The organism is Janthinobacterium sp. GW823-FHT01H08 (assembly GCF_058797855.1).
In genome coordinates, this window is the sequence record NZ_CM179504.1 from 3,018,627 (window position 1) to 3,076,297 (window position 57,671).

Below are 57,671 nucleotides of genomic sequence, written 5' to 3' on the forward strand. Positions count from 1 at the left end.
GTTCTCGAAGGGCGCGCCCCAATTGAAGGCGACTGGGCCGATGGCGTCACCGGTCTGCGCGGCATGCGCGTGGAGATTGCCATGATGCGTACGCCGGACGGTCACAGCCGTCTCGAGTTATCCCGTTTCCTCGCGCCGGCCGTGGTCGCCGATCACCGCGACGCCCCAGTGAACGCTCTCGGTTACCTGCGTATCATGTTTACCGTCGAGGATATCGACGATACGCTCGTCCGGCTCGTCCAGCGCGGCGCGAAGCTGGTCGGCGAAGTAGTCCGGTACGAGCACATGTATCGGCTCTGCTACATCCGTGGTCCCGAAGGCATCCTCATCGGACTTGCCGAACAGCTCCCGCGGCAGACGTCCTGAGGGAAGCCGCCGGACGTTGAAAACCAAAGGCTCGCCGTCCAATCCCTTGCTGAGGCAGGCCTGCGCGAAACACCGTGGCGGGAAATTGCTGCCGCATCGCTGCATATCGGCCGGCGCCTTCTGTCATCAGGGCATGGTCATGTCCAGACCGACCATGCTGACGACGAAGAAGGTGACGATCCCGAGTGCCAGAAGCAATAGCGCGAAGATGGCGACCACCTTGCCGCTCGCGCGCAGCACCGCGCGATTCTGCTTCGCCTTGTCCTTATCCTTCTTGCCTTGATCGTAATGCCACTTGATGGCGAAGAACATGCCCGTGGCGAGCACGAGTGCCTTGAATGTCACGAAGACTATAGGGGTCCAATCGATCATTTTGCGTATTTCCAGTCTATTACTTGATTACTTGACACTATCTGTCGTGAGGCGCACTGCCTCAAATTGCTGCTTCAGCAGCTTCTGTTCCAACTTTTTCTTCCACTATCCCCCCAGGCATCCTGTTTGACTCTTTCATTATAGCCAGCTCTGAAATAACGACGGTATCGAGCGCAGCGATGTGCCGCATGCGGATGAGTGAGGAAAAAACGTCTGCGACTGCCATGCAAGGATGGTGTTGCTGCACGTTATGAGGCATACTACCTTAAAACAATCTCCATACATTGAGACAAAATGTCCCAGTTAAAAACCATACAAGATGAAAATTTGACGGGCTGGTTGCCGCGATTGGCCGGGAACAAGGGGCCCCGTTTTTTGCAAATTGCGGATGCCTTGCAGGTGGCGGTGGCAGACGGCTCGCTGACAGCGGGCGACCGTCTGCCGACGCAGCGCCAGTTGGCGGCACAGCTGGGCGTCGACCTGACGACGATCACGCGCGCCTACGACGAAGCCAGACGCCGCAACTTGCTGGAGGGGCGCGGCGCGCGCGGCACGTATGTCGCGGCGCCGAAAGTCGAATTGACCGCTATCCTCGACCTGAGCATGAATACGCCGCCACCGCCGGAGGGCGTGGACTTCGACGACATGTTGCGACAAGGCTTGTCTCAAGTACTGATGCGCGCCGATAATGAGTTGCTGATGACCTATCACTTGGGCGGGGGAAGCGACTCCGACCGCAAGGCCGGAGCAAGATGGCTGGAACCGATGTTCGGACCTCTGGATTCAAGGCAGGTGGTTGTCTGTCCCGGTGCGCAAGCGGCGATCGCCGCATTGATCCTTGCGCTGACGGAGCCTGGCGATGTGATCCTGGCGGAGCCGACGAGTTATCCTGGCTTGCGTGCCGCAGCGGCCCAGTTCGGCCGGCACGTCATCGCGGTGGGCGCGGACAAGCAAGGGATGCTGCCTGAGCTGCTAGAGGAAGCGTGCCGCCAGCACCAGCCCGCGCTGGTCTACCTCAATCCGACATTGCAGAACCCGACCGCCATCACCATGCCGGAACGCCGGCGCAGGGAGCTGGCCGGCATTGCGCAGCGCTGCGATGTACGCATCGTCGAGGACGATCCCTACTGGCTTCTTGCCGATGCGCCGCCGCCGCCCGTTGCCGCGTTTGCCCCGGCACAGGTGCTCTACATCTCGACGCTGTCGAAATGCCTGACGCCAGGCTTGCGTGTCGCCTTCGTGCTGATACGCGACCCGGCGGAGCGCGAGCGTTTCCTGGTCGCGCTAAGATCATTTGCGCTGATGGTCGCTCCTCTGACGGCCGCCCTGGCCACGCAGTGGATACTCGACGGCTCGGCCGACAGATTGATGGAAGGCGTACGCAAGGAGGCGCGCCTGCGCCACCGGATGGCGCGCGATGTGCTGGCGGGACGCTACAGCGGCGCCGGAGACGGTCTGCATGTATGGCTCGAGTTGCCCGCGTATTGGAACTCCTCGCAGCTTGCGCTCGCAGCCGCCAGCTACGGCATCGCCGTCACGCCGGCGGAGGCATTCGCAACGGGCAGCGCATCGGTGAACGCCATTCGCATCTCTTTGGGCAGCATCAAGGACCGTGGACGCTTGCAGGCCGGTCTTCAGCGGCTGTCTCACCTGCTTGCGCGGCGGCCCGAGTCGTTCAGCGCTGCCGTGGTGTGACTGGCCGGGATGCGCCTCCGTATTGCCAGAAGCATCCCGGCATCAGGCCTCCATTTCCCTTGCCAGTGCCGACACCAGTTCCTCCGCCCCCATTTCCCGCGCCAGCGGCGCGCCCTGGCCGGCCCATTGCGCGGCGAAGTCGCTGTCGCCGTGCCGGCTGGCCAAGGCGTTCAATTGTTTGGCGGCATCGTAGGCGACGGGATAGTCGGCTGGGGGCGGGCTGCCCGGCGCTTCGCCATGTTCGATCAGCCGGTTCACCATGCCGCGCGCCAGCCGGCCCGAGAGCACGCTGGTCAACCGCGTGCTTGCGGCCCGTTCGCTTTGCAGGTTGGCGCGGTAGCCCGCATTGGCCGACGATTCCGGGCACAGCACGAACGCCGTGCCCAGCTGGGCCGCTGCGGCGCCCAGGTCCAGCGCGGCGCGAACGCCTTGTCCATCCATGATGCCGCCGGCCGCGATCAGGGGGAGAGCAGTGCGGCCCGCCAGCAGGCGCAGCAGCACGCTGGTGCTGTGGCGCTCGTCCGGCGCCTGCGGGTCGAAGACGCCACGGTGGCCGCCCGCTTCCACGCCTTGCGCCACGATGGCGTCGACGCCCGCCTGTTCGATCAGCATCGCCTCGCGCAGATTGGTGGCCGTGGCCATCGTGTAGACACCGGCCTGGCGCAGGGCGGCGATCTGCTGCTGCGCCGGCAAGCCGAAATGGAAGCTGACGACGGCGGGGCGCAGCTCCAGCAGCAGGGCAAACGCCGCCTCATTGCCGAGAAAGGTTTGATAGATCTCGTCGAGTTCCGTAGGCACGGCCGCGCCCAGTTCCGCGAACAGGGGCGCCAGATGGGCCAGCCAGTCCGCCTCGCGCCGCGCATCCCTGACCGCCGGCGCATGGCAGAACACATTCACGTTGAAGGGGCGGTCCGTCAGCGCGCGGGTGTCGGCGATCATCTGGCGCGCCTGCGCCACGATGCCGGCGCCGATGGCCAGCGAACCGAGGCCGCCCGCGTTCGAGACGGCGGCCGCCATGCGCGGCGTGGAGACGCCCGCCATCGGCGCCTGGATGATGGGGTGCTGCAAGCCGAGACGGTCGAGGAAGCGCTGGGACGTGCTCATGATGTTTCCTTCATGAAATTGAGGACATTGTGCAATATTCTTATTTGAAGAATATAATAGCATGATAATTCTTGAATTGAGAACATGATGGACATGGAATCCCTGACGATTTTTTGCGCCGTGGCGAGTGAACTGAGCGTCACCCAGGCCGCAGCGCGGCTGGGCCGTGCGCCGTCCAGCGTCACCACGCGCATCCAGCAGCTGGAAGCCGATATGGGCGCCGAGCTGTTCGTGCGCGCCAATAAACGCATGGCCCTGACGGCGGCGGGCGAGCGTTTTCTTGAGTATGCGCGGCGTTTGCTGGCGCTGGCGGAAGAAGCGCGGCATGTCGTCACGGGCGGGCGCGACGGCGGCACCCTGCGCGTGGGCAGCATGGAAAGCACGGCGGCCAGCCGCCTGCCGGCGCTGCTGGCCGCGTATCACGCCCGCCATCCGGACACGCGCCTGGCGCTGAGCACGGGGCCGTCGCGCCCCCTGATCGAGCAAGTGCGCACGGGTTTGCTCGACTGCGCTTTCGTCGCCTTGCCGCCAGCGTTCGGCGGCGCCGCCGCGCTGGAAGAGCTGGGGCTGGCATCGACCGCCGTGTGGCGCGAGGAACTGTGTCTGTTGCTGCCGGCCAGCGAAGGGCAGGCGCGCCGTGCCGCGGACGTGCGCACGCGCTCGCTGGCGGCCTTTCCGCAGGGCTGCACCTACCGCGGCATCGCCGAAGAGCTGCTGGGCGTGGCAGGTTCGACCGATTGGCGCGTGCAGGAGCTGAGTTCGTATCACACCATGATCGCCTGCGTGGCGGCCGGCGCCTGCGTGACCGTGCTGCCGGCCAGCGTGCTGGCGCTGTCCGATGCGCCGGCCACCTTGACAACGCTGTCCGCCGGGCAAGCCGACACGGTGCTCGTGTGGAGAGTCGGATTCGGCGTGCCCGCCTTTCAGCATTTGCTGGCGCTGCTCGGCGAGGCGGCGCCGTGAGCGGGGCGGCCAGGCTGCGTTCGGCCATCGCCGCGGCGGTCATTCTCGCCATCGGCATGGGCTTTGGCCGCTTCGCCTTCACGGCCATCTATCCGCAGATGGTCGAGGAAGGCGTCTTGAGCTTGCGCGAAGGCAGCCTGGCCGCCTCGGCCAACTATGCCGGTTACCTGCTGGGCGCCATCCTGGCCATGCGCGCGCGGGTCCGCAGCGCGCACCGGCTGTGCCTGTGGTCGGCGGCCGGCACGGCGCTGTGCCTGGGCGTGCTGGCCGTGCCGATGCCCGTCTGGCTCATCGTGGCGGTGCGGGGCGTGGCGGGCGTCTTCAGCGCCCTGGCCATGGTGGCCGCCTCCTTGTGGCTACTGGAACAGCGCCGGCATGGCCGCGGCGCGCCGCTGCTGTACGCGGGCGTGGGCGTGGGCATCGCCGTCTCGGCCGAATTGCTGGTGCTGGCATCGCAGCTGGGCTGGCACAGCGCGGGCATGTGGCTGCTGCTGGCCGGCGTCGCCGCGCTGGCGGGGCTGGCGGCCGCGCCCGCGATTGCCGCTGGCGGACTGGCGACGCTGGACGCGCCAGCGCAAAGGGCAGCTCCGGCGCTGGCGTCCGTGGCGCCGTGGCCGCTGGTGCTGATCTACGGCTTGGCGGGACTCGGCTACATCGTCACGGCCACGTATTTGCCCGTGCTGGTCGGCGCGGCCTTGCCCGGCTTGAATTCCGCCCACGTCTGGGCCGTGTTCGGCCTCGGGGCGGCGCCCTCGTGTTTCCTGTGGCACCGGCTGCACGAGCGCCTGGGCACACGCCAGGCGCTCAGGCTGAACCTGCTGCTGCAGGCGCTGGGCGTGGCCTTGCCCGTGCTGGCGCCCTCGGCCGCCGGCTACCTGCTCAGCGCCATCCTCGTCGGCGGCACGTTCGTCGGCACGGTGACCATCGCCATGCCGGCCGCGCAGCGGGCCGCCGTCAAGGCGGGCACCAACATGATGGCCATCATGACGGTGGTGTATGGCGTGGGCCAGATCATCGGCCCCGTGCTGGCCGGCAGCCTGTATGCGCAGTCGCACAGTTTCAACAGTTCGCTGCTGGCGGCAGCCGGCGCGTTGCTGCTGGCCATCATCGTGAGCTTGCGGCTATAAAGTTCAAAGGCCGAAGGCGCAGCGCATGAAAGCGTGCCGCAGCGCGTTGACCCGGGCGGAATCGCGCGTGTAGTACAGTTTATTGGTCAGCAGCACCGCATAGCGGCCGCGCCGGGGACTGATCCACAGGGCCGTGCCCGTGAAACCCTGGTGGCACCAGATGTCGTCCTGCGGCCCGCTGCCTGCCGCCGGGTGCCAGAACAGGCCGCGCGACGGGCTCAAGGAACCCGTCTGCACCGTCAGCGAATCACGCACCCAGCCGGCGTCGAACACCTCGTCATGGCGGTCCGGCGCCAGCATCGCCTGCAGGAAGCGCTGCAGGTCGGGCACATTCGAAAACAGCCCGGAAATGCCGCATACGCCGCCCAGCAGCCGCGTCGAAAAATCATGCGTCACGCCGGCAAGATGGGCGCCCGCCTGCTCGCAATACTCGGTCGGCGCGACCAGCTTGCCTTGCGCAGCCGGCAGCGGGCCAAAGCGCGTGGCGGCCATGCCCAGCGGCCGCAGCACATGTTGTTCCAGGGCCTGGTCCAGCGGCATGCCCAGCAGCCGCTCGATGACCAGGCCGAGGATCAGGGCCGCGCGGTCCGTGTAGTCGACCGCCTGGCCTGGTATGCCTTCCAGCGGCTCGCGCAGCACGCCGCGCACGATATCGTCGTACACCTCGCCATAGCTGGCGCGCAGGCGGGCGCGCAGCGGCAGGCCGGCCGTATGCGTGAGCAGCTGGAAAATCGTGACGGGCGCCAGCGCATAGCCGTGCGTGTCGGGCAGCACGTCGGCCAGGCGGGTGTCCAAGCCCAGGCGTTCCTGCTTCAGCAGCCGGCCCGTCAGCGACCAGACGCTGATGATCTTGGTCAGCGACGCGATGTCGAACAGGGTATCGACCTGCATCGCGGCACTGGCGGAATCGGGCGTGAGCCGCCCGGCCGCGCCCGCCACGCCGTCGTCGACGGTGCCCACGGCCCAGGCCGCACCCGGGAAAATCCGCTCCTGCACTCCGGCCTCCGCCAGCGCCGCCAGTTGCTCCGTACTGCTGCTTGTTATCTGCATGATGATTGTGCCGTCCTGCCGTGGTCTGTCACTTCTTCCCCCAGCCAGCGCGCCACCGATTGCGCCAGCCATTCGCCTTCGTCGAGCGGCAAGTCGTGGCCCGCGTCGCCGTGGATCAGGCAATCGGCTTGCCAGGCGCGCGCCAGGCGTTGCGAGCAGCGGTGGTCGACCAATTGATCTTGCGCGCCGGCCATCACCAGCACGGGCATCGCCGGGGGAATCGCCGGGGCGCGGTAGCGGGCGGCCGACAGCAGCTGGCGCAGCGCATTGCAGCGGCTGACCGGATATTCCTGCTGGTAACTGAGCCATTCGGCCAGCAGCGCAGGGGTGCCATGGGCGTGCCTGCGGCTCGTCAGGCGCAGGATCAGCGCTTCCTGGCTGCGTGCATCGCCGGCCAGCAGTTGGCGCAGCAGGGCGCCGTAGTTTTGCCAGCGCAGGCGCCGGTAAAACGGATTGAACGGCCGCATGCTCGTGTTGACGAGCACGCAGCGTGCGATTTCCTGCGGATAGCGGCTTGCCCATTCGACGGCCACCATGCCGCCCAGGGACAGGGCCAGCAAGTGGTATGGCGCGGGGATGCCGCGCGCCAGCAAGTGCTGGCGGCAGTCTTCCACCATGGCGGCCACGCGGGTGGCGCTGTCTTCGTCGTGGCGCGTGCCGTTGCCGGGCAGGTCGGGCGTGACGATGCGGGCGCCGGGCAGGGCGCGCGCCAGGGTGGCGGGGAAGCTGCCCCAGTGGCGCTGTTCGCGCATCAGGCCGCGCAGCAAGACCCAGGTAGGCGATCCGCTCATGATTCGTACCATTGCGCCAGGGCGCGCCGGCGCTGCGCCTTGCGCAGCAAGCCTTCCGGCATCCAGCGGCCGTGGCTGCTGGCGGCGCGCATGAGGAAATCGAACCACACCAGGTGCCGCCGCAGCACGCGCTGCAGGCGGTGCGCGGCCGTGGGGTTGAAGATGCTGACCCGGTTGAACAGCTGGCGCGGATTTTTCTTGACCCACAGCCACGAGCCCATTTCCAGGGTCAGGGGCAGGAACACGCGGCCCGTGTAGCTGGTGCCGTTCAGGTAGAGATAGTCCCACAGGTCGCCATGCGTGCGGTATTGCCGGCTTTGCGGCTCGAACACATAGTTGTGGTTGGGGTAGCTCTGGCTGAACAGCTCTTCCAGCGCGCCGATCTCGGCCAGGTGTTCGATCGGCACCTTGGTATGCGCATGGGGAAACCAGATGCGGTCGCGCAAGCCGAAGCCGGAATGGCAATCGAGGGCGATGCTGAACTGGCGCGACAGCAGTTCGCGTTCGACGAGGTCGCACACGGCCTGGCTTTCCAGCTCCATCGGCCCTCCGGCCGCGCCCCGGTACCAGGGCAGGCGGGGGCTGTAGCGCTGGCCGCCCAGCATGAACGGCACTTTTTCGCGCGCACTCAATGGCGCGTTGCGCATCAGGTCCACGCCGCGCGGATTGCTGCGCGTGGCTTGCCACATGCCGCCCGGATTGACCAGCGGCATGAACACGAGCCGCATGGTTTCCAGCTGCTGGTGCAGGGTGGCGTCCCAGCGCAGGCGCGCGACCAGGCTTTCCAGGAAAGACAGCAGCACTTGCGTGCCGATGCGTTCGAGGCCGTGGATGCCGCCGAAAAAGCCCAGCACGGGCACGTCGGGGCTGGGATTGCCCATGGCGATCGAATACACGGGAAATGCGCGTCCATCGATGGCGATGCTGCAGGGCGCGGCCACTTCCAGGTGACTGCCGCCCTCGTCGATGAGGCGCTTCAGCATGACCAGCTCGGGCAGATTCTTTTCGATCATCAGGCGTCTGAAAGGGAAAGTAGCAGCCAGTGTAGCCGAAATCATTGCCGCGTCCGACGTCCCGCATGGCGAAATTTATTGGTGATAAGCATGTCACGAAGCCGTCATGTTTGCTGTGTAGTCTGTTGCAGTTGACGCAAGGATTGTTCATTGTAAACACCCCAGGCGTCCGCTTTACTCCTCCACGATAGCGACACGATAGCGATATGACAGGCAGCCCGGCATCCGTTCATGTGCTTGCGCTGGCCGGATACCTGGTACTGCTGGGTTTCCTGGCCGCGGTGGGGCCCGTGCGGGCGCAGCCGGCCGACGGCGCCGTCTTGCAGTTCGATATCGCCGCGCAAAACCTCGGCGACGCGCTGGACCTGTACAGCCGCCGCACGGGCATCGCCGTGCTGATCGACCAGCGTTACGCGCAGCGCCAGTCGGCCGCCGTGCGCGGCCCCTATGCGGCGGGCGCGGCCCTGCAAGTCTTGCTGGAGGGCACGGGCCTGCAATCGCGCCTGTCCGACGCGCAAGCCGTCATCGTGTATGCCCCGGCCGCGGGTTCGGCGCTAGCCGCAGCGGATCTGCCGCCAGCCGCCGTGCTGGCCGCCGCCGACATCCCGGGCGCCACGCAGGGCGGCGGCGACCACGCGGCCTATGTGGGCCGGCTGCAGCACGTGCTGCTGGGATTGCTGTGCCGCGCCGCGCAGACGCGCCCCGGCGGCTACCGCCTGGCGCTGCAGCTGTATCTGAACCGCGCCGGCGTCGTCGACCGCGTGCACCTGCTCGACAGCACGGGCTTGCGCGCGCGCGACACGGCGATTGCGCGCGTGGTGCTGGGCATGCGCGTGGGCGCGGCGCCGCTGCCGTCGATGCCGCAGCCCGTTTCCATCCTGCTGCTGCCGCAAGGGCCGGGCAGTGAAGTCGATTGCGCCGCTGGTGTGCAAGGAATCTCTGCGCCATGAGCCTGCCCGACCTGCGCACCAGGCTCAAAGGCCACCTCAGTGCGCGCTATGCCGTGCTGCGCTGGCGCCTCGAACGCGTGGTCGGCTGCAAGCACCATGCGGCCGATGCGCTGCAGGAAACCTGGCTGCGCCTCGAGGCGATGGTGGCGCCTGGTCCCGCCGCCGCGCCCGTCCATAATCCCGACGCCTACCTGCTGCGCATGGCGGCCAATATCGCCACCGATGCCTACCGCCGCGACCGCATCATCGTCACCGAGCGCGAACGCGAGGAGCTGATGCACATGGCCGACGAGACGGGCGACGACATCAGCGACCCGGCGCGCATCGTCTCGGCGCGGCTCGACGTGCAGGCACTCGATGCGGCCTTGGCGGGCCTGTCGCCGCGCCGCCGCGCCATCCTGACGGCGGCGCGCATCGACGGCATGCTCAATGCGGAGATCGCCGAGCGCTTCGGCATTTCCGTGGCGATGGTCAAGAAAGAATTGCAGGCCGCCATGCAACACTGTAAAACGTGCATGGCCGACGCCGATGCGGCCCAGCGCAGCGATGTGTCGGGCCGCCGTAAATATTGATGAATCCCATGACCGCTTCCGACCGCGATCCACGCGACCTTGTTGAACATGACGACACTGCCATCGGCCGGGAAGCCGCCGCCTGGTGGGCACGCCTGCGTGCCGACGATTTCACGCAGGCCGACGCCGACGCCTTGCGCGCCTGGTGCGCGCGCAGCCCCGCGCATGCGCGCGCCTGGCGCGAACTCAGGCAGGTGTGGCAGGCGCTCGATCCCGCCTTGACCCGCGCCGCCGCCGCGCCGCCGCGGGCAAACGTGCTGGCGTTCCCGCTCCGTCCAGGGCGGCGCGCTTTTCTCGGCGGCGCGCTGGCGGCCGGCGTGGCCGTGCTGGCCCTGCGCCCGCCGCTGGGCGCCTGGCCGTCGCTGCAGGAGCTTGGCGCCGACTACCGCACGGGCACGGGCGAGCAGCGGCAACTGGCCCTGTCGCAGCAGATGACGGTGCAGATGAATACGCAGACGCGCATCGATGTGCGGGCGCCCGAGTCGATCGAACTGCTGGGCGGCGAAGCGGAAATCCTCGCCAGCGGCGCGCGCCAGCCCGTGTCGGTGGTGGCGGGCGCGGGGCGTTTATTGGCGCAGTCGGCCCGCTTCAATGTGCGCCACACGGGCGACGCCGTCTGCGTGACTTGCCTGGCGGGCGCCGTCGAGGTGGTCTGGCAACAGCGGCGCCAGACTCTTGATGCAGGACAGCAACTGGTGTACGACGACGGGGGCGCGCAGGCGGCCACGGCCGCACCAAAGGGCGAAGCGAGCGCCTGGCGCACGGGTGCGTTGTCGTTTTCCGGCCAGCCGCTGTCCCAGGTGGTCGATGAAATCAACCGCTACCGGCCAGGCCGCGTGCTGCTGCGCAATCCGGAACTGGGCCGCCGCCTCGTGCGCATGCGCTTTTCCATCCGCCAGATGGATGGCGCGCTGGCGATGATACGCGACTTGACGGGAGCAGAAATGATCAGTTTGCCGGGCGGCATCGTCTTGCTGAGCTGATTTCAGCGGATGCCGGATGCCCCGGCGGCACGCGTATCAAAATATTTTTCAAAAAACATTATCCCTTCCGCCGCCCAGCTACGTCATGGAGGCATGGACGCTTGCGCTAACGCCAGGCTCCGTTCCCATCCCACTAGCCAGGAAACCATTGCCATGACCAAGCTTCACACTGCCCAGCGCCCAGTCCCAACCGTTGACACGGGCGCGCAGCGTACTTCCACGCTGGGCAGCCGCCTGCGGCTCACGCCGCTTGCTTACGCACTGGCCACCATGCTGATGGCGGGTGCCTTCAGCACGCCGGCGCGGGCGCAGCAGGCGTTCAGCGGCGGCTGGTTCGCGGCCAAGGGGGCGGCGCAGAATACGGCTGCCACCTCGGGCCGATTGCCGAATGGCCAGCCGCTGCCCTTGGGCAGCCGGCCCGAGGGCCAGCAACAGCAGGCCAATCAGCAGTTGCAACGCTCGCTCAACAACCTGAACCTGGCCGCGCACGCCATCGCCGCGCAGCAAGCGGCCCAGGCGCAGGCGCGCCAGAGTGCCGCCGGCGGCGCCAGCGCGCCGAACGGCGTGGCGCAGGGCGGCTTGCAGGTCGACACCAACAGCCTGACGGCCGGCTGGCTCCATGCCCAGGCGCCCGTGCAGACGGTGGCGAACGGCAAGACGGCCGTGGTGGTGCAGCAGACGGCGGACAAGGCCATCCTGAACTGGGAAACATTTAATGTGGGCAAGGATACGACCCTGACCTTCCAGCAGCAAAAGGACTGGGCCGTGCTGAACCGGGTCAACGATCCGCAAGCGCGTCCCAGCCAGATCCAGGGGCAGATCAAGGCCGACGGCACGGTGCTGCTCGTCAACCGCAACGGCATCGTGTTTACCGGCACGAGCCAGGTCGACACGCGCAGCCTGGTGGCGGCCGCGGCCCGCATCAGCGATACGCAATTCCAGAAAAACGGCATCTACAGCGCCGGCACGGCCGGCGCCACGACATTTACTGACGCGGCCGGCAAGGTACAGGTACAGGCGGGCGCGCGCCTGGCCAGCAATGCGCCCAAGGGCAGCACGGAAGGCGGCGGTTACGTGATGCTGCTGGGCAAGGAAGTGCACCAGGCGGGCGAGATCGCCACGCCCAAGGGCCAGGCCCTGCTGGCCGCCGGCGACAGTTTTACCATTAAAAAAGGCGTGGGCACGGATGGCAATCCGCTGTCGACCACGCGCGGCAGCGAAGTCACGCCGCAGTTCGCGGCCGGCAGCACGGCGGGCAAGGTCGTCAACACGGGCCTGATCCAGACGCGCGAAGGCGACGTTACCCTGGCGGGGCGCGACGTGCGCCAGGAAGGCGTCGTGCTCGCCTCCACCACGGCCGCCACGCGCGGCACCGTGCACTTGAACGCGCTGGGCAGCGACGCGGCCGTCACCGTGGGACGGGGCGCCACCACGGCCATCGTCATCGAGGACGACGGCAAGACGACGGCGCTCGACAGCCAGCGCGACGCCATGCGCGGCCCGGCCGCGACGTCCACAGAAAACATCGTTGCCGTCAGCGACCGCCGCGACCAGTCGCGCATCGAGATCGGCAGCGCCGGCACGGTGGAATTCCTCGGCGACTCGCTGACCCTGGCCACGGGCGGCCAGATCGCCGTCAACGCGGCCAGCCGAAGCCTGCTGCGCGACGGCGCCCAGCTCGATGTCTCCGGCGCCGTGGGCGTCAAGGTGGCCATGGAGGCGAACAATGTCGAGATCAACGTGCAGGGCAACGAGCAGCGCGACGCGCCCGTCAACCGCGACGGCAAGGCCTTGCTCAACAGCAGTATCTGGGTCGACCGCCGCAAGCTGGTGTTCGTACCGAAGGGCACGAACGGCTACGACAGCGACCGCTGGTACACGGCCGGCGGCTTGCTGGAAGTGGCCGGCTACCTGGGCACGCAGGGCCATTCCGTCAGCGAGTGGATGGCGCAGGGCGGCACCGTCAGCTTCGGCGGCAAGGATGTCGTCACGCAGCTTGGTTCTGCCATCAACCTGTCGGGCGGCACCCTGGACGTGCAGACGGGCGCGCTGCGCCAGACCTGGCTCAAAGGCGTGGACGGCAAGTTGCATGAGGCGGGCAGCGCGCCGGCCGACTTGCCGTACGCGGGCGTATACAAGGGTTATGAGGAAGAACATGCGCGCTGGGGCAAGGATGCCAGCGCGTTCTACGCCAATCCATTGATCGCCGCGCAACAGCGCCTGGAAAACGGCTACACGGTGGGCCGCGACGCGGGCAAGCTGGTGGTCGCCACCGGTTCGGCCGTGCTGGAAGGGGGCATCGCGGGCGAGGTCTTCCAGGGCGAGCGCCAGACCCAGGCGCCGCAGGCCCTGCTCGACGGCTACCAGCAGTCGCAGTTCGCCGCCGCGCAGCGGGGGCAGCTGATCGTCGGCCAGTACCAGCCGATGTTCGACAAGCGCACGGGCGTGCTGCAGCACGCATTGTCGGCCGTCATGGACGAGGTGCGCCTGACGCGCGTGCAGGACGGCATCGCCGCCGGCCTCGACGTGGCCGACGTGCTCGCGTCAGAGCGCCAAGGCAAGCTGCTGCTCGATACCAACTTGCTCAACAGCCAGCAACTGGGCGCCATCCGCCTCGCCGCGAAAGGCGCGATCACGGTCGACAGCGCGCTGCAGGTGGCCGACGGCGGCAACATCACCCTGTTCGGCAAGGACGTGGCCATCAACGCCAGCCTGCGCAGCCATGGCGGCAGCATTGCGGCCGGTAATGTGCTGAATCAGCTCGGCGCGCTGGGCATGAACGACACGGTCGTCAATCCGGGCGGGCCCGTGGGCAAGCTGGTGCTGGCCGATGGCGTGAGCCTCGATACCAGCGGTCTGCTCAGCAACGTGCTGCGCGATCCGCTGGCCGCCGCCGGCCTGCCGTATATCAACGGCGGCAATGTGTCGCTGCGGGCGAATGGCGACGTGCGCGTCGGCAGCGGCAGCCTGATCGACGCCGGCTCGGGCGCGGCCATCCTGTCGCAGGCGAAACAGCAGGGCGGCAAGGGCGGCAACGTGACCCTGGCCAGCTACGGAACGACATCGGACCTGGTGCTGGGCGAAGGCGCGCAAGTGCGCGGCCATGGCGTGCAAGGCGGCGGCAAGCTGGAATTACAGGCAAACAAGATTTTGATCGGCAAAACTGAAAAACCCGAGGCCGGCACCCTGCAACTGGGCGGCGACTTTTTTGAGCAGGGTTTTTCCAGTTACAGCCTGGTCGGCAAGCAGGGCTTGACGGTTGCGGACGGCACGCAAGTCGACGTGCGCATGCCCGTGCTGCGCGTGGTGGACAATGAAAAACTGGCCCTGTGGACGCCGGAACAGGTCACGGAAAACCCGCTCAAGGGCACCTTGACGCAGCGCAAGGGCGCCAGCCTGGCCCTGCAGGTGGGCGATATCCAGTCCGGCGCGGCCGACATGGCCGGCGCCGAGTTGCTGATAGACAAGGGCGCCGTGGTGAGCGTCGATGCGGGCCAGTCCATCAAGCTGGCCAGCGTGGGCCAGTTGACGGTGGACGGGCGCCTGAACGCGTGGGGCGGCAAGATCAGCCTGGGCGGCGTGGGCGTGGACGTGAACGTGTCCGAAGCGGTGGAAGCGGCCGGCCATGGCCGTTCCATCTGGATAGGCGACAATGCCGTGCTCGACGTGGCGTCGCGCGCCGTCACGGCCACCGATGCGCAGGGCCGGCGCTACGGCAAGGTGGCGGACGGCGGCAGCATCGTCGTCGGCGGCGAAATCGACCATGCGCAGGGCAGCACGTCGGCGGCCAGCCTGTTCGTCGTCGTGCGCGACGGCGCCGTGCTCGACGCGTCCGGCGCGCATGCGGTGCTGGACGTCAATGGCGCGGCTGTCGACGTGGCCAGCGCGGGCGGCAGCATCGCGCTGGCGTCGAACAACGGCTTGTACCTCGACGGCCAGCTGCTGGCCAAGGCGGGCGGTGCGGGCGCGGCGGGCGGCAGCCTGTCCGTGGCCACGGGCACCCCGGTCTACCTGAAAACGCTGGCGACGGACAAGGTGCTGCAGGGGCGCCAGCTGATCCTCTCGCAGCGCCAGCTTGCCAGCGACCTGGCCGCAGGCATCGGTGCGCAGGACGGCCAGCTGGCGCTCCAGTACGGCCATGGCCGTTACTCGGTCGAGCAGGTGCAGGCGGGCGGCTTCGGCAACCTGGCCCTGCTGGGCGCCGCCTCCTTCGATGGCGACGTGTCGCTGACGCTGCAGCAAAGCTTCCAGCTGTATGGCGCGCCCGTGCTGGCGCCAGGCAGCAAGGCCGGCGCGAAGGTCGGCATCGCGGCACCGTACGTGCGCCTGGCCAGCGTCAAGCCGGCGGGACGCGATTTCTATGTCACGCCGGGTACGGCGGGCCAGTCGCCGATGGCCGGCCAGGTCAGCATAGCTGGCGACCTGATCGACGTGCGCGGCCTGGTCGACATTCGGGCGGACGACGTGCGTTTGACGAGCCGCGGCGACGTGCGCTTCCTGCTGTCGCCGCTGGGCTGGGACGGCAACCAGCCGACGACGGTGCTGTCCACGCCGGGCGACATGACCCTCAGCGCGGCCCAGCTGTACCCGGAAACGGGCGCCGGCGCCGCCGTGCGGGCCGGTTATGGCATCGTCAACGGCAAGATTGGCTACGATCCGGCCCACAGCCTGAACATCGCCCGCAGCACGGCTGACGTGCCGCTCATGCCGTATTCCGCTTTCGGCTCGCTGGAACTGGCCGCCGCGCACATCGAGCAGGGCGGCGTCGTGCGCGCGCCGCTGGGGCGCCTGGCCATCGGCGCGGCCGGCTATGAGAACGACAGGAGCCTGACCGTTAACTTGTTGCCAGGTAGTATCACCTCCGTCAGCGGCGCCGGCCTGGTCATGCCGTATGGCGGCACCGTCGATGGCCAGACCTGGAACGTCAACGGCAAGCCGGCCACCTTGATGGGCGTGGGCGGCATCAATGTGCAGGGCGGCCTGCGCATCGGCGTGGACATCGCCGGCGTGGCCGTGGACGTGCGGCCGGGCGCGCTGCTCGACCTGTCGGGCGGCGGCGAACTGACGGGTGCAGGTTTCATTTCCGGGCGCGGCGGCTCCACCGACGCGCGCACCCATCCGCTGGTGCAGGTGGGCCCGAATGGCGGCTTCATCCTGCCGGGCCTGGCAACCAACCCCGTGTACGCCATCGTGCCGGGCGCGCAAGCGCCGCAGGCGCCGTCGGGCGGCGACAAGGGCGCCGCCGATGCGGCCATCGGCCGGCAGGTGACGATAGGCAGCGGCGTGCCGGGTCTGCCCGCCGGCACCTACACCCTGATGCCGTCGACCTATGCCTTGCTGCCGGGCGCTTTCCGCGTGGAACTGAACGGCCTGGCGGGGCAAGGCAGCGCCGGCTCGCTGGCGCAGCCGCTGCGCAACGGTTCCTGGGCCGCGCCCGGCACCCTGTCGATCGCCGGCACGGACATCCGCGCGCCGCTGGCCAGCCAGCTGATACTCACGCCGGCCAAGGTCTTGCGCACGTATTCGCAATACAACGAAACCGGCTATGCGGCGTTCGCGCTGGCCGATGCGAAAACGCGCGGCATTCCCCGCGCACTGCTGCCTGCCGACGCGAAAACGCTCAAGCTGACCCTGGCGCAAGGCGGCGGCCCGGACACGTTCCAGTTCAAGGGCACGGGCAAATTCTCCACGGCCGAGGGCGGCTACGGCGGCACCGTGGTGCTGGGGTCGAGCAATGTCACCGACGGCGACATTGAAATCCTCGCCGACGGCGCGCCGGCCGCCAGCGGCGCCGGGCTGGTCAGTGTGCGTGCTTCAAGCCTGAACAATATCGGCGCGGCCCGTATTGTGGTAGGCAATGCACCGTCCGTGGAATATGGCCAGGGCGGCAACTACGTGAACTTCGGTTTCAACACGGCGCGCGCCATCTACCTGCGCGCGGGCGCCATCCTGTCGGCGCCGGAAGTGTTCCTCGTTGCCCAAGACCCGAGTAATTATCTGCTGGGCGACGGCTTGATCGATATCGCGCCCGGCGCCGGCATCAGCACTGTGGGGCGCGGCAAGGCCGCGTACGACGCCAACGACGGCTTTATCTACCAAAAAGGCCGCGCGGACGTGCACATGCTGGCCGCCTCGAACGGCTTGCTCAACGTGGCACCCGTCAGCGGCACGGCGCGCGGCGGCATCCGCATCGGCGTGTGCGGCGACGCCTGCACCGACAAAGGAACAGCGAGCCTGTACTCGGAAGGCACCTTGCTGTTGTCGACGAACGGCAGTTTCGCACTGGACGACACGGCCCGCTACGGCACGCGCAACCTGAGCCTGGCCGTGGGCGCCATCAACATGGGCAGCAGCGAGGCGCTGGCGGCGGCCCAGGCCAACGGCACGCGCTCGAGCGGCCTGGCCATGAACCAGGGCGTGCTGGACCGCCTGCTGCGCGGCGACACCAGCACCGGCGCGCCAGCCCTGCAGGCGCTGATGCTGAACGCGGCCGACAGCGTCAATTTCTATGGCGACGTGGTGCTCGACACCTACGACAAGGGCACGGGCAAATCCACCTTGGACCACCTGGTGCTGACCACGCCGGCCATGTATGGACAGGGCGGCGCCAACACCGTGGCGACCATCCGCACTGCCAACCTGATCTGGGGCGGTGCCCTGTCGCCGGCCGGCAATGTCATCACGCATGGCGCCGGCACGGGCAGCGGCACCCTGAACCTGGAAGCGGAACGCATCGATTTCGGCTTCGGCCCGTTCACGCAGCCGGCCGGCGTCGCCTCGTTCGACCGCCTGGCCCTGGGTTTTGCCAACGTCAACCTGAAGGCGTCGGGCCAGGTGACGGCCAACCACAAGGGCAGCCTGTCCGTCTACCAGGCGCAGGGCGCATATGAAACGGGCAAGGGTTTCCAGTACAGCGGCGGCAACCTCAATATCAGCACGCCGCTGCTGACGGGCGAGGCCGGTTCGGCGCACAGCTACACGGCGGGCGGCGCGCTGAACGTGGCGGCGCCGGCCGGTACGGCGCCAGCGGCTCCCGTCAAGAATAACGCTGCGCTGGGCGCGCAGCTGGCGCTGAACGGCGACAGCGTGAGCGTGGCGACGGCCGTGGTGCTGCCGAGCGGCAAGCTGACCATCAACGCGCAGCACGACATCGCCGTGGCCGACGGCGCGCGCATCGACATGGCGGGTCGCAAGAGCACCTTCTTCGACGTGGACAAATACAGCTGGGGCGGCGACGTGATCCTGGACAGCCGCGCCGGCGATATCGGCCAGGGCGCTGGCAGCGTGATCGACCTGTCGGCCGAGAACAACCGCGCCGGCAGCCTGAAGGCCGTGGCCCTCGATGGCGCGGCCGGCATGGTGGATTTGCAGGGCAAGATACTGGGCGGCGCCAGCGGCAGCTACGACGCGGGCGGCACCATGGTCCCGTACAAGAAGGGCAGCGTGGACGTGCGCGCGCAAACCCTGGGCGCAGGCGGCGCGCCGGACAGCCAGTTCGCGTTGCTGAACACGCGCCTGAACGAAGGCGGCGTGACGGGTGCGCGCAGCTTCCAGCTGAAGCAGGGCGACTTGACCATCGGCAATGAGCTGAAGGCGGGCGAAGTGCAGGTATCGCTCGACAACGGCCGCCTGACGGTGGCCGGCACGATCGACGCCAGCGGCGAGCGCGTGGGCAGCATCCGCCTGGCCGGCAAGCATGGCGTCACCCTGGCCGGCAACGCCGTGCTCGACGCGCATGGCACGCTGTTGCGCGTTGACAGCTACGGCAAGATCATCGACAGCCCGAACCGGGCCATGGTCGAACTGAACGCGGGCGAAGGCGTATTGAGCCTGGCCGGCGGCGCGCAGATCGACGTGCGCCATGCCACGGCAGCCGTGGCCGGCAAGGGCAAGGGCGAATACGACGGCGCCGCGCGCGGCACGGTGGAACTGAGCGCGCCGCGCCTGGGCAGCGGCGGTTCCCGCACGGATGCGGACGCGGCCACCTTCGGCGACATCGCCATTGCGGCCGGCGGCGGCTTGACGATACGCGGCGCGAAATCGATCGCCGTCAACGCCATGCAGCGCTACGACGATGCGGCCTACGCCGCGGACCTGTCGGCCAGCGGCCGCCCCTACCAGGTGATCAACCAGGCATATCTCGACAGCAAGCATGCGGACAGCACCGCTTTCATCGATGCGGCGCTGGCCAACACGAACTTGCGCAACGGCAAGCTGGCGGGCCTGGCCACGGCCGCGTATGCCGATGCGCTGCATCTGCGTCCCGGCGTCGATATCGTCAGCAAGACGGCGGACGGCGACCTGGTGGTGCAGGGCGACCTGGATCTGTCGGGCATGCGCTACGCCAGCCTCAATCCGCGCTTTCAGGCAACAAATGTGCGCGGGTCGGGTGAGGTGGGCAGCCTGCTGCTGCGCGCCGGCGGCGACTTGAGCATCTACGGCAGCATCAACGACGGTTTCGCGCCGCCGCCCGCCACCAAGGATGACGGCGGCTGGGTCCTGCTGCCGGGGCGCGACATCAATGGCAGCGACGTCATCGTCCCGGGCCAGGGCGTGACCCTGGCCGACGGCACCTTGTTCCCGGGCGGGATCGCGCTCAATTACGACGTGCCCGTCAAGGGTTTCAATCTGCAGGCCAATACGCGCCTGCCCGTGGCCGTCGTGCTGGACCAGGCCATGACGGTGCGGGCCGGCACCGTGCTGGCCGCCGCCGTGCGCGACAGCGACGGCAATATCGTCCACGCGGCCGGCACCCTGCTGACGACGCAACAAGTGTTTACGCCCGGCATGCGCCTCGATGCGGGCAGCGTGCTGGCGCAAGCGGTCAAGGTGCGCGCCATGAGCTGGCCCAAGGGCGTGCCGCTGCCGGGCGTGGCTGGCGAACGCAGCGTTTTCGTACTTGATGGCAACTTGGCGCTGGCCGTGGGCGCATTGATCCCGTCCGGCACCGACGTCAAGCTGCTGCCCGATGTGAAGTCGATTCAGCTGCGCCCTGAAGTGGCGGGCAGCCAGGGCAAGCTGTGGGCCATCGCGCCCATGCTGGCCGAAGGCTCGCAAGCGTGGGGCATGCGCCTGGTGGCCGGTGCCGACCTCGATGCGGCTGACACGCGCAGCGTACAGGCGCACCCAAGCCACGGCACCCTGCGCCTGGCCGACAGCCATTACGGCATGTATGGCATCCTGGTGCCGCCGAAAGGCGTGCAGTACTGGAGCGAAGCGGCTGCGGAACTGGGCGTCGAAGGCATCGTGGCGGGCGAAGTCATCACCGAGGAATTCACCAGCCAGTTCGGCCAGACTGTGGCGGAGCTCTGCGCCAGCGACCCGTCCCTATGCGTGCTGAAGGTGGCCTACGTGTGGACCAAGGCCGGCGCGGAAGAGTTTGCGGATGACAACGTGAAGGCGGGCGACCTGCTCGACCCCGTGGCGCTCAAGTGGCCGACGGTTTGCGAGGAAAAGCCCACCTGGTGCGGCACGGCCAACGCCACGTTCGACTACAAGGCCTCGAGCCTGCGCCACAGCGTGCTGCGCACGGGCACGGGCGACCTGGACCTGGTCAGCGGCGGCGACCTGCGCATGGATAGCCTGTATGGCGTGTACACGGCAGGCATGTCGTCCGTGGCGACATCGGCCGGCGATCCGTACAACCAGGCGCGCGGCCGCAATGCCGACGGCAAGGTGCTGAGCAATCCTGACGGTGCGCACGAACACCTGGTCGACGGCGGCGCCGACAGCGTGTACCGCGCCTGGTACCCGGACCAGGGCGGCAACCTGCTGCTGAACGTGGCGGGCAACCTGACGGGCTCGCTGATGACGGGCAGCAGCGCGATCAATCTGCGTCCCGTCGGTTCGGACAGCGGCCACGACAGCGCGGCCGTCGGCAACTGGCTGTGGCGCCAGGGCAGCGGCGCGGTCGCCACGGGTGGCCAGGCGCAGCCGGCGGCGTGGTGGATCAACTTCGGCAGCTATGTGGGCGATGCCAGCGGCAACAAGGGCGCCGACAAGCTGCTGGGCTTTACGGGCTTCGGTACCTTGGGCGGCGGCAACGTGCGCGCCGACGTGGCCGGCGACGCGGGCGTGCAGGCGCTGCTGTCCGGCAGCAGTTTTGACAACAATATCAATACCCGTTCGCAGGGCCTGCTGCTGGCCGTGGGCGGCACGGGCCGCGTGCAGGCCGATGGCAGCCTGCTGCTGACGGGCGGCGGCGACCTAGATCTGCGCGTTGGCGGCGCCCTCAATCCGGCCGGCACGGCAGGCCTCAACCACATGAATGGCGCGCTGGTCGATGTGCGCGGCCACGCGGCCACGTCGGCCACGCAACTGGGCAGCGTGGCGCTGGAATACGGCTCGCAGCCTACCCAGCACGTGCCGCTGGAAACGCGCGCCTACGATGCCTTCACCGCGACGCGCGCCGCGCCGAAGGGCGGCATGACCCTGGTGCCGGGCGACGCCACCTTCACGGTGGCGACCCTGGGCGACCAGGTGTTGCAGGACGTGGCCGACCCCGGCCGCGTGCCTTTGCTCAGCGCATCCCCGTTCACCAGCGCCGCGGGCGAGGCGGGCGTCGGCTACAGCTGGTTCAGCCTGTGGACGCCGCGCACGGCGCTCGACCTGTTCTCCGCCGGCGGCAATATGACGCCGTTGACGGCACCGGTCGGTACGGCCACCGACCTGGCCATCGTTTACCCGTCCATCGTGCGCGTCGCGGCGCCGAATGGCAGTTTGTACTACGGCAAGGCAACCGCCAGCTGGAATAGCGCCAACAGCTATGCCGAGCCGCTGGTGCTGGCGCCATCGCCGAATGCCCAGCTGGAGTGGCTGGCCGGCGATTCCATCTATGCGGGCGGCTATGCCGTCAGCCAGTCCGGCGCCGGCGCGGACAGCATGGCGACGCCGTTCAAGCCAGCCTTCGTGGGCTGGAGCGCGAATGCGGCCGATGCTAATCCCGTGACGGGCAACATTTCCAGCACGGGCGCGCCGGCGACGCGCTCGAACTTCCCGCTGTTCGCCTTCGGCCCCGATTCCGCCGCCGGACCCGCCAACAGCGGCACGCAAGCGGCCCGCATCTATGCCGTGAAGGGCGATTTGATCGGCGTCAATAGCGGCCGCATGGTCGCGTTCTACGACGCCAGGCATGCGGGCACCACCTGGTATGAGGGGGCGCAACCGGTCTGGATGAAGGCGGGCCGCGATATCGTCAGCAGCGGCACGGCATTGCTTGAGGGTATAGACGGTAGCGAGAACACGAGCGGCATGATATTCAGGAATTACAGCAACCTGTTCGTGCATAACAATGCGTTTGACGTCTCGGTGGTCTCGGCCGGGCGCGATATCCTGAACAGCTCCTTCAACGTGGCCGGCCCCGGCACGCTCGATATCAGCGCGGGACGCAACATATTGATGCAGGACAAGGGCAGCGTCGTCAGCCTCGGTCCCGTCGTCGCCGGAGATAAACGCCCGGGCGCCGGCATCGCCATGCAGGCGGGCGTGGGCGCGGCCGGCCTCGACTATCTGCGCTTCGTCAAGCCGTATCTTGACCCGGCCAACGTGGCCCAGGCGGGCGTGCCGCTGGCCGAGCAGGCAGGCAAGGTGGTGAAGTCGTACGCGACCGAATTGACGACCTGGCTGAATGAACGCTACGGCTTCAAGGGCACGGCCGCCGAGGCGCAGGCCTTTTATCTGGCCTTGCCCGAGCCGCAGCAGCGCGTCTTTGCCCGCCAGGTGTATTTCGCGGAACTGAAGGCGGGCGGGCGCGAGTTCAACGATGCGGACAGCGCCCGCTACGGCAGCTTCCTGCGCAGCCGCAATGCCATCGCGGCCCTGGCGCCGGCCAAGGACGCCAGCGGCAAGGCCATCGATTATGCGGGCGACATCGTCATGTACCGCGGGCTCTACGCCAAGCGGAACGACGGCGAGCAGCGCTGGGACTATTTCCCCCGCAGCGGCTACGTGCACACCAACTTCGGCGGCGACATCCAGCTGTTGACGCCGGGCGGCAAGCAGGTGTTCGGCATCGAAGGCGAGGCGCCGCCGTCGACCTCGGGCGTTATCACCAAGGGCGGCGGCAACATCGAGTTGTTCTCGCACGGCAGCATCCTGCTGGGCCAGAGCCGCGTCATGACGACGTTTGGCGGCGATATCCTTGGCTGGTCGTCGGAGGGCGACATCAACGCGGGGCGCGGCTCGAAGTCGACTATCGTCTACACGCCGCCCAAGCGCGTGTATGACAACTGGGGCAACGTGACCCTGTCGTCCGACGTGCCGAGCACGGGCGCCGGCATCGCCACCCTGGCGCCGATCGCGGAAGTGCCGGCCGGCGATGTCGACTTGCTGGCGCCGCTGGGCACCATCGACGCGGGCGAGGCGGGCATCCGCGTCTCGGGCAGCGTCAACCTGGCCGCGCTGACGGTGGTGAACGCGGCGAACATCCAGGTCAAGGGCGAAGCCAAGGGCATGCCGACGGTGGCGTCCGTCAACGTGGCCGCCATGACGAACGCCAGCGCGGCCGCCACGCAGGCCACGGCCGCCGCGCAGGACGTGGTGCAGCGCGAGCGCGCCGCCACCCGTGCCGCGCAGCCGTCCGTGTTCACGGTGCGCGTGCTGGGCTTTGGCAACGACGCCCCGCCCGACAGCGCGCAAGCGGCGCCGCAGGATGGCGCACGCACCGAGGCGGCCGACTACAACCCGCGCAGCGCCGTGCGCGTGCTGGGCCTGGGCACGCTGCCGGAATCGGCCACGCGCCAGCTGACGGCGCAAGAGCGCAGCAGGTTGTCGCCATGATGGCCGGCATGGCTGGCGCCTTGCCCTTGCGCATGACAGGTGCCATGCGGCAGGCAGGCATGGCCTGGTACCGGCCCGCCATCCGGCCCCGCATGCAGGCGGCCAATGATATGGCGCCCGTGTCAACGCCGGCGCCGGGGCAGGGCGCAAGGCTGCAGGCGGTGTTGGAAAGCAATTACGCGGCCCTGCACCGGCGCCTGGCGCGCCACCTGGGCTGCGCCGAGCTGGCCAGCGACAGCCTGCACGACGCATGGCTGCGCCTGGGCGCGCTGACGGCCGGGGACGGTGCGGCGCTGGCGCACAGCCCCGTCGCCTATGTGTTTCGCGTGGCGTGTAACGCGGCCATGGACAGTCTGCGGCGCAATCGCGCCTGGCTGTATGCGGACGAGGAGGATGGCGTCGCCGGCCTCGTCGATTTCCTCGCCGATACGGCGGCGGGACCGGAGCGCCTGGCCGAGCTGCATGCCGACGTGCGGCGGCTGGCGCAAGCCGTCGACTTGCTGCCGCGGCGCCACCGGCAGGTGCTCGAAGCGCTGCGCGTGGATGAGCTGACCCGCCAGGAAGTGGCCGAGCGGCACGACATGTCGCTGCGCAACGTCGATACGGCCTTGCGCCAGGCGCTCGACCATTGCGCCCGCCACACGGGCTACGCGGCGCAGGGCGGCGTCGGCACGACCCGGCGCAGCTTGAGGCTGAACGTTCGTTCGCGTACAGACGCTTAGGCATCCGGCGGCCAGACTGCTGCTTCGGGCCTGCATGCGCCCACCCAGCCAGTCCACAGCCAGGAGGAAGCGCAAGATGACAGATTGTAATCACATCAATGCCGGCAGGCGCGGCTTGCTGATCGCCGGTGCGCTGTCGGCCACGGCGGTGGCCGTGCCCGGCGTGACGGGGGCGGCCGAAGCGGCCCATGGCGCGGCCCAATCCGGACAGGCGCCGCCCGTCCTGATGAAGGTCGGCCTGAACGTCAACGGCCGGCGCCACAGCCTGGAACTCGACACGCGCACCACCTTGCTCGACGCCTTGCGCGAACATTTGCACCTGACGGGAACCAAAAAGGGCTGCGACCATGGCCAGTGCGGCGCCTGCACCGTCATGCTCGACGGCCAGCGCATCAATGCCTGTCTGACCCTGGCCGTGATGCATGACGGCGCCAGGGTCACCACCATCGAAGGGCTGGGCACGCCGGAGAAACTGCATCCGATGCAGGCCGCCTTCATCGCGCATGACGGTTATCAATGCGGCTACTGCACCCCGGGGCAGATCTGTTCGGCCGTCGCCGCGCTGGGCGAGATCCGCCAGGGCATCCCCAGCCACGTCAGCGCGGACCTGAACGCGGCCCCCTCGGTGACGCCCGAAGAATTGCGCGAACGCATGAGCGGCAACCTGTGCCGCTGTGGCGCCTATTCCAACATCATCGAAGCCATCACCGAGGTGGCGGGGGGGGCGGCATGAGAGTGTTCAGCTATCAAAAGCCCGCCACGCCGGCCGAAGCGGCGGCGGCCGCCTTGACTACGCCGGGCGCCCGTTTCATCGCGGGCGGCACGAATCTGCTCGATCTGATGAAGCTGGAGATCGAAACGCCCGCGCATTTGATCGACGTCAATGGCCTCGCGCTGGACAAGGTGGAGACGACGAAGGACGGCGGCTTGCGCATCGGCGCCCTCGTGCGCAACACGGCCCTGGCCGCGCACGCCACCGTGCGGTGCGACTATGCCGTGCTGTCGCGCGCCTTGCTGGCCGGGGCCTCGGCGCAATTGCGCAATAAGGCGACGACGGCCGGCAACCTGCTGCAGCGCACGCGCTGCCCGTATTTCTATGACACGAACCAGGCCTGCAACAAGCGCGTGCCGGGCAGCGGCTGCTCGGCCATAGCCGGCTTCAGCCGGCCGCTGGCCATCCTGGGCGGCAGCGAGGCGTGCATCGCCACGCACCCGAGCGACATGGCCGTCGCCATGCGCGTGCTCGACGCCGGCATCGACACGGTGCGGGCCGACGGCAGCACGCGCAGCATCCCCATCGCCGACTTTTACCGCTTGCCGGGCAGTACGCCGCAGCTAGAAACGGTGCTGCAGCCGGGCGAATTGATCACCAGCGTGACCTTGCCCCGGCCTATCGGCGGCACGCACGTCTACCGCAAGGTGCGCGACCGCGCCTCGTACGCGTTCGCGCTGGTGTCCGTCGCGGCGATCATCTTGCCCGATGGCACGGGCAGGCTGGCCCTGGGCGGCGTCGCGCCGCAGCCGTGGAGAATTGCCGCCGCCGAGCAGGCCATGCCCGCTGGCGCGGCCGCCGTGAGCGAACGCCTGCTGGCTGGCGCCAGGCCGACGGCCGATAACGGCTTCAAGCTGATCCTGGCGCAGCGCACCGTGGCGTCCGTCCTGGCGCAAGCACCAGCGAAGAAAGGCTAGAGCGATGAAATTCACGACACCTGCGACCACCAATCCCATCGACCAGCTGAAAGTCGTGGGGCGCCCCACGAACCGCATCGACGGCCCCCTGAAAGCCACGGGCACGGCGCCGTACGCGTATGAACAGAACAAGGCCGCGCCGCATGCCGCCTACGGCCACGTCGTCGGCGCGGCGATTGCCAAGGGGCGCATCGCTTCGATCGACACCAGCGCCGCGCGCCGCGCGCCCGGCGTGCTGGCCGTGGTGACGGCGGAATCGGCGGGCAAGCTGGGCAAAGGCAAGATGAACACAGCCACCTTGCTGGGCGGGCCGGAGATCGAGCATTACCACCAGGCCATCGCGCTGGTGGTGGCGGAAACGTTCGAGCAAGCGCGTTCGGCCGCGCAGTTGCTCGATGTCAAGTATATCGAGCAGCCGGGCGCCTTCGATTTGGCCAAAGCAAAGGGCACGGCGGCCAAGCCGAAGGACGGCAAGCCCGACAGCAAGACGGGCAACTTCGCCGGCGCCTTTGCGAATGCGCCAGTGCGGCTGGACGCGACCTATACGACGCCTGACCAGTCGCACGCCATGATGGAGCCGCACGCCTCGATTGCCGCCTGGGAGGGGGATAAATTGACGGTGTGGACGGCGAACCAGATGGTGGACTGGGGCCGGGGCGATCTGGCCCGCACCCTGGGAATGCCGAAAGACAAGCTGCGCATCGTCTCGCCGTATATCGGCGGTGGCTTCGGCGGCAAGCTGTTCGTGCGCGCCGAAGCGCTGCTGGCGGCCCTGGGGGCCCGGGCGGCGCAGCGTCCCGTCAAGGTCGCCCTGACGCGGCCCATGATGATCAACAACACGACGCACCGGCCCGCCACCATCCAGCGCCTGCGCATCGGCGCCACGCGCGACGGCAAGATCACGGCCATCGGCCATGAATCGTGGTCCGGCGACCTGAAGGGCGGTCAGCCGGAAACGGCCGTGATGCAGACGCGCCTGCTGTACGCGGGGGCCAACCGCATGACGGCCATGCGCCTGGCCGTGCTCGACTTGCCAGAAGGCAACGCCATGCGCGCGCCGGGCGAGGCGCCGGGGCTGATGGCGCTGGAAATCGCCATGGACGAGCTGGCGGAGAAATTGAACATGGACCCCATCGTCGTGCGCATCCTGAACGACACCAGGGTGGACCCGGAAAAACCGGGCCGGCCGTTTTCCCAGCGCCGCCTGATCGACTGCCTGCGCACGGGCGCCGTGGAATTCGGCTGGAAAGAGAGAGCAGCGCAGCCGGGCATGCGGCGCGACGGCCGCTGGCTCGTGGGCATGGGCGTGGCGGCCGCTTTCCGCAACAACCTCGTCATGCAGTCCGCCGCCAGGGTGCGTCTCGATGGCAACGGCATCGTGACCGTGGAAACGGACATGACGGATATCGGCACGGGCAGCTATACGATCATCGCGCAGACGGCGGCGGAAATGCTGGGCGTGACCTTGAACCGGGTCGTCGTGCGTCTGGGCGACTCGGATTTTCCCGTCTCGGCCGGTTCGGGCGGGCAGTGGGGCGGCAACAGCTCGACGGCCGGCGTGTACGCTGCCTGCGTGCGCCTGCGTCAGGCCATCGCCGGCAAGCTGGGCTTTGATGAAAAGGAGGCGCGCTTTTCCGATGGGCAAGTCAGCCAGGGCGAACGCAGCGTGCCGCTCGCCGCCGCCGCCGCCCATGGCGACGTCGTCGCGGAAGACCATATGGAATACGGCGAGCTCGATAAAAAATTCCAGCAATCGACGTTCGGCGCGCATTTCGTCGAAGTGGGCGTGGACAGCGACACGGGCGAAGTACGCGTGCGCCGCATGCTGGCCGTGTGCGCGGCCGGCCGCATCCTGAACCCGAAATCGGCGCGCAGCCAGGTGATCGGCGCCATGACCATGGGCGTGGGCGCGGCGCTGATGGAGGAACTGGTGGTCGACCAGCGCCGCGGCTTCTTCGTCAACCACGACCTGGCCGGCTACGAAGTGCCCGTGCACGCCGACATCCCGCACCAGGACGTGATCTTTCTCGACGAAACGGATCCCATGTCCTCGCCCATGAAAGCCAAGGGCGTGGGCGAGCTGGGCATCTGCGGCGTGGCAGCGGCCATCGCCAACGCCGTCTACAACGCGACGGGCGTGCGCGTGCGCGACTATCCGCTGACCCTCGACAAGCTGCTGCGCGGGCTGCCCGCCATGAGCTGACATCTGCCCGGCGCCGGCGCGCGCGTGACAAAGCGTGTATTTTTGGTAATTTCCAGATGCTATGCTCGGAACGCATGCTGCGGGGCAAGTTCCCTCTCCGCAAGGCCATGCCGCCAGGAGAATGCATGAACAGATCATCAATGCCGCCCCGGATACTGATCGTCGATGACGAGCTGGCGCACGTGCGCGCCCTGTGCGACACCTTGCGCGGCCAGGCGTACGACACGACGGGGCTCGCTTCGGGCGAGGCGGCGCTGGCCCTGCTGGCCGTCGAGTCGTTCGACCTGCTGCTGGTCGACCTGATGATGCCGGGCATGAACGGCATCGCCGTGGTGGAAGCGGCGCGCAAGATCGATCCGGACCTGGCCTGCATCATCATGACGGGCGAAGGCACGATCGCCTCGGCCGTGCAAGCGATGAAGGCGGGCGCGCTCGATTACGTCGTCAAGCCGTTCAAGGTGTCGGGCATCCTGCTGATACTGGCGCGGGCGCTGGAGACGCGCCAGCTGCGCATCGCCAATGCGCGCCTGGAACTGCTGCTGCGCCAGCACACGGCCGAACTCGACGCCATGAACCGGGATTTGCGGCTGGCCCGCGAAGTGGCCGAGCGGGCGAACGAGGAAAAGACCAATTTCCTGGCCAGCATGAGCCACGAGCTGCGCACGCCGCTCAACGCCATCCTGGGCTTTTCGCAGATGCTCACGTCCGACTCCATCCCCTCGACGGCACAGGAAAAGAAAACCTTTGCCTCGCACATCTTCGGCGCCGGCCGGCATTTGCTGACCTTGATCAACGATATCCTCGACATCGCCAAAATCGAGTCGGGCAATATGGCGCTGTCGATGGAGTCCGTGGGTCTGGCCGGCATTTACCACGAATGCTGGCAAATGATGGAGCCGCTGGCGCGCAAGCGCGGCATCACCTTGACGTTCGTCGAAGCGGGCAGCGTGCACGTGCTGGCCGACCGCACGCGCCTCAAGCAGGTGCTGCTCAACCTGCTGTCGAACGCCGTCAAGTACAACCGCGATCAGGGCGAGATCCACGTCGATTGCCAGCCCGTCGATGCACGGCAGCTGCGCCTGTCCGTGCGCGACACGGGCGGCGGGCTGAGCGCCGCGCAGCTGGAGGTGCTGTTCCAGCCCTTCAACCGCCTGGGACGCGATGGGCGCGACGAGGAGGGCACGGGATTGGGGCTGGTGGTCAGCAAGCGCCTGGCCGAAGCCATGCAGGCGACCATAGGCGTGACCAGCACGCCCGGGCGCGGCAGCACTTTCTGGCTCGATATCGACAGTTGCCCCGCGCGCTACCCGCTGCAGGAAAGTCCGCGCCTGTCCGCCATTGCCCGGCCCGCTGAAACGATGCCCCTGCCGGAGCGCAAGACGCTGCTGTATGTGGAAGACAATCCCCTGAACGTGACCCTGGTGGCGGGCTTGGTGCATTTTCGCCCCGATCTCGACCTGCTGTCTGCCGGCGACGGGCAGACGGGCCTGGACATGGCGCGCCGCCACCTGCCGCAGCTGATACTGATGGATTGCGACTTGCCCGACATCAGCGGCACGCAAGTCATGCAGCTGCTGCGTGCCGATGCCCGCACCGCGCATATCCCCGTCATCGCGCTGACGGCCGTGGCCGGACCCGGCGATATCCGCCAGGGGCTGACGGCGGGTTTTTTCCGCTATCTGACCAAGCCGATCGACGTGGCGGCGTTTTCCGAGGCCGTCAACAGCGCGCTGGAGTCGGCCACGGCGCCGTGCAGCGCATGAACGGCCCGGCGCCGGCGCGGCGGGCGGTCTGGCTGACGGCCGCACTGCCGCTGTTGGCGCTGGCCGCCGTGGCCGTCTGGCGGCTCGCTGCCCGTCCCGCGCCGCCGCCCGGCCCCGTGGAAGTGCTGCGCCTGGCCGTGAATGCGGAGTATGTGGGCAGCTGCCCCGTGCTGGCCGCGCACGCGCAGGGCGATTTCGCGCGCGAGGGCATCGACGCGCTGGTGCAGCCGTATTCGTCGGGCAAGGCCTCGCTGGAAGCCGTGCTGCAGGGCAAGGCCGACCTGAGCACGGTGTCGGATATTCCTGTGGTGCTGGCCAGCCTGCAGAACCAGTCCGTCGTCATCATCGCCAGCATCTTCGAGGCCGAGCGCGACCACGGCATCGTGGGGCGCCTGGACCGCGGCGTGTCCACGCCCGCGAGCCTGAAGGGCAAGCGCATCGGCGTCACGTTGGGCACATCCGGCCAGTTCACGCTCGAAGCCTTTTTGAACCGCCAGAAGCTGCTGCCCGCCGAAGTCAGCGTGCGCAACTACGCGCCGGACCAGCTGGCCGGGGCGCTGGCGCGGGGCGAGGTCGATGCGGCGGCAGGCTGGGAACCGTTCCTGACGGGCATGACGCACGCCATTGCCGGCAATGCGGCCATCTTCTATGGCGAAGACGTGTATGCGGGCCTGTTCAACGTGGCCGGCACGGGCGGCTATGTGCGCAGCCACCCGGCGACGATGCGCAAGGTGCTGCGCGCACTGATCGCCGGCGCGCGCTTTTGCCGGGACGAGCCCGATGCCGCGCGCGCGCTGTTTGCCAAGGCGTCGGCCAGCGAGGCGCAGCGCCTGCAGGCGGCCTGGCACGGTTATCAGTTCGGCATCGTGCTCGACCAGCGCTTGCTGCTGGCGCTGGAAGACGAGGCGCGCTGGGCCATCAAGAACCGCCTGGCCGGGAACGGCGAGATGCCGAACTTCCTCGATGCCGTCTACCTGGACGGCCTGGAAGCCGTGGCGCCGTCTGCCGTGACGGTCATCCATTGAGAAGGCCACCGTGAAAATCGTCACGCGCTTCAAGCTGGCAGAACTGTTTTGCGTGCTGCTCGTGGCCATCATCGTCGCCGTGCTGTTCTCCACCAGCATGGCGATGCAGCGCGAACTGGCGAAGAACAAGGCGGCGGCCGATATCCTGCAAGCCGTCACGTCGCTGCGCTACCTGTCGATCGAATATGCGCTGCACCATGGCGCGCGCACGCGGGCACAGTGGCAGCTGCGCAGCGAGTCGCTGTCCACCGGCTTGCTGGCCACGCCGGCCTTCGCCGCCGGCGAGGAGCGCGCGCTGCTGCGGGAATTGCGGCGCGACCTGGCAAGCGTGGACGGCCTGTTCGAGCTGTTTGTCGCCAATCACCGCGAGCTGGGTCAGGACCCGCAGCGGCGCGAGGTGCTGGGCGAGCTGGAGTCGCGTCTGTCCGGCCAGATCATGGGCAAGGTGCAGGGCATGATCGCCGATGCGATGCTGCTGTCCGCATTGAGCCGGCAAGGCGTGCTGGACGCCCAGCAGCAGGCCAACGTGGCCGTGATACTGTTCGGCGGCATGATCATCGCACTGGTGGCCGGTTTGATTTATTTCACCATGACCAGCGTCACGGGGCCGCTGGAGAAGCTGCGCCAGGGCACCCTGATCGTCGGCGCAGGCAAGCTCGATTTCTCGCTCGGCGTGCATACCAGGAATGAAATCGGCGACCTGGCACGCGCCTTCGACGGCATGACGGAAAAGCTGCGCCGCACCACCGTCTCGCGCGACGAACTGGCGCAGGCGAATGCGGCCCTGGAAACGCAGATACAGGAACGCCAGCTGGCCGAGCGCAAGGTGCATGAACAGCTTGAGCGCCTGAACCTGCTGCAGCAGATCACGCGCTCGATCGGCGAGCGGCAGGATTTGCGCAGCATTTTCCAGGTGGTGGTGCGCAGCCTGGAAGAGCAGCTGCCCATCGATTTCAGCTGCATTTGCCTGTACGAACCGTCCGAACACGCGCTGCAGGTGACGTGCGTGGGCGTGCGCAGCGAGGCGCTGGCGCTATCGTTCATGATGGGCGAATACGCGCACATTCCCATCGACGAGAATGGCCTGTCGAGCTGCGTGCGCGGCAAGCTCGTGTATGAAGCCGACATCGCCGACGTGGCGTTCCCGTTTCCGCAGCGCCTGGCGCAAGGGGGGCTGCGCGCCCTCGTCATGGCCCCGCTGCTGGCCGAAAACACGGTCTTCGGCATCCTCATCGTGGCGCGCCGTGCCGCGCACAGCTTTACCAGCGGCGAGTGCGAATTCCTCAGCCAGCTGAGCGAACACGTGGCGCTGGCCGCCAACCAGGCGCAGCTCTACGGCGCGCTGCAGCGCGCGTATGACGATTTGCGCCAGACGCAGCAGTCGGTAATGCAGCAGGAGCGCCTGCGCGCGCTGGGGCAGATGGCTAGCGGCATCGCGCACGATATCAATAACGCCATTTCCCCCGTGGCCCTGTACACGGAATCGCTGCTGGAGACGGAAACCAATCTCAGTCCGCAGGGCCGGCATTGCCTGGAAGTGATCGAACGCGCCATCGACGACGTGGCCGCCACCGTGGCGCGCATGCGCGAATTCTACCGCCAGCGCGAACCGCAACTGGCGCTCTCGCCCATCGACGCGAACCTGGTGGTGCAGCAGGTGCTGGACCTGACGCGCGCGCGCTGGAGCGACATGCCGCAGCAGCGCGGCATCGTCATCGCCCTGCACACGGAGCTGGCGCACGGCCTGCCCATGCTGCCGGGCAGCGCGGGCGAGCTGCGCGAAGCGCTGACGAACCTGGTCTTCAACGCCGTCGACGCCATGCCGGAAGGCGGCACCCTGAGCGTGCGCACCAGCTGCGCCGACGTAGCGGGCGAGGCGGCGCGGCAGGTGCGGATAGAAGTAGCCGACACGGGCATCGGCATGGACGACAATACGCGCCGCCGCTGCCTGGAACCGTTTTTTACCACCAAAGGCGAGCGTGGCACGGGTCTGGGCCTGGCCATGGTGTACGGCATGATGGAGCGCCATGGCGCCAGCATCGACATCGTCACGGCACCGGGGCAGGGCACGGCGGTGCGCCTGGTTTTTCCCGCCTGCGCCGCCGACGAGGGGCAGCAAGCGTCCGACATGGCCCATCTTGTGCCGCCGCGCCTGCGCATCCTCGTGGTGGACGACGACCCGATGGTGCTCAAGTCCCTGCGCGACATCCTGGAAATCGATGGCCACGACGTGGTGTCGGCCGATGGGGGCCAGGCCGGCATCGATAGCTTCCTGGCCGCGCGCGACAGGCACGAGGATTTTGCCGTGGTCATCACGGACCTGGGCATGCCTCACGTGGACGGGCGCAAGGTGGCCAGCGCCGTGCGCCGCTGTTCGCCGGCCACGCCCATCATCATGCTCACGGGCTGGGGCCAGCGCCTGGCCGCCGACAGCGATTATCCCGAGCACGTCAACTGCGTGCTGGGCAAGCCGCCCCGGCTGAAAGAATTGCGGCGCGCCCTGAATGCGGTCATGTCGACGGGGTAGAGCCTATCCCAGCAGGGAGCGTCTTCTGCTGGCAGTTCATCAGGAGTGCGGACAAGGCGTGAGGAGGACGCGTGGCGAGCCACGCGACGACGACCGACGCAGTCCCCGCTTCTGAGGGGCGCCAGCAGGGGATGCATTCATCTACTGGGATAGGCTCTTAGCCTGCTGCGGCATCTCTCATCGCTGAAAAACCAGCCAGGACCAGCTGACTCCCGCGTGGCGGTTCTGCTGCTGAACGGACAGCGCCTGCGCACTCAGCACCACCTTCAGATGGTGGCGTGCCGCAAGGTCTATCGTTTCACTGGCAGAGACGTCAAAGATGCGCCGGTTCTCCGGGGCGGGGCCATGCCTGAGCGACATGACGAGCAGCGCGCCGGGCTTGAGCAACTGGCCGATGTTTTCCATCGCCGCGTTTCTTTCTTCCGCTGCAAGATGCATCCAGACGGCGGCGAGTACAACCAGGTCGAACCTGGTTTCGCGCGCCGTCATCACTGACAGCGCGGGCAGGCTGTCGTCCACCCACTCGATATCGGACGACGCATGCGCCTGCATGCCCGCTTCCCGGAACGCGGCGACGGGCTCCACTGCCACCACCTTGTGCCCCAGGCTCGCAAGCCACGCCGAATCGGCGCCTGTGCCGGCACCGATGTCGAGCACGGCGCCTGCCCGGCGTGGCAGCAGGTGGCTGACCACTTTGTATTTATCAGCGGCGATCACGCCGGCATACCGGGTGATCAGCTGTCCGGCATTGTCGGCATATCCTTCGGTGCCCGGGACCGGGGATGCATGCATGCGATGGCGAGTGTCCAATGGGATGGAGGTCAAATCAACACCCTGCGCGCGGCGCGTGCGATCGGTGGTGTTGCCTGCGTAGGACAACTTTAGCAAAATTGCGCGACATCTTCCAGTCCCTGCCATATAATGAGAATCATTATCATTTATATCGCCGGATCCGCTCTTGTCTGCCTTTTCTTTTCCCCCGAATGACGCCGCCTTGGCCGCCAGCCTCTTTACGGGCCACCAGGGCTGGCTGCTGCAGCGCTTGCTGTTGCGCTTGCGTAACCGGGCGGAAGCCGAGGATGTGGTGTCGGAAACCTTTGTGCGCGTGCTGCATGCGGGAAGATTGTCCGCCATCCGCGAGCCGCGCGCCTACCTGACGACGGTAGCGAAAAGCATCTTGCTGCAGCAGTGGCGGCGGCGCGATATCGAGCAGGCGTATCTGGAGACCCTGGCGCTGCTGCCCGATGCCGTCCAGCCGTCGCCGGAGGAACGCGCCGTGCTGCTCGAAGCGCTGGAACGCCTGTCGCGCGCGCTCGATACCCTGTCCGCCAAGGCCCGCAGCGCTTTTCTGATGAGCCAGCTCGACGGCTTGACGTATGCGCAGATCGCCGCCCGCCTGGGCGTGTCGGCCAGCATGGTGCGCCAGTACATGGCGCAGGGCTTGCGCTGCTGCCTGGCGGTGGCGGACGCGGCATGAGCGTTGCTACGTCCGTCCAGGATGCCGCCATCGGCTGGCTGGTCGAACTCAGTTCGGGCGAAGCGGACGAAGGACAGCGCCAGGCCTTCGCCCGCTGGCTGGCCGCCGATGCGCGCCATGCGGCCGCTTGGCGTACGCTGGGGCAGGCTGTCGAGCACAGCGTCGGCCCGCTGCAGGCAGCGGGCGGGGCGGCGGCCGTCGGGCATACCCTGGCGCGCGCCGCCCGGCACGATGACCAGCGGCGCCAATGGCTGCAGGGCGTCCTGTGCCTGGCGGGCGCGGCGTTCGGCGGCGCCTGGCTGCTGCGCGGCAGCCCGTTTTTGCCGGACTGGAGCGCGGACCTGCATACGGCCACGGCCCGGCGGGGCCGCTACACGCTGGCCGATGGCAGCGTGCTGACCCTCGACGCCCGCTCCTCGGCCGATACGGATGTCCGTCATGAACACCGGCAAGTCGCCTTGCGCCAGGGCCAGTTGCTGGCGCGCGTGGCACCTGTTGCCAACGCGCCCTTCGTGCTGCGCAGCGCGCATGGCGCGGTGACGGCGCTGGGCGGCGAGCTGATGCTGCGGCGCGAAGCGCGCGGCACCGTGGCGCTGGCCGTGCGGGGCGATCTCGACGTGCGTCCGGCCGGCAAAGGCCTGGCGCGCGTGCTGCGCCAGGGCCAGGCGGCGCGGTTTGACGAGGATCGATTGACCCTGCTGCCCGGCATGGCGGCAGGGCAGGCGACGGCGTGGGAGCAGGGCATGCTGGTGGCCGTCGATGAGCGGCTGGGCGACGTGGTGGCCGCCTTGCGCCCGTACCGCCACGGCTACATCGACATCACGGCGCAGGCGGCGGCGCTGCGCGTGTCCGGCAATTATTCGCTCGACGACAGCGGCGCCACCCTGCTGGCCCTGGCCGAAACCCTGCCCCTGACCTTGCGCCAGGGCCCTGGCGGCTGGTGGACGGGACTCGACCTGAAGACAAGCTGAGATATTTTTTGCGCCGGCACTGTCACTTTCGGCGCGCCGCGACTCATACCTGGTGTAGCCCCACTTTTCCTTCACCATCAAGATAGAGTCCCAGCATGCCACCATTGTTGATGCGCCAGATTCCCCTGGCTGTAATGTTACTTTCCTGCGCCGCGCCCACCGTCCTGGCGCAGACGCCACCGGCCCACGTCACGTCGGCCACCATGCGCTACGATGTGCCGGCCCAGCCCCTCAATGCCAGTCTGATCGCCATTGCCAGCCGTGGCGGCGTGCGCATTTCCATCGATGCGGACCTGGCGCGCGGCGTCAGCAGTGCGGCCGTGCACGGCGATTTCACGGCGGAGCAAGCCTTGCGCCGCGCCTTGCAGGGCACGCGGCTGGCCTTGCTGAAGACGGACAGCGGCGTGTATACCGTGCAAAGCGCCGTGCAAAGCGCCGCGCAAGCCGCGCCGCAGGCCGCCGCCCAGCTTCAGGCGACCATGCCGGAAGTGGTCATCACCACCAATTACCTGGGCCAGGTGACGGAGGACACGGGTTCCTACACGACGGGCGCCGTCAGCACGGCGAACCGCCTGGTGCTGTCGCCGCGCGAGACGCCGCACGCGGTCAGCGTGGTGACGCGCCAGCAGATGGATGATTTCGGCCTGGTGCAGCTGAGCGAGGTGCTTAATCACACGCCGGGCGTGTATGTGCAGCACATCGACAGCGAGCGCACGATTTATTATGCGCGCGGCTTTTCGCTCGACAATTTCAGCTACGACGGCTTGCCATGGACGCGCGACGCCTCGCTGAACCTGGGCGAATCGCTGGCCAATATGGACCTGTACGACCGGGTCGAGGTGCTGAAGGGCGCGAATGCGCTGATGAGCGGTGCCGGCACGCCGGGCGCCACCGTCAACCTGATCCGCAAGAAACCCACGCGCGAATTGCGCGCGCTGGCCGACCTGTCGGCCGGATCATGGAGCAATTACCGCGCCATGGCGGACGTGGGCGGTCCCCTGAACGCCAGCGGCAGCGTGCGCGCGCGCGCCGTCGCGTCCTACCAGGACAAGCACTCGTTCGTCGACCGCTACCAGCGCCGCTCCGAACTGGCGTACGGCACGCTGGAGGCCGACCTGTCGCCGCGCACCTTGCTGACCGTGGGCGCCGACTACCAGCACACGGTGCCGCGCAATAGCGATTGGGGCGGCGCACCGCTGTTCGACGCGGACGGCAAGCGTTTCACCATGCCCCGCTCGTTCAACGGCGCGCCCACCTGGAGCACGCAGCAGACGGAGGCCAAATCCGTCTTCGCTTCGCTCGAGCACACCTTCGACAATGGCTGGCTGGCCAATTTGCGCCTGATCCACCAGGCCAACGCCCTGTATGCGCCCGTCGCCTACCTTGACGGTTTTCCGAAGGCGGACGGCAGCGGCACGGCCGTCACGGCGCGCCAGTACAACAGCGATGCCACTAGCAATGGCCTGGACGTGTACGCCAAGGGCCCGTTTTCCCTGCTGGGCCGCACGCATGAACTGGTGGTGGGCGCGAACGCCTACCGCAAGCAGTCGGACGACGTCTTCAGTCCGTATACCTTCATCAAGGTCGACAATATCTATACTTACCGTGGCGTCGTGCCGGAACCACAGTGGGAGCTGGACACGGCCCGCGAAGTCATCCGCCAGAAGGCCGTGTACGCGACGGGCCGCTTTTCGCTGCCGCAAGGCGTGCACGTGATTCTGGGCGGCCGCCTGTCGTCCTACGTCAACCCCACGGCCGACATCGACGAGTCGTCCATCTTCACGCCGTATGCGGGCCTGACGTGGGACTTCGCGCCGAATTTGACGGCGTTTGCCAGCTATAGCGATATCTTCAGTCCGCAAAACAGCCGCGACGTCGACAACAGGACCCTGGACCCCGTGCTGGGCACGAATATCGAGGCGGGCGTAAAGGGCGTGTTCCTCAACGGCCGCCTGAACGCCAGCGCGGCCGCCTTCGAGGTGCGGCAGGACAACTTCGCCGAGTCCGTCGACGCGGTCAACAAGGTGACGGGCATGGACGCCTACCGCGCCATCGACGGCGTGCGTTCGCGCGGCGTGGAACTGGAAGTGTCGGGCCAGCTGATGCCGGGCTGGCAGCTGCAGGCCGGCTACACGCACAAGGTGGCGCGCGATGCGGGCGGCAAGGTCAATACCCTGGCGCCCGAAGACCAGCTGAGCCTGTACAGCACCTGGCAGCCGATGCCGCGCCTGACCGTGGGCGGCGGCGCCCGCTGGCAATCGCGCACCTGGCAGCAGACCCGGGCCGTGCGTGGCGGCTTGACCACTGTGCACCAGGGCTCGTATGCCGTGTTCGACGCCATGGTGCGCTACCAGCTCTCCGGCCGGCTTGCCCTGTCGTTCAACCTCAACAACCTGACCGACCGCGCTTACTACGGCATCAGCACGGGCCGCAGAGTCAGTTACGGCGATCCGCGCAATGCCATGCTGAGCCTGAATTACCGCTATTGATAACAGTTGCCGTCGGGATGCGGCAGGGGAATGGGGCAGGGCTGCAGGGGCGTTGCATCGTCTATCCATGCGCCAAACAGCGGCGTGCTGCTATTTTTAGTGAGGCGTGAATTATTTTGCAAACTGGAGGTCTGATTTTTAGATCTCTATACGCCTGTGCAACGTCCTTTGTGCGGTGTCATGGTCCATTATGTCAACGGGGGGGAGGGGTATGTCATCCGGAAATCAATCCTCCCCGCCGACAGAAGCGCCAACGCCAGTTGAGGTGCCACAGAGAAACGATGCCAATGCCGCACGCTTGGAAAACGTCAATCACCTGGCATCATTGGCCTACAAGATAGCCCTTGCCATTGGGGCCATCGTCGTCTTTTCATATTTATTCTCGATTCAGTTTTTCCCTGCCTCCTTGGCGCCTGGCGAGGTGGTTTTATTTGTCTTTATTGCACTGGCCTTCAGTTTCATATATGGCTTATTCTGGATGTATGGCACTTTCTCGGCATTGTGGGTGCTGCAGCTTGCCATTTGGCTAATGCCAAAATGCCGGTTCAGGCGTAAAAAATTATCGTCGTTTCGTCCATGGCGATATATGCAGGAAATAGCGGCCCTTCCGACTTCTCGCTGGTGGCCCGGCTTGCGTTGGATTCCCACAAGAATACGTCAGTTTCGCAAGGCAGCGACGAGAAGTAGCAGCAGTCCATTAAATAACATTCCGGGTCCGCTGCGTGGCGCCTTTCCATCGTTATTTTCCATTACTGTATTCATCGTGATGTTGAGTCTTGTTCTCGTCAAAGGCTTGATGGTTTTTACCTTGCTATGGATAGGCTTCTTCCTGGCCGGTTTTTTCACCTTGTCGATGCTGATTGCGGTGAAATCAGGCTGGTCGGCAGACGCGGTTGCGCGCGGCTCCCTACGTCCAATTGTTTGGTGGCAATATGCTTTTTTCTTTTTCTTGCCCCTTGCCATCGTACTCTTTTACGCTGGCCCCACCAGATTGTCGCAGATGGCTTTCGAAGCCATGGGTATTCGCAGCCCGAACGTCAGTATCGAGGTAGCTGAGGCCGAATTGGGCGCGGTTGAACGCGCCAGCGAATTGATCGGCAGGCCCATTCTGGACTGTCGCCGCACTGTAGCAGGGCGACTGTTATTGCACGGTGCGGATGTATTGTGGACAGGCATAGGCACTACCTCTCTTGTGAGCTTCAGCCTGCGAGGGCCGGATCGATCGACAATCTTCGGCACGGAACAAGTGGTGCGGAGAGAAACTATCCTCCGTTTTGATTCGGCGTCATTGCGTGTCATTACCAGCAGTCCGGCGATCGATATGTGTTTCGACCTGACGCATGAGCTGGGATTGGCATCGCGTGGTGACGAGTTGAATGCTCATATACTGGAGCGGCTGCACGACGCCGTCCTGACAGTGCGTGGCGCCGGTGTTCCGCGCAGCATGCTGGTGCTGGTGCAAGGCGTTGGCAAGGATGTGGTCCTTCCCAAGGATAAAGATGGCAATAAGTATGTGCAGCAGGCGCAGTTACGCGCCCGGGTGATTGCGAACGCAATCAGGAAGGTAATGCATGACGACAATATCAAGATCGTGTCGGAAGGACGATTGAATACAGAAGCTGAGCATGTTCCTCTTCTGGCGGGGCCATGTATAGCGGATGTTCGCATGAATTCATCTGAATGGAAGCGATGCGATATGCCGATTTTTAACGTTGAGTTGCACGTGAAATACGCGACCGCGCATGTGGACGAGCTCAGATAGGCACGAATCGTGTTGCTACCAGTGCCCGCCCTGCGCGCACGCCAACGAGGGACTGCTACATCAGAACCGGTACGTCAAGGTCCCTCGCACGCTGCGCGGCGCGCCATACGTGCCTTGCGCATAGGTGTTGATGTTGATGTATTTCTTGTCGAGCACGTTTTCCACGTTCAGCTGGGCCGTCAGCTGGCGTGACAGCTGGTACGTGGCCATCAGGCTGACCGTGCTGTAGGCTTGCTGCGTGACGCGCTCCTTGCCGTTCGGGCCCGCATCGTCAAAGTAGAACTTGCTTTGCCAGTTGACGCCGCCGCCCACGGTGAGGCCGGGCTGGACTTTCCAGGTGGTGAACAATCGCGCCGTCGAGCGGGGCGACAGGGTGTTGATATCCTGCTGCTCGCGGTCCTTGGCGCGGAAGTGGCTGGCGCTGGCCGTCACGTTCCAGCCTGGCGCCAGGCGGCCCGACAATTCCCCCTCGATGCCGCGGCTGGTGGCGCCGCGCGCCGCGTAATACGCTTGCGTGGTGGTGCCGGGGACCCGGTGTGCGCCGTCGGGCTGGGCCAGCTTGTCCTGTTTGATCTCGAAGAGGCCGATGGAGCCGTTGGCCTGGCCGCCGTCAAATTCCCCCTTCACGCCCACTTCCATGCTCTGGCCCGTCAGCGGGTCCAGCCAGGCGCCCGCGCGGTCCTGGTTTTCCTGCGGGCGGAAGATGTCCGTGTAGCTGGCATACATCGAATACGTGTCGTTCAGGTCGACCACCAGGCCCGCGTAGGGCACGAACTTGCTTTTGGCGAAGGCGAAGCGGGCGCTGCCGTCATAGCCGATGCGGTCCTTGTCCCAGCGGCTCAGGCGTCCGCCGACGATCAGTCTGGTGCTGTCGGCCAGGTTCAGGCGCGCCGCGCCGTAGGCACCATATTGCCTGGTCGTGTATTTCTCCGACAGCACGGGCTCGCCCCAGGCCGGCTGCGGGTAGCTGCCATCCCAGGCGAGGAAATTGCCGATCGGTTCGGGATCGAGCGCTTCCTTGACGCTGAATTCGGCGTGTTGCACGGTGTAATTGGCGCCGACGATGACTTCATGTTCGCGTCCGCCCAGGGAAAATGGCCCGGACAGCTTCACATCAACGCTGCTCTGGTCGCGCGAGCCGATGTAGCGGTTCGGATAGCCGAGCATGCCCAGGCCCGTGGTGCGGTCGGGCCGCTCGGCCAGGAACAGCAGCGGCGTGTCTTCCGTGTGCTTGCTGTACATGGCTTGCGCCTGCGCCTTCCAGCCCTGGCCTAGCGCGTGTTCCAAGGTGGCGTGCACATTGGTCTGCTCCGTGGCCCAGGCGGCCCAGCGGGGCGCCGTGGTGACGGAACGGTCGAAATTGGTGCGCGTGCCGTCGCTGTACCACAGGGGGAAGCCGCCCCAGTTGCTGCCTTTCGGGTCGTTCTTCTGGTAGCTGGCGCCCACCATGACGACGCTGCCGGGCGCCAGGTCCGCCTCGGCGGTGGCGTAGACGAGCTGGCGCTGGTTCGAATAGCCATTGGTAAACGACTTGCGGTCCTGCCAGGCGCCGGCGATCCTGCCGCGCACGGAGCCGTCCGCGTTCAGCGGCGCGGCCAGGTCGACGGTGCCACGGTAGTCGCTCCAGGAACCGGCCGCCAGCGACCATTGCCCTTCGAACTGCCTGGCGCTGGCCCGCTTGCGCACCAGATTGATCGAGGCGGACGGGTAGCCGGCGCCCGTCAGCAAGCCCGTGGCGCCCCGCGTCACTTCCACGCGGTCGTAGATCAGGGAATCCATTTCCGATTCGCCGCCCGAATACTGCACCTTATACGTGGTGGGTACGCCATCGTACTGGAAATTGTCGACGTCGAAACCGCGCGCGGAAAAGGTGCTGCGCTCCGTGTCGAACTGGTTGACGGCGATGCCGGGCGTGTTGCGCAGCACATCGCGCACCGTCAGCAAGTCCTGGTCATCCATGCGCTGGCGCGTGATGATGCTGACCGATTGCGGCGTTTCGCGCAAGGACAGCACCAGTCCCGTGGCGCTGGCTGTGGCCGGTGTCGTGTACGAATGCGTTCCTTCGGTGCTGGTGCTGCGCTCGGCCGTGGCGCGCACGGCGATGCCGGGCAGGGTGGTTGCCTCGCTGGCGGACGGCAGCCTGCGCACGGCGTAGTGGCCGCCGCCCTGGTCGACCGCAATGAGGCCGCTGCCGTCGAGCAGGCGGGCAAAGCCGTCGGACACCTGGTAATTGCCGCTCAAGCCCCGGCTGTTCAAGCCGGCGTACAGGCTGGCGGCGCCGGAAATGCTGACGCCCGCCTCGGCCGCAAAGGCGGACAGGGCGGTACTGAGGGGACCGGCTGCCACCTGGTAGTGGCGCGCGGGCGCTTCCTGATGCTGGGCGAATGCGGGCGGCGTCAGGGCCAGGCTGCCCAACAGGGCCAGGGTCATGCTGGTGTTGCGGTAGTGCTTCATTGCTTGTTTCCCTTCGTTCATGTGTTGGTCCTGTGTGGATTGACGGGGCACATGCGCGAAAGGGACATTTTTTTTAAAATATTGATGCGGGTTCGATGGAAATCCACCAGCGGCTGTGGCGCTGCACGCGGATGGGCAGCGAGGCTTGCAATAGCGACAATAATTGATCCGTATCATGCAATTGGTACACGCCCGACACGCGCAGCCGCGCCACGGCCGGGTCGCAGCGCACCACGCCGTGGCGGTAGCGGCTCAGCTGCGCCAGCACGTCGGCCAGCGGCGTGTCGTCCGCGTACAGCAATCCTTTGGTCCACGCGGACGCATGCGGCGCCAGCGGCTGCGGCGCGCTGGCCGCCGCTTCGTCGAAGCTGGCTTGCCAGCCCGCCTGCACGATGACGGGCTGGCCTTTCGCGGGCCGCACTTCGACGGCGCCCTGCGAAACGGCCACCTGGGTACGCGCGCCGAACAGGCTGTTTTCCTGGCGCACCGTGAAGCGCGTGCCGAGGGCACGGATGCTGCCGTTGCTGGTGCGCACGATGAACGGACGCTGGAGCGGATCGGGGCTGGTCGCCACGTGCAGTTCGCCTGCGCGCAGCTGGACCAGGCGCAGCGCGTCGCTGAAACCGAGGTCGGCGGCGCTGGCCGTGTTCAGGCTCAAGGCGCTGCCATCGGCCAGGGGCACATGGCGGATTTCGCCCGTTGCCGTGCGCAGGTCCGCCGTCCATGCCTGCCACGGCGGCACTTTCAGCATGGCCCAGCCGCCTGGCCCGGCGACGATCAGCAGCGCCAGGGTCTTCAGGGCGGCACGGCGGGCGGCGCCGGCCGGGCGGTCGAGCACAGGCATGGCCAGCGGCGGGGGCAGCATGCCGAAGGTGCGGCACACCTGCTCGGCGCGCTGCCAGGCCGTTTCATGGTCGGGGTGGGCGGCGCGCCAGCGGGCCAGGGCCTGCCGCGCATCGGCGTCCAGTTCGCCGCCTTGCAGACGCATCATCCAGTGCGCCGCCACGCGCGCGGCGCGCGCATCGAGGGTTGCGCCCATGTCAGGCCAGCAGCAGGATGCATTGCTCGAACGCCTGCACCATATAGCGCTTGACGGTGCGCTCGCTGATGTTCAGGCGCGCGGCGATGTCCGCATACGCCATGCCTTCCAGCTGCGACAGCAAAAAGGCCGTGCGCACCTTCGCGCCCAGGCCGTCGAGCATGGCATCGATCTGGTGCAGCGTTTCCAGGATCAGCAAACGCTCCTCCGCCGATGGCGCGGCGGGCGCGGGCAGCTGCGCCAGGGTGGCCAGCCAGGCTTGCTCCAGCGACTGGCGGCGGTAGTGGTCGATCAGCAGGCGCCGCGCCACGGTGGTCAGGTAGGCGCGCGGTTCGCGCAGAGTGGCGGCAGGTTCGCCAGGCGTGGCCAGCAGCTTGACGAAGGTATCCTGCGCCAGGTCGGCCGCATGATCGGTGCAGGACAATTTGCCGCGCAGCCAGCGCAGCAGCCAGGGATGGTGCTGGCCATACAGCAGTGCGACAGGATCGGCGGCAGGGGATACGGCATACGTCACGGCACACTCCAGTTGGCGCGGAAGTCCCGTGCCGCTGGCGCATGCAGGCCCTTCTTAAATGCGAATGGTTCTCATTTTACATTGACGCGCCCGAATGTCAATGCGCTGGCTCAGTGGGCATGGCCATCATGGCATTTCCGCTATACTGGCCCCCCAATAATATTGCCGCCACCAGCCGAAAATCACCATGGACCTCAGTACCCACGCCGCCGTCGTCAATTGCGAAGCGTATCGCGACGGCAGGAAGATCGCCCACTTCGACATCGACAAGGTGGGCGACTTTCTTGGCGACCCCGATTGTTTCGTCTGGATCGGCATGGCCAGCCCCGACGCCACGGCCATGCAGGCGCTGCAATCGGCCTTTGGATTGCACGAACTGGCCGTCGAGGATGCGCAGGGTGCGCATGAGCGGCCCAAGCTGGAAGAGTACGGCGACACGCTGTTCATGGTGATGCACACGGCCACCCTGGACGGCGACGCCATCGTCTACGGCGAAACCCACGTCTTTCTCGGCCCCCGCTTCATCATCACGGTGCGCCACGGCCCCTCGGCCGGCTATGCGAAGCTGCGCGAGCGCAAGGAAAGCGTGCCCGAGAAGCTGGCCAGCGGCCCCGGCTACGTGCTGTATTCCATCATCGATTTCATCGTCGACCAGTACCAGCCGTGCATCGACCATTTGCAGGCCCGTTTCCAGCACTATGAATTGCAGCTGTTCAAGCCCAGCCTGAGCGAAGACAAGCTGCAGGATTTCTACCAGCTCAAGACGGAGCTGCTCAAGCTCGATGCTGCCGTCAATCCCCTGCACGACATCTGCACCCAGCTGATCCGTTTCCATGGCGACATCGTGCCCAAGGAAAACCGCATCTATTACCGCGACATCCTCGACCACGTCAAACGGGTCACGCACACGGCGGGGCAGATGCGCGAACTGGTCAATTCGGCCATGCAGGTGGCGCTGGGGCAGATTTCGATCCGCCAGAACGAGGTCGTCAAGCGCCTGGCCGCCTGGGCCGCCATCCTGGCCGTGCCCACCATGGTCTTCAGCCTGTACGGCATGAACTTCGAATTCATGCCGGAACTGAAGTGGCGCGGCAGCTATCCGGCCGTGATCGTCGTCATCATCGCCGGCTGCTACTGGCTGCACCGGCGCCTGAAGCGCGAAGGGTGGCTGTAGCGGCAGATGGCCGGCATGCAAATATTGGAGAGTTTTGCCGCGCAATCAGCTGCTACGATGAAGTGGCATGGCAATGCGGTTGACGGCAGGTGGCTGAACCTCCTTGGCGTGGATAGCGGTCCGGCCGGCGCTGTACCCCAGAGCTGCTGGTGCGGACCACATTGCCTGTCCGGCGCCACAAGGCTCCTGTAACCCGGGAGCCTTCTTTTTTTGCCTATTTCACCAGCACCGCCGCAGCCGCCTCGAGGATCAGCGCGGCCACCTCCACGGGACGCGAGGCCAGCGAGGCGTGGCTGCTGGGTTTATGCTTGCGGTCCGGGTCGCCGAAGGCAGAAGAGCCGTCAATGCGGCTGTGCCCGGCAACAGCAGGCGGCGGGCGTGGCAATGCGTGCTGGCGGCCGATGCGCTGCTCATGCCGTAATCCCGTGAAGAAAGGCCGATGGCCTGCCGGGCGCGCTAGTGCGACACCAGCACCGGTAACGTCATCTCTTGCAGCACCGTGCGCGTGACGCCGCCCAGCAGCGCCTCGCGCAGGCGCATGTGGCCGTAGCAGCCCATCACGACCAGGTCGCAGTGCCGCTGGGCCGCCATGGCCAGCAGGGCCGTGCCCACGTCCTGGCCCGGCGGCGTGTCGTGCTGCAGCACCTCGACGTTGACGCCGTGGCGCGCCAGGTACAAGGCCAGGTCGGCGCCCGGCTGCTCGCCGTGCGCGGCCGGCTGGGCGTGCGAATTGACGACGGCCAGGGTCACTTGCCGGGCCCGCTGCAGCAGCGGCAGCGCATCGGTGATGGCGCGCAGCGCTTCGGCGCTGCCGTTCCAGGCCAGCAGCGGATGCTGCGCGATGGCCGCTGGCGCGGCGCAAGGCGCGTGCGGCACCATCAGCACGGGCCGGCCGCAATGGAGCATCAGGTATTCGGCCGTGCCGGCGATGACGCGCGACGGCGTATCCTGCGCATCCGTCTGGCCCAGGATCAGCAGGTCGCAATAGCGCGCCTGCAGCAGCAGCGCGCCTTGCGCATCGTCGTCGACGAAGCGCGTTTCGTAGGTGCCCAGGCCTTCCTCGCGGGCAATGCGCTCGAAGTCGTGCAATGCCTCGCTGGCCTGGGTGCGCAGCGCCTGCATCTGCGCCGGTGCAAACTGCAGCGCGTTGACGCCGCCGCCATATGCGTAGCGCGAAATGCCGCTCATGGCCGAGCCGATCAGGTGCGCGCCTTCGGCAACGGCCAGGCGCACGGCCAGGCGGATGCGCTGGGCGCAATGGCGGGAATTGTCGACGTGGACCAGCAGGGTGGTGTAGGGCATGGCGTTTTCCTCGGTTGTTGGTTGTCAGGTCTGCAGCACGTAACTGCCCGGCGCATCGCCCAGGTCGGGTCCCATGGCCGGCGGCGCCGCTTGCGCGCCCGGGCGTTCTGCCAGCCAGGCTTGCCAGGCGGGCCACCACGAACCGTCATGGTGCGCCACCTCGCGCTGCCAGCTGTCCGCGTCGATGTAGGGCGCGTCGTGGCGGTGCGTGGCCAGCTGGTAGCTGCGGTGCGGCTGGCCCGGCGGCGAGACCACGCCCGCATTGTGGCCGCCCGAGGTGAGCAAAAAAGTGACGTCCGTGTCGGTCAGCAGCTGCAGCTTGTAGACGGAGCGCCACGGCGCCACGTGGTCCGTCAGTGTGCCGACGGCGAAGACGGGCGCCTTGATGTCGGGCAGGGCGATGTGGCGGCCCGCCGTGCGGTAGCGCCCTTCGGCCAGGTCGTTGTGCAGGAACAGACGGCGCAGGTATTCCGAATGCATGCGGCAGGGCATGCGCGTGGCATCCGCATTCCAGGCCATCAGGTCGCTGTCCTGTTCGTCGAGGCCAAGCAGATAATGGCGCAGCTGGCGCGACCAGATCAGGTCGTTCGAGCGCAGCAGCTGGAAGGCGCCCGCCATCTGTTTCGTATCGAGATAACCCTGCTTCCACATGGCCGCTTCCAGGAAACTGACCTGGCTCTCGTCGATGAACAGCGACAGTTCGCCCGGTTCCTTGAAGTCCACTTGCGAGGCCAGCATGGTCAGGCTGGCCAGGCGCATATCGCCGTCGCGCGCCATTGTCGCGGCGGCGATCGCCAGCAGGGTGCCGCCCAGGCAATAGCCGGCCGCGTGCACCTGCGGCGCGCCCGTGATGCGGATGACGGCGTCGAGCGCCTCCATCACGCCCAGCTGACGGTAGTCTTCCAGCGACAGCTCGCGGTCTTCTTCCAGCGGATTTTTCCAGGAAATCATGAACACCGTGTGGCCCTGGCCCACCAGGTAGCGCACCAGCGAATTGTGCGGCGACAGGTCGAGAATATAGAACTTCATGATCCATGCCGGCACGAACAGCAGGGGCGTCGCATGCACCCGGGCGGTCGCGGGCGCGTATTGGATCAATTCGATCAAGTCGTTGCGGTAGACCACCTTGCCCGGCGTGACGGCCACGTTCACGCCCACTTTATACGTGCGCCGGTCGGGCGCATGCGCGCCCATGGCGGCGCGCTGCCAGTCCTCGGCCGCGTGGATCATGCCGCGCGCCAGGTTGGCGCCGCCGCTTGCCAGGGTGGCTTGCTGCACCACGGGATTGGTCAGCAGGAAGTTCGACGGCGCCAGCATGTCGAGCCACTGGCGCACGGTGAACGTGACGACATCCTCGTGGTGCGGCGCGACGCCGCGCACGCCCGTGGTGGCGCGGTGCCACCATTGCTGCTGCAGCAGGAAGCCCTGGTAGACCAGGTTGTAGGGCCAGCGCCGCCAGGCCGGGTCTTCGAAGCGCCGGTCCTGCGGCAGCGGCGCGATGCACGGCGGCTCGGCGGCGCCGCCAGCGATGGCCGATTGCATGGCGTACTGTTGCCAGCGGCCGATCTTCTTCCACGCTTCCTGCAGCAGGGCTTGCTGCTTTGATGGCGCCAGCGCCAGATGGCTAAGCCAGTCGGCATAGGCGTTGCCCAGCGCTGCCGGCGAAATACCGCCCGTAAACTTGCCGAGCCAGGCATTCAGCAGCAGGTCCAGGGTGGCGCCTTCCGGCGCGCTTTCCGGGTAGTCGGGCGCCGGCACGCCTTGCCAGGCGCTGCCCAGGCGCTCATGTTCCACGTTGTGCTGCGCATCGCTCGGTTGCGTCTTGCTCATCCACGGCTCCTGTCATTTTTTTACAGGATAGCAAGAGCTTGTTTAAAAAATTATGATCTACATCAAGTTTGGCCGGATGCGTGCAGCATGTGGCTTGCCGCCTGGATGGCCGCCTCCGTTTCCTGCACAAACAGGCGCAACTGCTCTTCCAGCGCATCGAGGCGCGCCAGCAACGCGTCCTGCGGCGCCTTGGCCGCTTCGCGCTCGATGGCGGCGGCGATGGCGACGGCCGGCGCGGCGCGGAAGTTGGCCAGCAGGCCGGCCAGGGTGTGGGCTTGCCGGCTCACGGTGGTTCGGTCGCCTTCCCGCATGGCCGCCCGCAAGGCCTCCAGCTGCGCCGGCAAGGCGGTCAGGAACGATGCGCCGATGATGCCGATCACGTCGGCGTCGGCCTCGGCCAGCGCGGCGCCGTAGCCGAAGCGCGGCGTGTGCTTGTTTATTTGCAGCACATGCTGCTCGATCAGACTGTGGAAGGCGGCCGCGCGGAACGGCTTGGACAGGTAGTCATCCATGCCGCCGGCGATGCAGCGTTCGCGGTCGCCTTCGAAGGCGCTGGCCGTCATGGCGATGATGACGCTTCTCGGCATGCCTTGCGCTTCGCGCGCGCGTATCTGCGCGGTGGCTTCGAAACCGCCCATTTCCGGCATTTGCAGGTCCATCAGGATCATGTCGAAATGGCCGGCGGCCTGGTAATCGAGGGCGATGCGGCCGTTGGCTGCATGCGTGACGCGGTGGCCCGCGTTCGACAGCAGCACGGTGGCCAGTTCGCGGTTCATGGCGTTGTCCTCGACGAGCAGGATGTCCAGGCCGGGCGTGCCTTCGCTTACGGTCTGGCGCGTCGCCACGGGCGCGGCGCTGGGCATGCCGCGGCAGGTGCCCAGCACGCTCATGGTGATGGCCAGCAATTCCTCGGGACTGGCAGGCTTGAGCAGGTAGCCGTCGATGCCCAGTTCGCGGCAGCGCGCCGCGTCGCCCAGGCTGCCGCAGGACGACAGCACGACGACGGGCACCTGGCTCCAGTGGGGCAGGGCGGACAGCGCCGATGCCGTGTCGAAGCCATTCATGCCGGGCATGGCGAAGTCCATGATGATGCAGTCCGCCGGCAAGGCGTCGCGGCAGTGCTCCAGCGCCGCCTCGCCGGACTCGCAGGCCGTGACCATGGCGCCGCTGTGCTCGAAGATCCGGCGCAGGATGGTCAGGCTGCTGGGATTGTCGTCGACCAGCAGGATGGCGCGTCCCGCCAGCGAGGCGCCGGGCGACGGCAAGGGCTGCTGTTCGCCGATGGGCAAGGCCAGGTCCACGGTGAAGCAGCTGCCCTTGCCCAGTTCGCTCGACAGGCCGATGCGGCCTCCCATCATCGTCACCAGGCGGCGCGTGATCGACAGGCCCAGGCCCGTGCCGCCGAAGCGCCGCGTGGTCGAACCGTCTTCCTGCTGGAAGGCGTCGAAGACGGCCTCCTGCATGTCGGCGGCGATGCCGATGCCGGTGTCGCGCACGCACAGGCGCAGGCGGGCCATGCCGTCGCCGCTGGCGCGCAGCCTGGCGCTGACGACCACCTCGCCCTGCGGCGTGAACTTGATGGCGTTGCCCGCCAGGTTGGTCAGTACCTGGCGCAGCCGGCCCGGGTCGCCGAGCAGGGTGTGCGGCAGCGCGGGATCGACGTCGAGCACCAGTTCCAGGCCGCTGGCCTGCGCCCGCATGGCGTGGGCGCGCATGGTTTCCTGCAGCAACTGGTGCAGGTCGAAGGGGATGCTTTCCAGGGTCAGCATGCCCGCCTCGATCTTCGAGAAATCGAGGATGTCGTTGATGATGCACAGCAGGGCGTCGGCCGAGGCCTTGACGATTTCCAGGTACTTGCGCTGGTGGGCATCGAGGTCGGAATCGAGCACCAGGTCCGTCATGCCCAGGATGCCGTTCATCGGCGTGCGGATCTCGTGGCTCATGTTGGCCAGAAATTCGCTCTTCGAGCGGCTGGCCGATTCGGCCACTTCCTTGGCCAGCAGCAGCGCGCGCTCGGCCGCCTTCTGACTGGAAATGTCGACGATGGTGCCCACCAGACCGTGCAGGCTGCCGTCGGACTTCAGCAGGGCCGCCTTGCTGCACAGGACATCGACCTGCCGCGTGCCGACGATCACCCGGTCTTCATATGTGTGGTTGCCCCGGTCCTGCAGCAGCGCCACGTCGTGCTGCCGCGCTTGCTGCGCCTGCTGCTGCGGCAGGATGTCCGCCACCGTCAGGCCCGCGATGCGCGCCTGGTCGAGATGGAAGAAGGCGCAAAAGGCGCGGTTGGCGCGCAGGTAGCGGCCGTGCACGTCCTTCAGGTACAAGGGGATGGGAATGGTCTCGATCAGCGCATCGACGAAGTTGAGGTTGTGCCGCAGCTCGCGCGCCGCCTGGCGCCGCTCCGTGATGTCCGTCAGGCTGCCGGTGATGCCGGCCAGCTGCCCCAGTCCATCGCGTTCGGCGCGCGCGCACACGTCGATCCAGCGCACGTCGCCGTCGCGGGTGACATAGCGCGCTTCATGGCGCATGCTGTCCACCTGGCCGCCCAGCAGCTGGGCCAGGCCGGCCGCGGCGCGCTCGCGGTCGCGCGCATCGACGAATTGCAGGATATGCTTGCCCAGGCTGTCGGCGGCGTCGAAGCCGGTGATGGTGTGCCAGGCGGGATTGAGGAAGGTCCAGGCGCCGCGCAAATCCGTGCGGAAGACCACCTCGTTGAGGCTGTTGACGACGTTGCGGTATTCGCGTTCGCTTTTCGCGATGGTCTCGGCCATGCGCTTGCTGTCGCTGATTTCCGTGCGGATGGCGATGTACTGGTATGGCTTGCCGGCCGCGTCGAGGAAGGGCACGATGGTGGCGTCCACCCAGTACTGCCCGCCATCCTTGGCGTGGTTGCAGATTTCGCCGTGCCAGACCCGGCCGGCCGTAATGGTTTGCCACATCTGCGCAAAGAAGGCGTCCGGATGCGCGCGCGAATTGATCAGGCGGTGCGTCTGGCCGACCAGCTCTTCGCGCGCGAAGCCGCTGATGGCGCAGAATTTGTCGTTGACGTAGATGATGACGCCGGCCGTATCGGTGACGCTGATAATGGCGTGCTGGTCCATCGCAAAGCGCTGGTTCTGCAGTTCGATGCGGCGCAGCTCCTGCTGCGCCACCAGTTCGGCCAGCAGCACCGACAGGCCCTCGATATCGCCTTCCTGCGGCAGGTGCAGGCCGGATTCGTCGTTGTCGAGCAGGCGCACGGCCGCCACGCGCAGCGACTGGATCACGCGGTTGCGGCTGGCCAGTTCCGTGCGCAGCAGGTCATTCGTCATGCTCAGTTCATTCGAACTCAGTTCCAGGCTGCGCGAGCGCAAGTCCAGGTCGCGTTCGGACTGGTCGTAGGCGCCGTCGATGCGCTGCAGCAGGGCTGGCAAGCCGGCCAGGAAACCGGCCAGTTCACGCGGCGTGTCCGCTTTCCCGCACAGTGCCTGCGCCTGTTCCAGCAAGGCGGCGCAGGCGCTTTCCGAGTCGATATCGCAGACGCGGTTCAATTGGCGGGCGAGGGTGCGGTTCATGCTTCGCTCAACACAGTCACGGTCATCGTCTGGTTGTGCAGCTGGCATGCGCCATGCGGCTGGGCGATGCCGATTTCGCCGTTGGAGTAAAAACCGGCGATACAGGACGCGCCGCCCAGCAGGTCGGCCACCGCTTCGACCTCTTCCTCGGCCCGGTCGCCCATCACCAGCTTGCGGCCCACGCAGCTGACCAGCAGGGCCAGCTGGTCGCCCTGCGCATCGGCATGGGGCACGACGCCGCGCGCGGCCGTCTCGGCCCCGTCGATCAGCCGGTTGGTACTGGAATGCATGAGCTTCAGGTAGCCGTCGGCGAGGATGTCGCCGGCCAGGGTCAGCGAACCCTGTTCTTCGTCGACGGCGAGGATGGTGCGGAAGACATTGCTTTTTTCATGCGCGGCCGTGAGCATTTCAAACGGGAACAGCAGGCCCGACGCGGGCAGATCGCGCGCATGGTCGCCCAGGTACAGCTTGTAGATGTCGAGCGCCCGCGCGCCATCGAGGCCATACAGCACGTTGTCGACGCAGCGCGTCACCTTGCGCGCGGGGCCGAACGCTTCCCAGCCCGCATGGCTGCCGTAGCCGAGGCGGATATGCTCGCCGTACAGGCCGACGGCGACGATGGTATTGTCGGCCGCGCCGCGCGGACCCAGGGTCCAGGTCTGGCGAAAGGCGCCGCCGTCCGCCGCCAGCCCGCCCGACACCGTCACGCCCGGCGGCAGGTTCGCCTGCAGGCCGGCGATGAGGGCGCTGCCGTTGATGGCCACGCCCGTGCCCAGCATGAAGACGGCCGTCAGACCGTCCTGCGGCAGCGCCTGCGCCAGGCGCTCGCCCGCCTCGTGCGAGTCCGCCATGTCGCAGATGATGGCGTCGGCAATCGCCACCGTCGTGCGGGCGAAGCGGATGGCCGTGATGACGCAGCTGTCGTCGTAGACGCGCTTGCCGGCGATCTCGCCGGCCGTGGAGCAGCCGGCGATGACGGCGCCGGGCAGCTGGCGGCGCAGCGCCGCGTTCAGGCCGGGCGTGGCAAAGTAGGGGCAGGCGCCGAACACCAGCACCAGGTCGGGCGCCATGGCGGCCAGGGGCGCCAGGGCGGCATCGAAGTCGGCATGGTTTTTCAGGATCAGTTGTTGCACGCGCATGGCGGGCTCCTCGCTTACAGTGGGTGGGCGTGTTGCGGGACGGGGTCGGGCAGGCTGTCGCGGATGGCCAGCACCTCGTCCCAGGCGCCCAGGAAGGCGTCGAGGCAACGCGGGCAGAAATGGCTGCCCCTGTTTTGCTCCAGGTACTGGCGCGCCTGGGCCAACGGCCAGGCCGGCTTGTACGGGCGCTCCGAACTCAGCGCGTCGAAGACGTCGGCCACGGCGACGATGCGCGCCGACAGCGGTATCTGCTCCTCCGCCAGGCCGTCCGGATAGCCGCTGCCGTCGTATTTTTCGTGGTGGCCGCAGGCGATTTCCTCGGCCAGGCGGATCAGCGGCGAGTCGCTGCCGGCGAGGATATGGCCGCCGATTTTCGCGTGCTGGCGCATGATGGCCATCTCATCGGGGTCCAGCCGCCCCGGCTTGAGCAGAATATGGTCGGGCGTGGCCAGCTTGCCCACGTCGTGCATGGGCGCCGCCTTGAGCAACAGGTCCTGCCATTGTGCGTCGAGGCCCAGTTCCCTGGCGATCAGCGCCGAGTAGCGCGCCATGCGCATGATGTGGGCGCCCGTTTCGGGGTCGCGGAATTCGGCCGCCCGCGCCAGGCGCGTGACCAGTTCCATCTCCCTGGCCGTGACGTTGGCGATCGCCTGTTCCACTTCGTGTTCGAGCAGCTTGGCGCGGTCGGCCAGCATGGTTTGCGCCGTGCGCAGGGCCAGCAGGTTGCGCACGCGCAGGCTGAACTCGATGGTGTCGACGGGCTTGGTGAGGAACTCCGTCACGCCCAGCGAAAAAGCCTGCTTGCGCACGGCGTGGTCGTTTTCGGTGGTCACCATGATGATGGGGATGTCGGCCATGCCCGGCATCTTGCGGAAAATGCTGAGGAACTCGTTGCCCGACAGGCTGGGCATCCGGTAGTCGAGCAAGACCAGGTCCGGCACATGCGACTCGCACCAGTACAGCGCATCGACGGGATCGTTCATGCAGACGGGTTCGATGCTGCTGGCCTTGCCCGCCAGGGTCGCCAGCAGGCTCAGGTTGGTGTCGTTGTCATCGACGATCAGGATGCTCATGGTGTCTCCGGCGGGGCGGGTTCGGGTGGTGGCGTGGCTGGTGGCTGGCTCAGGCCGCCAGTTTTCCGCCGGCGTGCATGCCCATGCCCGCCAGCAGGCTGTCGATGTCGAGCACGATCAGCATGCGCTCGTCGAGGGCGCCGATGGCCGTCACGTGGCCGGCCATGGCTGAACCGTGCAGCTGCGGCGGCGGCATGATCTGCGCCGGCGCCAGCGGCACCACGTCGGCCACGCGGTCGACCACGATGCCGGTGGCGCCATGCGCGAAGATCAGGATGATCACCACGGTCGAGGCGTCGTACGCGGGTTCGGCCTGGCCCAGCGCGATGCGCAGGTCGACCAGCGGCACGATGCTGCCGCGCAGGTGGATGAACCCCTTGAGGAAGGCGGGTGCGTTGGCGATGCGGGTGACGGCGCCGTAGCCGCGGATTTCCTGCACCAGGCCGATGTCGATCGCATATTCTTCCTTGCCGAGTCCGAAGACCAGCAATTCCCGGGCATCCGCTTGCGCCAGCTGGCTCGCTGCTGCGGCATGTGTCGTGATGGTTTCCATGTGCTTGCTCCTGTCAGGTGCTGCGTGATGCATGAAACTGCGAATGGTGTCGGGCGGGATTCAAGCCTGCTCGACGCGGTTGCGGCCATTGTTCTTGGCCTGGTACAGCGCGGCGTCGGCCTGCATGAAGGCCGCCTTCCAGTCGCCGTTGTCGGGCAGCGGCGCCATTCCGATGCTGATCGTCACCGGAATGGACAGCTTGCCGAACTCGAAACGCGTCTCTTCCACGGCGCGGCGTATGCGCTCGGCCACCTGGCAGGCCATGCTCATGTTCGTATGCGGGAACAGGAAACCGAATTCCTCGCCTCCCACGCGGGCGACGACGTCCGAGGCCCGCGCCTGGAACTGGAACACGGCGGCGATGGTTTGCAGGACGGCATCGCCGGCGGCATGGCCATGCTGGTCGTTGACGTGTTTGAAGAAGTCGATGTCGGCGATGCCGATGGCCAGTGGGGTGTGGGCGCGTCTGGCACGCGCGGCCGCGCGCACGGCTTCGACCTCGAAGGCGCGGCGGTTGGGCAGATGGGTCAGCGGGTCGCTCAGGGCGATGCGCTGCAACTGCTGCCAACGGGCCGCATTCTGCTGTTCGAGCGCGCGCTCGCGGCGCTGGTCGATGAAAAAGGCGCCCATGTAGTTTTCGTCGCCGAGCTTGCCCAGGTCCATGGCCTTGAGCACGATGGGCAGCATGGAGCCGTCGTGGTGGCGAATGGCGAAATGGCGTTTGTGCCCGAGTACCCTGGACTTCTTTTCGCCGGCCAGATAGGCGCCGATCTGCGCGCCATGCTGCTCGCGCACGGCATCCGGCAGCAGCGCCTCGATCTGCTGGCCCGCCAGGCTGCCCTGCGCATAGCCGCTCAGCGCATACATGGCGTCGTTCGCATACTGGATGCGTGAAGCGGTGTCGATGATGACGGCAGCGTCTTCTGCGGCGTCGAGCAAGCGCAAGGCCAGGACTTTGTTCATGCGTATCTCCCTACATTGGTGCGGATTTCCCGAGTGGCGAAAGGCACGATGTCATCGCATCGTTTTCGTTTCCCCATGTCAATCATCATACCTCAAATAAAATAGAATGCAATGAATTTCATGATTTTAATGATTTGTGTTTGCCGCACAACTGCCGTCTTGTTTGCAATATTACCTCACAACGCTATGTTTTCCCTCTGTCCGAGACGAAAATCTATCCATTTGTCATCATTTCAAAAGTGATAAATTCATTTAAATTTTTTATTTAAATGTTGTAATTGGTTAAATCATGGAGCAAAATGAATTTGATCTAAGTCAAAAAGATGGCAAATAGAGGCAAGTTGTTGGCAAGGCGCCTCTCGCCACTTGTCAGGATCTGTGCAGGAAAGAGCAGTGTTGTTCAGGCCAGGGCGCGAGCCCGCTTCTTTTCGGGTGGCGCCGCCATTCGCTTGTGTAGGACAGGGGAGACAGAAATGCGTACAAATATGCCGGTAACGAACAGGGAATATGTGCTTCATGACGGTCAGACGGTGGTATCGAAGACTGACCTGAAGGGCAACATCACCTATGTCAACCAGGATTTCATCGATATCAGCGGCTTTTCGGCCGAGGAGCTGATCGGCGCGCCGCAAAACATCGTGCGCCATCCGGATATGCCGGCCGAGGCCTTCGCCGACTTCTGGCGCACCATCAAGAGCGGCAAGGCGTGGACGGGCATGGTCAAGAACCGCTGCAAGAATGGCGATTACTACTGGGTGGAAGCGAATGCCGCGCCGATGCTGGAAAATGGCCAGATGGTGGGCTACACCTCGATCCGCGTCAAGCCCAGCCGGGAACAGGTGGCCGCTGCCGAGCAGGCATACCAGGCCATCAAGCAAGGCGGCACGACGCTGGAAGTGCGCGAGGGCGTGGCCGTGCACCGCTCGCTCATGCGGCGCCTGAATCCGCTGGCGCAACTGACGCTGCGCGCCCGGATGTCCCTCGTGTTCGGCTCGCTGGCGCTGCTGTTCGTTGCCGCGCCGGCCATCTCCTATGTGGCGTCGGGACACGCCGGCATGCCGATGCTGTTCAGCACTCTCTGCGGCGTGGTGTCGTGCGCGGCCGGCGGCTACACCGTGCAGCGCGCGGCCGTGGTGCCGCTGGAGCGCATGCGCAGCGATATCGAGCGCATGAGCGCGGGCGACCTGTCGGGCAACATCAGCGCCAGCGGCAACGACGAACTGACGGCGGTGGCGCAGGCGCTGCGCGTCCTGCAGACGAACGTCAAGCTGCTGGTCGGGCAAATCAAGGAATCGACGGGCGTGGTGGGCCGCGGCGCGGAGGAAATCGCCGCAGGCAATGCGAACCTGTCGCGGCGCACGGAGTCGCAGGCCAGCGCGCTGGAAGAGACGGCGTCGTCCATGGAAGAACTGACCGGCACGGTCAGGCAGAATGCCGACAATGCGCGCGAGGCGAACCGCCTCGTCAGCACCGCCTCCGAGACCGCGCACAAGGGCGAACAAGCCATGTCGCAGGTGATTGCCACCATGGGCTTGATCCAGGACAGCTCGCGCAAGATCGTCGACATCATCGGCGTGATCGACGGCATCGCCTTCCAGACGAATATCCTGGCGCTGAATGCGGCCGTCGAGGCGGCGCGGGCCGGGGAACAGGGGCGCGGCTTTGCTGTGGTGGCGTCCGAG

At 66.9% G+C, this 57,671-nt stretch carries 39 protein-coding genes (2 of these 39 cut by a window edge); 21 read left to right on the top strand and 18 right to left on the bottom strand.

Features of this window, described 5'->3' with window-relative positions:
- On the top strand, positions 1-366 hold the 3' portion of the coding sequence (locus AC3RCG_RS13550) for a VOC family protein (RefSeq protein WP_492401648.1). It extends 84 nt beyond the left edge of the window; 366 of the gene's 450 nt are visible here — the last part of the coding sequence; its start codon lies off the left edge, out of view; the stop codon is at positions 364-366.
- Between the two features lie 126 nt (positions 367-492).
- On the opposite strand, the gene AC3RCG_RS13555 is transcribed toward AC3RCG_RS13550, so the two are convergent.
- A complete protein-coding gene (locus AC3RCG_RS13555; protein WP_070224327.1) occupies positions 493-738 on the bottom strand; it encodes a hypothetical protein in 246 nt (81 codons plus the stop codon).
- Positions 739-799: 61 nt separating this feature from the next.
- A complete protein-coding gene (locus AC3RCG_RS13560; RefSeq protein WP_175444730.1) occupies positions 800-964 on the bottom strand; it encodes a hypothetical protein in 165 nt (54 codons plus the stop codon).
- Between the two features lie 68 nt (positions 965-1,032).
- Here AC3RCG_RS13560 and AC3RCG_RS13565 point away from each other — a divergent pair, with 68 nt between their 5' ends.
- Complete coding sequence (locus tag AC3RCG_RS13565; RefSeq protein ID WP_230506086.1) at positions 1,033-2,433, top strand: aminotransferase-like domain-containing protein; 1,401 nt, start codon at positions 1,033-1,035, stop codon at positions 2,431-2,433.
- Positions 2,434-2,475: 42 nt separating this feature from the next.
- Here AC3RCG_RS13565 and AC3RCG_RS13570 read toward each other — a convergent pair whose 3' ends face one another.
- Complete coding sequence (locus AC3RCG_RS13570; protein ID WP_492401647.1) at positions 2,476-3,537, bottom strand: NAD(P)H-dependent flavin oxidoreductase; 1,062 nt, start codon at positions 3,535-3,537, stop codon at positions 2,476-2,478.
- Between the two features lie 87 nt (positions 3,538-3,624).
- Here AC3RCG_RS13570 and AC3RCG_RS13575 point away from each other — a divergent pair, with 87 nt between their 5' ends.
- Together AC3RCG_RS13575 and AC3RCG_RS13580 are read left to right on the top strand one after the other, a co-directional pair.
- Entirely contained in the window at positions 3,625-4,500 is an 876-nt protein-coding gene (locus tag AC3RCG_RS13575; protein WP_492401703.1) for a LysR substrate-binding domain-containing protein, read from the top strand.
- Positions 4,497-5,627, top strand: coding sequence for a YbfB/YjiJ family MFS transporter (locus AC3RCG_RS13580; RefSeq protein WP_409026495.1), 1,131 nt, complete (start codon positions 4,497-4,499; stop codon positions 5,625-5,627). The genes AC3RCG_RS13575 and AC3RCG_RS13580 overlap by 4 nt, the downstream gene beginning before the upstream one ends.
- A 3-nt stretch (positions 5,628-5,630) precedes the next feature.
- Here AC3RCG_RS13580 and AC3RCG_RS13585 read toward each other — a convergent pair whose 3' ends face one another.
- From AC3RCG_RS13585 to AC3RCG_RS13595, 3 genes are read right to left on the bottom strand one after another with little or no spacing between them, the layout of a single operon-like run.
- A complete protein-coding gene (locus AC3RCG_RS13585) occupies positions 5,631-6,677 on the bottom strand; it encodes a serine hydrolase domain-containing protein (protein ID WP_409026494.1) in 1,047 nt (348 codons plus the stop codon).
- Complete coding sequence (locus AC3RCG_RS13590) at positions 6,668-7,468, bottom strand: alpha/beta fold hydrolase (RefSeq protein WP_070224332.1); 801 nt, start codon at positions 7,466-7,468, stop codon at positions 6,668-6,670. Before AC3RCG_RS13590 ends, AC3RCG_RS13585 begins: the two co-directional genes overlap by 10 nt.
- The gene (locus AC3RCG_RS13595) at positions 7,465-8,481 is read right to left on the bottom strand and encodes a M14 family zinc carboxypeptidase (protein ID WP_070224333.1); all 1,017 of its coding nucleotides are present in this window, start codon (positions 8,479-8,481) and stop codon (positions 7,465-7,467) included. The genes AC3RCG_RS13590 and AC3RCG_RS13595 overlap by 4 nt, the downstream gene beginning before the upstream one ends.
- 206 nt (positions 8,482-8,687) lie before the next feature.
- Between AC3RCG_RS13595 and AC3RCG_RS13600 the strand changes: the two genes are divergently transcribed.
- From AC3RCG_RS13600 to AC3RCG_RS13650, 11 genes are all read left to right on the top strand, one after another.
- Entirely contained in the window at positions 8,688-9,431 is a 744-nt protein-coding gene (locus AC3RCG_RS13600) for a hypothetical protein (RefSeq protein ID WP_141750038.1), read from the top strand.
- A complete protein-coding gene (locus AC3RCG_RS13605; protein ID WP_070312884.1) occupies positions 9,428-10,003 on the top strand; it encodes an RNA polymerase sigma factor in 576 nt (191 codons plus the stop codon). Before AC3RCG_RS13600 ends, AC3RCG_RS13605 begins: the two co-directional genes overlap by 4 nt.
- Before the next feature lie 8 nt (positions 10,004-10,011).
- A complete protein-coding gene (locus AC3RCG_RS13610; RefSeq protein WP_492401646.1) occupies positions 10,012-10,986 on the top strand; it encodes a FecR family protein in 975 nt (324 codons plus the stop codon).
- Between the two features lie 153 nt (positions 10,987-11,139).
- Positions 11,140-23,763 (top strand): filamentous hemagglutinin family protein, encoded by a 12,624-nt coding sequence (locus AC3RCG_RS13615; RefSeq protein WP_492401645.1) that lies wholly within the window; start codon positions 11,140-11,142, stop codon positions 23,761-23,763.
- Entirely contained in the window at positions 23,760-24,485 is a 726-nt protein-coding gene (locus tag AC3RCG_RS13620) for an RNA polymerase sigma factor (RefSeq protein ID WP_492401644.1), read from the top strand. Before AC3RCG_RS13615 ends, AC3RCG_RS13620 begins: the two co-directional genes overlap by 4 nt.
- Positions 24,486-24,561: 76 nt before the next feature.
- On the top strand, positions 24,562-25,218 hold the full coding sequence (gene paoA, locus AC3RCG_RS13625) for an aldehyde dehydrogenase iron-sulfur subunit PaoA (RefSeq protein WP_230506076.1): 657 nt from the start codon (positions 24,562-24,564) through the stop codon (positions 25,216-25,218).
- Positions 25,215-26,174, top strand: coding sequence for an FAD binding domain-containing protein (locus AC3RCG_RS13630; protein ID WP_492401643.1), 960 nt, complete (start codon positions 25,215-25,217; stop codon positions 26,172-26,174). The genes paoA and AC3RCG_RS13630 overlap by 4 nt, the downstream gene beginning before the upstream one ends.
- Before the next feature lie 4 nt (positions 26,175-26,178).
- Positions 26,179-28,377 (top strand): aldehyde oxidoreductase molybdenum-binding subunit PaoC, encoded by a 2,199-nt coding sequence (paoC, locus tag AC3RCG_RS13635; RefSeq protein ID WP_492401642.1) that lies wholly within the window; start codon positions 26,179-26,181, stop codon positions 28,375-28,377.
- Positions 28,378-28,502: 125 nt separating this feature from the next.
- Positions 28,503-30,140 carry a response regulator gene (locus AC3RCG_RS13640; protein ID WP_492401641.1) on the top strand — a complete coding sequence of 546 codons (1,638 nt, stop codon included), beginning with the start codon at positions 28,503-28,505 and terminating at the stop codon, positions 30,138-30,140.
- Positions 30,137-31,165 (top strand): ABC transporter substrate-binding protein, encoded by a 1,029-nt coding sequence (locus AC3RCG_RS13645; protein WP_492401702.1) that lies wholly within the window; start codon positions 30,137-30,139, stop codon positions 31,163-31,165. The genes AC3RCG_RS13640 and AC3RCG_RS13645 overlap by 4 nt, the downstream gene beginning before the upstream one ends.
- 10 nt (positions 31,166-31,175) lie before the next feature.
- Positions 31,176-33,692 (top strand): ATP-binding protein, encoded by a 2,517-nt coding sequence (locus tag AC3RCG_RS13650; RefSeq protein ID WP_492401640.1) that lies wholly within the window; start codon positions 31,176-31,178, stop codon positions 33,690-33,692.
- A 177-nt stretch (positions 33,693-33,869) separates the two neighbouring features.
- Here AC3RCG_RS13650 and AC3RCG_RS13655 read toward each other — a convergent pair whose 3' ends face one another.
- Complete coding sequence (locus AC3RCG_RS13655; protein ID WP_492401639.1) at positions 33,870-34,484, bottom strand: class I SAM-dependent methyltransferase; 615 nt, start codon at positions 34,482-34,484, stop codon at positions 33,870-33,872.
- A 166-nt stretch (positions 34,485-34,650) separates the two neighbouring features.
- Here AC3RCG_RS13655 and AC3RCG_RS13660 point away from each other — a divergent pair, with 166 nt between their 5' ends.
- The 4 genes from AC3RCG_RS13660 to AC3RCG_RS13675 all read left to right on the top strand — a co-directional run bounded on the left by AC3RCG_RS13660 (position 34,651) and on the right by AC3RCG_RS13675 (position 40,391).
- Positions 34,651-35,169, top strand: a complete 519-nt coding sequence (locus tag AC3RCG_RS13660) for a sigma-70 family RNA polymerase sigma factor (protein ID WP_070313604.1) — start codon at positions 34,651-34,653, stop codon at positions 35,167-35,169.
- On the top strand, positions 35,166-36,140 hold the full coding sequence (locus AC3RCG_RS13665; protein WP_492401638.1) for a FecR family protein: 975 nt from the start codon (positions 35,166-35,168) through the stop codon (positions 36,138-36,140). Before AC3RCG_RS13660 ends, AC3RCG_RS13665 begins: the two co-directional genes overlap by 4 nt.
- Positions 36,141-36,235: 95 nt before the next feature.
- Entirely contained in the window at positions 36,236-38,629 is a 2,394-nt protein-coding gene (locus AC3RCG_RS13670) for a TonB-dependent siderophore receptor (protein ID WP_492401636.1), read from the top strand.
- Between the two features lie 211 nt (positions 38,630-38,840).
- Complete coding sequence (locus AC3RCG_RS13675; protein ID WP_492401635.1) at positions 38,841-40,391, top strand: hypothetical protein; 1,551 nt, start codon at positions 38,841-38,843, stop codon at positions 40,389-40,391.
- 60 nt (positions 40,392-40,451) lie between these two features.
- Here the strand turns inward: AC3RCG_RS13675 and AC3RCG_RS13680 are convergent, their stop codons facing one another.
- Genes AC3RCG_RS13680 through AC3RCG_RS13690 form a run of 3 tightly spaced genes read right to left on the bottom strand, consistent with a single transcriptional unit; the run spans position 40,452 to position 44,398 of the window.
- Positions 40,452-42,866, bottom strand: a complete 2,415-nt coding sequence (locus tag AC3RCG_RS13680; protein ID WP_492401634.1) for a TonB-dependent siderophore receptor — start codon at positions 42,864-42,866, stop codon at positions 40,452-40,454.
- A 52-nt stretch (positions 42,867-42,918) separates the two neighbouring features.
- On the bottom strand, positions 42,919-43,884 hold the full coding sequence (locus AC3RCG_RS13685; RefSeq protein WP_492401633.1) for a FecR domain-containing protein: 966 nt from the start codon (positions 43,882-43,884) through the stop codon (positions 42,919-42,921).
- 1 nt (position 43,885) lies between these two features.
- Complete coding sequence (locus tag AC3RCG_RS13690) at positions 43,886-44,398, bottom strand: sigma-70 family RNA polymerase sigma factor (protein WP_492401632.1); 513 nt, start codon at positions 44,396-44,398, stop codon at positions 43,886-43,888.
- Between the two features lie 187 nt (positions 44,399-44,585).
- Here AC3RCG_RS13690 and corA point away from each other — a divergent pair, with 187 nt between their 5' ends.
- The gene (gene corA / locus AC3RCG_RS13695) at positions 44,586-45,572 is read left to right on the top strand and encodes a magnesium/cobalt transporter CorA (protein ID WP_070313610.1); all 987 of its coding nucleotides are present in this window, start codon (positions 44,586-44,588) and stop codon (positions 45,570-45,572) included.
- A gap of 214 nt (positions 45,573-45,786) precedes the next feature.
- Here corA and AC3RCG_RS13700 read toward each other — a convergent pair whose 3' ends face one another.
- The 8 genes from AC3RCG_RS13700 to AC3RCG_RS13735 all read right to left on the bottom strand — a co-directional run bounded on the left by AC3RCG_RS13700 (position 45,787) and on the right by AC3RCG_RS13735 (position 55,989).
- Complete coding sequence (locus AC3RCG_RS13700; RefSeq protein WP_492401631.1) at positions 45,787-45,957, bottom strand: hypothetical protein; 171 nt, start codon at positions 45,955-45,957, stop codon at positions 45,787-45,789.
- Positions 45,958-46,028: 71 nt separating this feature from the next.
- The gene (locus AC3RCG_RS13705; protein ID WP_070217867.1) at positions 46,029-46,874 is read right to left on the bottom strand and encodes a universal stress protein; all 846 of its coding nucleotides are present in this window, start codon (positions 46,872-46,874) and stop codon (positions 46,029-46,031) included.
- Between the two features lie 24 nt (positions 46,875-46,898).
- Positions 46,899-48,704: a PHA/PHB synthase family protein gene (locus AC3RCG_RS13710; protein WP_492401630.1), complete on the bottom strand. Its 1,806-nt coding sequence runs from the start codon at positions 48,702-48,704 to the stop codon at positions 46,899-46,901.
- Between the two features lie 62 nt (positions 48,705-48,766).
- A complete protein-coding gene (locus AC3RCG_RS13715; protein ID WP_492401629.1) occupies positions 48,767-52,261 on the bottom strand; it encodes a PAS domain S-box protein in 3,495 nt (1,164 codons plus the stop codon).
- The gene (locus AC3RCG_RS13720; RefSeq protein WP_070217871.1) at positions 52,258-53,400 is read right to left on the bottom strand and encodes an FIST signal transduction protein; all 1,143 of its coding nucleotides are present in this window, start codon (positions 53,398-53,400) and stop codon (positions 52,258-52,260) included. Before AC3RCG_RS13720 ends, AC3RCG_RS13715 begins: the two co-directional genes overlap by 4 nt.
- A 14-nt stretch (positions 53,401-53,414) precedes the next feature.
- Positions 53,415-54,473, bottom strand: coding sequence for an HD domain-containing phosphohydrolase (locus tag AC3RCG_RS13725; RefSeq protein WP_070288156.1), 1,059 nt, complete (start codon positions 54,471-54,473; stop codon positions 53,415-53,417).
- Between the two features lie 49 nt (positions 54,474-54,522).
- Positions 54,523-55,026: a chemotaxis protein CheW gene (locus AC3RCG_RS13730; RefSeq protein ID WP_492401628.1), complete on the bottom strand. Its 504-nt coding sequence runs from the start codon at positions 55,024-55,026 to the stop codon at positions 54,523-54,525.
- 60 nt (positions 55,027-55,086) lie between these two features.
- Positions 55,087-55,989, bottom strand: coding sequence for a GGDEF domain-containing protein (locus AC3RCG_RS13735; RefSeq protein WP_070288158.1), 903 nt, complete (start codon positions 55,987-55,989; stop codon positions 55,087-55,089).
- Positions 55,990-56,498: 509 nt separating this feature from the next.
- On the opposite strand from AC3RCG_RS13735, the gene AC3RCG_RS13740 reads away from it, so the two are divergent.
- Positions 56,499-57,671, top strand: partial view of a methyl-accepting chemotaxis protein gene (locus tag AC3RCG_RS13740; RefSeq protein ID WP_492401627.1) — the 5' portion only. 438 nt of this gene lie beyond the right edge of the window; the window shows 1,173 of its 1,611 coding nt (coding positions 1-1,173); its start codon is at positions 56,499-56,501; its stop codon lies off the right edge, out of view.

Coding starts and splice junctions, on each gene's coding strand:
- AC3RCG_RS13565 (WP_230506086.1), top strand. CDS start 1,033: ATGTCCCAGTTAAAAACCATACAAGATGAAAATTTGACGGGCTGGTTG.
- AC3RCG_RS13670 (WP_492401636.1), top strand. CDS start 36,236: ATGCCACCATTGTTGATGCGCCAGATTCCCCTGGCTGTAATGTTACTT.
- paoA (WP_230506076.1), top strand. CDS start 24,562: ATGACAGATTGTAATCACATCAATGCCGGCAGGCGCGGCTTGCTGATC.
- AC3RCG_RS13585 (WP_409026494.1), bottom strand. CDS start 6,677: ATGCAGATAACAAGCAGCAGTACGGAGCAACTGGCGGCGCTGGCGGAG.
- AC3RCG_RS13590 (WP_070224332.1), bottom strand. CDS start 7,468: ATGAGCGGATCGCCTACCTGGGTCTTGCTGCGCGGCCTGATGCGCGAA.
- AC3RCG_RS13730 (WP_492401628.1), bottom strand. CDS start 55,026: ATGGAAACCATCACGACACATGCCGCAGCAGCGAGCCAGCTGGCGCAA.
- AC3RCG_RS13665 (WP_492401638.1), top strand. CDS start 35,166: ATGAGCGTTGCTACGTCCGTCCAGGATGCCGCCATCGGCTGGCTGGTC.
- AC3RCG_RS13715 (WP_492401629.1), bottom strand. CDS start 52,261: ATGAACCGCACCCTCGCCCGCCAATTGAACCGCGTCTGCGATATCGAC.
- AC3RCG_RS13620 (WP_492401644.1), top strand. CDS start 23,760: ATGATGGCCGGCATGGCTGGCGCCTTGCCCTTGCGCATGACAGGTGCC.
- AC3RCG_RS13555 (WP_070224327.1), bottom strand. CDS start 738: ATGATCGATTGGACCCCTATAGTCTTCGTGACATTCAAGGCACTCGTG.
- AC3RCG_RS13705 (WP_070217867.1), bottom strand. CDS start 46,874: ATGCCCTACACCACCCTGCTGGTCCACGTCGACAATTCCCGCCATTGC.
- AC3RCG_RS13645 (WP_492401702.1), top strand. CDS start 30,137: ATGAACGGCCCGGCGCCGGCGCGGCGGGCGGTCTGGCTGACGGCCGCA.
- AC3RCG_RS13685 (WP_492401633.1), bottom strand. CDS start 43,884: ATGGGCGCAACCCTCGATGCGCGCGCCGCGCGCGTGGCGGCGCACTGG.
- AC3RCG_RS13605 (WP_070312884.1), top strand. CDS start 9,428: ATGAGCCTGCCCGACCTGCGCACCAGGCTCAAAGGCCACCTCAGTGCG.
- AC3RCG_RS13615 (WP_492401645.1), top strand. CDS start 11,140: ATGACCAAGCTTCACACTGCCCAGCGCCCAGTCCCAACCGTTGACACG.
- AC3RCG_RS13680 (WP_492401634.1), bottom strand. CDS start 42,866: ATGAACGAAGGGAAACAAGCAATGAAGCACTACCGCAACACCAGCATG.
- AC3RCG_RS13560 (WP_175444730.1), bottom strand. CDS start 964: ATGGCAGTCGCAGACGTTTTTTCCTCACTCATCCGCATGCGGCACATC.
- corA (WP_070313610.1), top strand. CDS start 44,586: ATGGACCTCAGTACCCACGCCGCCGTCGTCAATTGCGAAGCGTATCGC.
- AC3RCG_RS13630 (WP_492401643.1), top strand. CDS start 25,215: ATGAGAGTGTTCAGCTATCAAAAGCCCGCCACGCCGGCCGAAGCGGCG.
- AC3RCG_RS13570 (WP_492401647.1), bottom strand. CDS start 3,537: ATGAGCACGTCCCAGCGCTTCCTCGACCGTCTCGGCTTGCAGCACCCC.
- AC3RCG_RS13675 (WP_492401635.1), top strand. CDS start 38,841: ATGTCATCCGGAAATCAATCCTCCCCGCCGACAGAAGCGCCAACGCCA.
- AC3RCG_RS13600 (WP_141750038.1), top strand. CDS start 8,688: ATGACAGGCAGCCCGGCATCCGTTCATGTGCTTGCGCTGGCCGGATAC.
- AC3RCG_RS13575 (WP_492401703.1), top strand. CDS start 3,625: ATGGACATGGAATCCCTGACGATTTTTTGCGCCGTGGCGAGTGAACTG.
- AC3RCG_RS13735 (WP_070288158.1), bottom strand. CDS start 55,989: ATGAACAAAGTCCTGGCCTTGCGCTTGCTCGACGCCGCAGAAGACGCT.
- AC3RCG_RS13725 (WP_070288156.1), bottom strand. CDS start 54,473: ATGAGCATCCTGATCGTCGATGACAACGACACCAACCTGAGCCTGCTG.
- AC3RCG_RS13595 (WP_070224333.1), bottom strand. CDS start 8,481: ATGATCGAAAAGAATCTGCCCGAGCTGGTCATGCTGAAGCGCCTCATC.
- AC3RCG_RS13655 (WP_492401639.1), bottom strand. CDS start 34,484: ATGCATGCATCCCCGGTCCCGGGCACCGAAGGATATGCCGACAATGCC.
- AC3RCG_RS13720 (WP_070217871.1), bottom strand. CDS start 53,400: ATGCGCGTGCAACAACTGATCCTGAAAAACCATGCCGACTTCGATGCC.
- AC3RCG_RS13610 (WP_492401646.1), top strand. CDS start 10,012: ATGACCGCTTCCGACCGCGATCCACGCGACCTTGTTGAACATGACGAC.
- paoC (WP_492401642.1), top strand. CDS start 26,179: ATGAAATTCACGACACCTGCGACCACCAATCCCATCGACCAGCTGAAA.
- AC3RCG_RS13710 (WP_492401630.1), bottom strand. CDS start 48,704: ATGAGCAAGACGCAACCGAGCGATGCGCAGCACAACGTGGAACATGAG.
- AC3RCG_RS13640 (WP_492401641.1), top strand. CDS start 28,503: ATGAACAGATCATCAATGCCGCCCCGGATACTGATCGTCGATGACGAG.